The organism is Streptomyces sp. NPDC060031 (assembly GCF_042736805.1).
GTDB lineage: Bacteria > Actinomycetota > Actinomycetes > Streptomycetales > Streptomycetaceae > Streptomyces.
The window spans coordinates 1-53,086 of the sequence record NZ_JBHWVM010000051.1; the positions used below are offsets into that span (position 1 = coordinate 1).

47 protein-coding genes, 2 tRNA genes and 1 pseudogene are annotated in these 53,086 nt (G+C 71.8%); 9 read left to right on the forward strand and 41 right to left on the reverse strand.

The annotated features are described in order from the left end of the window. Nucleotides 1-179 precede the first annotated feature (179 nt). The 5 genes from ACFWB8_RS22245 to ACFWB8_RS22265 all read right to left on the reverse strand — a co-directional run bounded on the left by ACFWB8_RS22245 (nucleotide 180) and on the right by ACFWB8_RS22265 (nucleotide 4,752). Nucleotides 180-542 (reverse strand): MmcQ/YjbR family DNA-binding protein, encoded by a 363-nt coding sequence (locus ACFWB8_RS22245; RefSeq protein WP_385229660.1) that lies wholly within the window; start codon nucleotides 540-542, stop codon nucleotides 180-182. Continuing rightward, entirely contained in the window at nucleotides 539-1,843 is a 1,305-nt protein-coding gene (locus tag ACFWB8_RS22250; RefSeq protein ID WP_385229663.1) for a hemolysin family protein, read from the reverse strand. The genes ACFWB8_RS22245 and ACFWB8_RS22250 overlap by 4 nt, the downstream gene beginning before the upstream one ends. Then, nucleotides 1,840-2,337, reverse strand: a complete 498-nt coding sequence (gene ybeY / locus ACFWB8_RS22255; protein ID WP_385229666.1) for an rRNA maturation RNase YbeY — start codon at nucleotides 2,335-2,337, stop codon at nucleotides 1,840-1,842. Before ybeY ends, ACFWB8_RS22250 begins: the two co-directional genes overlap by 4 nt. A 13-nt stretch (nucleotides 2,338-2,350) precedes the next feature. Further along, entirely contained in the window at nucleotides 2,351-3,415 is a 1,065-nt protein-coding gene (locus ACFWB8_RS22260) for a PhoH family protein (RefSeq protein WP_385229669.1), read from the reverse strand. Nucleotides 3,416-3,555: 140 nt separating this feature from the next. After that, on the reverse strand, nucleotides 3,556-4,752 hold the full coding sequence (locus ACFWB8_RS22265; RefSeq protein WP_385229672.1) for a carbohydrate kinase family protein: 1,197 nt from the start codon (nucleotides 4,750-4,752) through the stop codon (nucleotides 3,556-3,558). A gap of 212 nt (nucleotides 4,753-4,964) precedes the next feature. On the opposite strand from ACFWB8_RS22265, the gene ACFWB8_RS22270 reads away from it, so the two are divergent. Continuing rightward, nucleotides 4,965-6,350, forward strand: coding sequence for an MFS transporter (locus ACFWB8_RS22270; RefSeq protein WP_385229675.1), 1,386 nt, complete (start codon nucleotides 4,965-4,967; stop codon nucleotides 6,348-6,350). Between the two features lie 71 nt (nucleotides 6,351-6,421). On the opposite strand, the gene ACFWB8_RS22275 is transcribed toward ACFWB8_RS22270, so the two are convergent. The 6 genes from ACFWB8_RS22275 to hrcA all read right to left on the reverse strand — a co-directional run bounded on the left by ACFWB8_RS22275 (nucleotide 6,422) and on the right by hrcA (nucleotide 12,010). Continuing rightward, nucleotides 6,422-7,327, reverse strand: coding sequence for a ribonuclease Z (locus tag ACFWB8_RS22275; protein WP_385229678.1), 906 nt, complete (start codon nucleotides 7,325-7,327; stop codon nucleotides 6,422-6,424). Nucleotides 7,328-7,330: 3 nt separating this feature from the next. Beyond that, complete coding sequence (locus ACFWB8_RS22280; protein ID WP_385229681.1) at nucleotides 7,331-7,690, reverse strand: histidine triad nucleotide-binding protein; 360 nt, start codon at nucleotides 7,688-7,690, stop codon at nucleotides 7,331-7,333. Nucleotides 7,691-7,837: 147 nt separating this feature from the next. Beyond that, a complete protein-coding gene (locus ACFWB8_RS22285) occupies nucleotides 7,838-8,581 on the reverse strand; it encodes a 16S rRNA (uracil(1498)-N(3))-methyltransferase (RefSeq protein WP_385229684.1) in 744 nt (247 codons plus the stop codon). Beyond that, a complete protein-coding gene (locus tag ACFWB8_RS22290) occupies nucleotides 8,578-9,669 on the reverse strand; it encodes a nitronate monooxygenase (RefSeq protein ID WP_385229688.1) in 1,092 nt (363 codons plus the stop codon). The genes ACFWB8_RS22285 and ACFWB8_RS22290 overlap by 4 nt, the downstream gene beginning before the upstream one ends. A gap of 178 nt (nucleotides 9,670-9,847) precedes the next feature. After that, nucleotides 9,848-10,993: a molecular chaperone DnaJ gene (dnaJ, locus tag ACFWB8_RS22295; RefSeq protein ID WP_385229691.1), complete on the reverse strand. Its 1,146-nt coding sequence runs from the start codon at nucleotides 10,991-10,993 to the stop codon at nucleotides 9,848-9,850. After that, nucleotides 10,994-12,010 carry a heat-inducible transcriptional repressor HrcA gene (hrcA, locus tag ACFWB8_RS22300; protein WP_385229694.1) on the reverse strand — a complete coding sequence of 339 codons (1,017 nt, stop codon included), beginning with the start codon at nucleotides 12,008-12,010 and terminating at the stop codon, nucleotides 10,994-10,996. It abuts the gene before it with no gap. Nucleotides 12,011-12,160: 150 nt separating this feature from the next. On the opposite strand from hrcA, the gene ACFWB8_RS22305 reads away from it, so the two are divergent. The 3 genes from ACFWB8_RS22305 (at nucleotide 12,161) to ACFWB8_RS22315 (ending at nucleotide 14,432) form a co-directional block, all read left to right on the forward strand. After that, complete coding sequence (locus ACFWB8_RS22305) at nucleotides 12,161-12,895, forward strand: MBL fold metallo-hydrolase (protein ID WP_385229697.1); 735 nt, start codon at nucleotides 12,161-12,163, stop codon at nucleotides 12,893-12,895. A 28-nt stretch (nucleotides 12,896-12,923) separates the two neighbouring features. Further along, the gene (locus ACFWB8_RS22310) at nucleotides 12,924-13,724 is read left to right on the forward strand and encodes a DUF3097 domain-containing protein (RefSeq protein ID WP_385229700.1); all 801 of its coding nucleotides are present in this window, start codon (nucleotides 12,924-12,926) and stop codon (nucleotides 13,722-13,724) included. Between the two features lie 90 nt (nucleotides 13,725-13,814). Further along, a complete protein-coding gene (locus ACFWB8_RS22315; protein ID WP_385229703.1) occupies nucleotides 13,815-14,432 on the forward strand; it encodes an ADP-ribosyltransferase in 618 nt (205 codons plus the stop codon). Nucleotides 14,433-14,459: 27 nt separating this feature from the next. On the opposite strand, the gene hemW is transcribed toward ACFWB8_RS22315, so the two are convergent. The 3 genes from hemW to lepA form a co-directional block, all read right to left on the reverse strand. Then, a complete protein-coding gene (gene hemW, locus ACFWB8_RS22320) occupies nucleotides 14,460-15,692 on the reverse strand; it encodes a radical SAM family heme chaperone HemW (RefSeq protein ID WP_385229706.1) in 1,233 nt (410 codons plus the stop codon). A 158-nt stretch (nucleotides 15,693-15,850) separates the two neighbouring features. Further along, on the reverse strand, nucleotides 15,851-17,737 hold the full coding sequence (locus tag ACFWB8_RS22325) for an AMP-dependent synthetase/ligase (protein WP_385229709.1): 1,887 nt from the start codon (nucleotides 17,735-17,737) through the stop codon (nucleotides 15,851-15,853). A 212-nt stretch (nucleotides 17,738-17,949) separates the two neighbouring features. Beyond that, the gene (lepA, locus tag ACFWB8_RS22330) at nucleotides 17,950-19,815 is read right to left on the reverse strand and encodes a translation elongation factor 4 (RefSeq protein ID WP_385229713.1); all 1,866 of its coding nucleotides are present in this window, start codon (nucleotides 19,813-19,815) and stop codon (nucleotides 17,950-17,952) included. Nucleotides 19,816-20,012: 197 nt separating this feature from the next. On the opposite strand from lepA, the gene rpsT reads away from it, so the two are divergent. Continuing rightward, nucleotides 20,013-20,279 (forward strand): 30S ribosomal protein S20, encoded by a 267-nt coding sequence (gene rpsT / locus ACFWB8_RS22335; RefSeq protein ID WP_385229716.1) that lies wholly within the window; start codon nucleotides 20,013-20,015, stop codon nucleotides 20,277-20,279. Nucleotides 20,280-20,562: 283 nt separating this feature from the next. Here rpsT and holA read toward each other — a convergent pair whose 3' ends face one another. Further along, nucleotides 20,563-21,555, reverse strand: coding sequence for a DNA polymerase III subunit delta (gene holA, locus ACFWB8_RS22340; protein WP_385229719.1), 993 nt, complete (start codon nucleotides 21,553-21,555; stop codon nucleotides 20,563-20,565). Nucleotides 21,556-21,613: 58 nt separating this feature from the next. Between holA and ACFWB8_RS22345 the strand changes: the two genes are divergently transcribed. Continuing rightward, entirely contained in the window at nucleotides 21,614-21,874 is a 261-nt protein-coding gene (locus ACFWB8_RS22345) for a hypothetical protein (protein WP_385229722.1), read from the forward strand. Between the two features lie 17 nt (nucleotides 21,875-21,891). Here the strand turns inward: ACFWB8_RS22345 and ACFWB8_RS22350 are convergent, their stop codons facing one another. The 14 genes and pseudogenes from ACFWB8_RS22350 to ACFWB8_RS22415 form a co-directional block, all read right to left on the reverse strand. Further along, nucleotides 21,892-22,773, reverse strand: a complete 882-nt coding sequence (locus ACFWB8_RS22350; RefSeq protein WP_385229725.1) for a YceI family protein — start codon at nucleotides 22,771-22,773, stop codon at nucleotides 21,892-21,894. 136 nt (nucleotides 22,774-22,909) lie between these two features. Next, a pseudogene (locus ACFWB8_RS22355) lies at nucleotides 22,910-25,132 on the reverse strand (ComEC/Rec2 family competence protein); the annotation flags it as partial. Nucleotides 25,133-25,281: 149 nt separating this feature from the next. Continuing rightward, nucleotides 25,282-26,259 (reverse strand): helix-hairpin-helix domain-containing protein, encoded by a 978-nt coding sequence (locus ACFWB8_RS22360; protein WP_385229728.1) that lies wholly within the window; start codon nucleotides 26,257-26,259, stop codon nucleotides 25,282-25,284. 126 nt (nucleotides 26,260-26,385) lie between these two features. Continuing rightward, nucleotides 26,386-27,231, reverse strand: a complete 846-nt coding sequence (locus tag ACFWB8_RS22365) for a DegV family protein (RefSeq protein ID WP_385229731.1) — start codon at nucleotides 27,229-27,231, stop codon at nucleotides 26,386-26,388. A gap of 59 nt (nucleotides 27,232-27,290) precedes the next feature. Beyond that, a complete protein-coding gene (locus tag ACFWB8_RS22370; RefSeq protein WP_385229735.1) occupies nucleotides 27,291-28,019 on the reverse strand; it encodes a hypothetical protein in 729 nt (242 codons plus the stop codon). Between the two features lie 123 nt (nucleotides 28,020-28,142). Next, nucleotides 28,143-31,013 (reverse strand): leucine--tRNA ligase, encoded by a 2,871-nt coding sequence (leuS, locus tag ACFWB8_RS22375; protein ID WP_385229738.1) that lies wholly within the window; start codon nucleotides 31,011-31,013, stop codon nucleotides 28,143-28,145. 287 nt (nucleotides 31,014-31,300) lie between these two features. Beyond that, a tRNA-Ala gene (locus ACFWB8_RS22380) sits at nucleotides 31,301-31,373 on the reverse strand. Nucleotides 31,374-31,518: 145 nt separating this feature from the next. Beyond that, nucleotides 31,519-31,752 carry a hypothetical protein gene (locus tag ACFWB8_RS22385; RefSeq protein ID WP_365920427.1) on the reverse strand — a complete coding sequence of 78 codons (234 nt, stop codon included), beginning with the start codon at nucleotides 31,750-31,752 and terminating at the stop codon, nucleotides 31,519-31,521. 135 nt (nucleotides 31,753-31,887) lie between these two features. Next, a tRNA-Ala gene (locus ACFWB8_RS22390) sits at nucleotides 31,888-31,960 on the reverse strand. Nucleotides 31,961-32,060: 100 nt separating this feature from the next. After that, a complete protein-coding gene (locus ACFWB8_RS22395) occupies nucleotides 32,061-32,717 on the reverse strand; it encodes a histidine phosphatase family protein (protein WP_385229788.1) in 657 nt (218 codons plus the stop codon). Continuing rightward, nucleotides 32,714-33,160, reverse strand: coding sequence for a ribosome silencing factor (gene rsfS / locus ACFWB8_RS22400; RefSeq protein WP_385229742.1), 447 nt, complete (start codon nucleotides 33,158-33,160; stop codon nucleotides 32,714-32,716). The genes ACFWB8_RS22395 and rsfS overlap by 4 nt, the downstream gene beginning before the upstream one ends. Before the next feature lie 120 nt (nucleotides 33,161-33,280). After that, nucleotides 33,281-34,996, reverse strand: a complete 1,716-nt coding sequence (locus tag ACFWB8_RS22405; protein WP_385229745.1) for an LCP family protein — start codon at nucleotides 34,994-34,996, stop codon at nucleotides 33,281-33,283. Between the two features lie 24 nt (nucleotides 34,997-35,020). Further along, nucleotides 35,021-35,638: a nicotinate-nucleotide adenylyltransferase gene (gene nadD / locus ACFWB8_RS22410; RefSeq protein ID WP_385229748.1), complete on the reverse strand. Its 618-nt coding sequence runs from the start codon at nucleotides 35,636-35,638 to the stop codon at nucleotides 35,021-35,023. A gap of 66 nt (nucleotides 35,639-35,704) precedes the next feature. After that, entirely contained in the window at nucleotides 35,705-35,872 is a 168-nt protein-coding gene (locus ACFWB8_RS22415) for a hypothetical protein (RefSeq protein ID WP_385229751.1), read from the reverse strand. 140 nt (nucleotides 35,873-36,012) lie between these two features. On the opposite strand from ACFWB8_RS22415, the gene ACFWB8_RS22420 reads away from it, so the two are divergent. Next, the gene (locus tag ACFWB8_RS22420; protein WP_385229754.1) at nucleotides 36,013-37,104 is read left to right on the forward strand and encodes a M48 family metallopeptidase; all 1,092 of its coding nucleotides are present in this window, start codon (nucleotides 36,013-36,015) and stop codon (nucleotides 37,102-37,104) included. Here ACFWB8_RS22420 and ACFWB8_RS22425 read toward each other — a convergent pair. The 7 genes from ACFWB8_RS22425 to ACFWB8_RS22455 form a co-directional block, all read right to left on the reverse strand. Continuing rightward, on the reverse strand, nucleotides 37,088-38,227 hold the full coding sequence (locus ACFWB8_RS22425; RefSeq protein WP_385229757.1) for a hypothetical protein: 1,140 nt from the start codon (nucleotides 38,225-38,227) through the stop codon (nucleotides 37,088-37,090). The two genes, ACFWB8_RS22420 and ACFWB8_RS22425, sit on opposite strands and share 17 nt — an antisense overlap. 71 nt (nucleotides 38,228-38,298) lie before the next feature. Next, nucleotides 38,299-38,847 carry a hypothetical protein gene (locus tag ACFWB8_RS22430; RefSeq protein ID WP_385229760.1) on the reverse strand — a complete coding sequence of 183 codons (549 nt, stop codon included), beginning with the start codon at nucleotides 38,845-38,847 and terminating at the stop codon, nucleotides 38,299-38,301. A 77-nt stretch (nucleotides 38,848-38,924) separates the two neighbouring features. Continuing rightward, on the reverse strand, nucleotides 38,925-40,208 hold the full coding sequence (locus ACFWB8_RS22435) for a glutamate-5-semialdehyde dehydrogenase (RefSeq protein ID WP_385229763.1): 1,284 nt from the start codon (nucleotides 40,206-40,208) through the stop codon (nucleotides 38,925-38,927). 66 nt (nucleotides 40,209-40,274) lie between these two features. Continuing rightward, nucleotides 40,275-40,664: a hypothetical protein gene (locus ACFWB8_RS22440; protein ID WP_385229791.1), complete on the reverse strand. Its 390-nt coding sequence runs from the start codon at nucleotides 40,662-40,664 to the stop codon at nucleotides 40,275-40,277. 96 nt (nucleotides 40,665-40,760) lie between these two features. After that, the gene (proB, locus tag ACFWB8_RS22445; protein ID WP_385229766.1) at nucleotides 40,761-41,888 is read right to left on the reverse strand and encodes a glutamate 5-kinase; all 1,128 of its coding nucleotides are present in this window, start codon (nucleotides 41,886-41,888) and stop codon (nucleotides 40,761-40,763) included. Between the two features lie 80 nt (nucleotides 41,889-41,968). Next, nucleotides 41,969-42,472 carry a GtrA family protein gene (locus ACFWB8_RS22450; RefSeq protein WP_385229769.1) on the reverse strand — a complete coding sequence of 168 codons (504 nt, stop codon included), beginning with the start codon at nucleotides 42,470-42,472 and terminating at the stop codon, nucleotides 41,969-41,971. Further along, the gene (locus ACFWB8_RS22455; RefSeq protein ID WP_385229772.1) at nucleotides 42,469-43,443 is read right to left on the reverse strand and encodes a glycosyltransferase family 2 protein; all 975 of its coding nucleotides are present in this window, start codon (nucleotides 43,441-43,443) and stop codon (nucleotides 42,469-42,471) included. Before ACFWB8_RS22455 ends, ACFWB8_RS22450 begins: the two co-directional genes overlap by 4 nt. Before the next feature lie 158 nt (nucleotides 43,444-43,601). Here ACFWB8_RS22455 and ACFWB8_RS22460 point away from each other — a divergent pair, with 158 nt between their 5' ends. Next, nucleotides 43,602-46,481, forward strand: a complete 2,880-nt coding sequence (locus ACFWB8_RS22460) for a CDP-glycerol glycerophosphotransferase family protein (protein WP_385229775.1) — start codon at nucleotides 43,602-43,604, stop codon at nucleotides 46,479-46,481. 20 nt (nucleotides 46,482-46,501) lie between these two features. Then, the gene (locus ACFWB8_RS22465) at nucleotides 46,502-47,671 is read left to right on the forward strand and encodes a glycosyltransferase (protein WP_385229794.1); all 1,170 of its coding nucleotides are present in this window, start codon (nucleotides 46,502-46,504) and stop codon (nucleotides 47,669-47,671) included. 85 nt (nucleotides 47,672-47,756) lie between these two features. On the opposite strand, the gene galE is transcribed toward ACFWB8_RS22465, so the two are convergent. The 5 genes from galE to rplU form a co-directional block, all read right to left on the reverse strand. After that, the gene (gene galE, locus ACFWB8_RS22470; RefSeq protein WP_385229778.1) at nucleotides 47,757-48,737 is read right to left on the reverse strand and encodes a UDP-glucose 4-epimerase GalE; all 981 of its coding nucleotides are present in this window, start codon (nucleotides 48,735-48,737) and stop codon (nucleotides 47,757-47,759) included. A 62-nt stretch (nucleotides 48,738-48,799) separates the two neighbouring features. Further along, on the reverse strand, nucleotides 48,800-50,422 hold the full coding sequence (locus ACFWB8_RS22475; RefSeq protein ID WP_385229781.1) for a glycosyltransferase family 2 protein: 1,623 nt from the start codon (nucleotides 50,420-50,422) through the stop codon (nucleotides 48,800-48,802). Nucleotides 50,423-50,549: 127 nt separating this feature from the next. Further along, on the reverse strand, nucleotides 50,550-51,995 hold the full coding sequence (gene obgE, locus ACFWB8_RS22480; RefSeq protein ID WP_385229784.1) for a GTPase ObgE: 1,446 nt from the start codon (nucleotides 51,993-51,995) through the stop codon (nucleotides 50,550-50,552). Between the two features lie 169 nt (nucleotides 51,996-52,164). Further along, on the reverse strand, nucleotides 52,165-52,419 hold the full coding sequence (gene rpmA / locus ACFWB8_RS22485) for a 50S ribosomal protein L27 (protein ID WP_030027134.1): 255 nt from the start codon (nucleotides 52,417-52,419) through the stop codon (nucleotides 52,165-52,167). Nucleotides 52,420-52,432: 13 nt separating this feature from the next. Next, nucleotides 52,433-52,753: a 50S ribosomal protein L21 gene (gene rplU, locus ACFWB8_RS22490; RefSeq protein ID WP_112446572.1), complete on the reverse strand. Its 321-nt coding sequence runs from the start codon at nucleotides 52,751-52,753 to the stop codon at nucleotides 52,433-52,435. Nucleotides 52,754-53,086: the final 333 nt, after the last annotated feature.

The following is a 53,086-nucleotide window of genomic DNA, read 5'->3' on the forward strand; positions in this document are numbered from 1 at the left end:
GGGCCTACAACGGCCCCGCCGACGCGCTCTCCCCTCCGTCCGCCGGTCCCCCTGGATCTTGGCGGTGCAATGCCCAACCTAAGTGCCGTCCAAGGCGAAACCGCCGGTCCGAAAGTCCTCGGGATCAGTGACCTTGGACCCGGGGAATCCCGCGCGGGGGCTTCATCCGAGGCCACGGCTCACGCGCGGTCCAGCCGCAGCCGCTGCGCCCGCGGCAGACCCGCGACCACCAGGTCGTACGAGTCCTCCACCAGCTCCCGCACCAGTGCGTCCGGCAGGGCTCCGGGGCCGCCGACCGTCACCGTGTTCCAGTGCCGCTTGTTCATGTGCCAGCCCGGCACGATCGCCTCGTGTTCCTGGCGCAGCCGAACCGCCTGCTCCGGATCGCACTTGAGGTTGGCCTTGAGCGGCTCCCCGTCCAGCGCCGACAGCGCGAACACCTTCCCCAGCACCTTGAACACCGAGATCTCGGGCGTGAAGGGGAACTCCTCCACCGCCGCGTTGAAGTCCAGGCAGAGCGCCCGGAGCCGTTCCGGGGTCACTCGTCCTCCTCGCCCTCGCCCGCAGCCGGGACCACCGGCTCGACGAGCACGGTCACGATCTTGTTCCGCCGTCCCGCCGGGGACTCGGCGGTCAGCCGCAGCGGACGCCCGTCCGGCAGCTCCACCACCGTCGAGGCGCCCGCGATCGGCACCCGGCCCAGTGCCTTCGCCAGCAGCCCGCCGACCGTCTCCACGTCCTCGTCGTCGAAGGCCTCGACCTTGAACAGCTCTCCGAGGTCGGTGATGTCCAGGCGCGCCGTGACCCGGTAGCGGTTCGCCCCGAGGTCCTCCACCGGCGGCAGCTCCCGGTCGTACTCGTCGGTGATCTCGCCGACGATCTCCTCCAGGATGTCCTCGATGGTGACGATGCCCGCGGTGCCGCCGTACTCGTCGATGACGACGGCCACGTGGTTGCGTACCGACTGCATCTCGCGCAGCAGGTCGCCCGCGTTCTTGGTGTCCGGAACGAAGACCGCCGGCCGCATGACCGTGGAGACCAGGTCGGACTCCGCCTCCCGGCTGATGTGGGTCTTGCGGACCAGGTCCTTCAGGTAGACGATCCCGACGATGTCGTCCTCGTTCTCCCCGGTCACCGGTATCCGCGAGAAGCCCGACCGCAGGGCGAGCGTGGTCGCCTGACGGACCGTCTTGTACCGCTCGATGCAGATCAGGTCCGTGCGCGGCACCATCACCTCGCGCACGAGGGTGTCGCCGAGTTCGAAGACCTGGTGCACCATCCGGCGCTCGTCGTCCTCGATCAGCGATTCCTTCTCCGCCAGGTCCACCATCGCGCGCAGCTCGGCCTCGGAGGCGAACGGCCCCTTGCGGAAGCCCTTGCCGGGCGTGAGCGCGTTGCCGATGAGGATCAGCAGCTGCGGGACGGGGCCCATGATCCGGTCCAGCGGTACGAGTACGTACGCGGCCGCCGTCGCGGTGTTGAGCGGGTGCTGGCGGCCGATCGTGCGCGGGGACACGCCTACGGCGACGAAGGAGACCAGCACCATCACGGCGATGGCCACGATCAGCGCGGTCCAGTTCTCGCCGAACTCGTCGAGGCAGACGTACGTGACGAGCACGCCCGCCGCCATCTCGCAGGTGACCCGGACCAGCAGCGCGACGTTGAGGTAGCGCGTCGGATCGCCGGCGACCTGGAGCAGCTTGGCACTGCCGCGCCGGCCGTCCCGTACGGCCTGCTCGGCGCGGAAGCTCGAAATGCGGGCGATCCCGGACTCGGCGCACGCCGCGAACCAGGCCACCACCACCAGCAGGACCGCGCCGGTGATCAGTTGGGGGGCGGTCACGAGACGGTCGGGGCGGGCGAGGCGCCGGTCATCCCCCGCTCACCGCGCCAGCCGTCGACGATGGCCGCCTGCAGGCCGAACATCTCGGCCTTCTCGTCCGGCTCCTCGTGGTCGTAGCCGAGCAGGTGCAGCACCCCGTGGACCGTCAGGAGCTGGAGCTCCTCGTCCATGGAGTGCTGCGTCGGGGCTTCTTCGCCCTGCTTCTTGGCCACTTCGGGGCAGAGCACGATGTCACCGAGGAGCCCCTGCGGGGGCTCCTCGTCGTCCTTCGCCGGCGGACGGAGCTCGTCCATCGGGAACGACATGACGTCGGTGGGTCCGGGCAGGTCCATCCACTGGATGTGGAGCTGCTCCATCGCCGCCTCGTCGACGACGATGACGGACAGCTCGGAGAGCGGGTGGATCCGCATTCGGGTGAGCGCGTAGCGGGCGATGTCGAGGATCGCCTGCTCGTCGACCTCGGTTCCGGACTCGTTGTTGACGTCGATCGACATGGTGCGCTGACTTCTACTTCCGCTGGTGGCCGTTCCGGGCCTGCCGGCTGTCCTGGCTGGACCGGTCGGCCTGGCTGTCGTCGTACTTCTCGTACGCATCGACGATACGGCCGACGAGCTTGTGCCGGACGACATCCTCGGACGTGAGCCGCGAGAAGTGGATGTCCGGAACGCCTTCGAGGATCTCCTGGACCTGACGCAGACCGCTCTTGGCGCCACCGGGCAGGTCGACCTGCGTGACGTCACCGGTGACCACGATCTTCGAGTCGAAGCCGAGCCGGGTCAGGAACATCTTCATCTGCTCGGCGGTCGTGTTCTGCGCCTCGTCGAGGACGACGAACGCCTCATTGAGGGTGCGGCCGCGCATGTAGGCCAGCGGGGCCACTTCGATCGTGCCCGCCGCCATGAGGCGCGGGATCGAGTCCGGGTCGATCATGTCGTGCAGTGCGTCGTAGAGCGGGCGCAGGTACGGGTCGATCTTGTCGAAGAGCGTGCCCGGCAGGAAGCCGAGCCGCTCGCCGGCCTCGACGGCGGGGCGGGTCAGGATGATCCGGCTGACCTGCTTGGACTGCAGGGCCTGGACCGCCTTGGCCATGGCGAGGTAGGTCTTGCCGGTACCTGCGGGGCCGATGCCGAAGACGATCGTGTTCTTGTCGATCGCGTCGACGTACCGCTTCTGGTTGAGGGTCTTGGGGCGGATGGTGCGCCCGCGGCTGGAGAGGATGTTCTGGGTGAGCACCTCGGCGGGCGTCTCGTCCGGGCCCTCGCCGTCGCGGCTCGACTTGAGCATGGCGATCGAGCGTTCCACTGCGTCCTCCGTCATCGGCTGCCCGGTGCGGAGCACCAGCATCATCTCGTCGAACAGGCGCTGGATCAGGGCGACTTCCGCCGCTCCGCCGATCGCGCTGACCTGATTGCCCCGAACATGGATGTCGGCCTTCGGGAAGGCCTTCTCGATCACGCGCAACAGGGCGTCGCCCGAGCCGAGGACCGTCACCATCGGATGCGTGGCCGGGACGGTGAAGTGGGCTCGCGCCTGCCCGGGCGCGGGGGTGTGGGCTGTCGGTGTCTGAGTCATGGGCCGGCACTGTGGCCTGCGCATACCTCCCGCTGAGGGGCCGCGCCGATCGACGACCTCCGGAACACCAAGCCTACGTCGCCGACGGGCCTTACCCGAGGGGTTTTCCCCCGCCCCGCCGGACAGCCCCGCGCCGGGCCCTACACCGGGCCCTGCACCGGGTGCCGGAAGCCGATCGTCGGGACCGCCCGGCGGCGCGCCGCCGGGGTGGCGCCCCGTGGGATCAGCTCGTCCAGGAAGGCGTAGCGGCCGCGCAGGGCCTCCGGGGCGGCCCGCCACCAGTGGGACACCTCCGGCCAGCCGGGGGCCGACAGGGAGCCGCCGAACTCCTGCACCGACAGGGCCGCGGTGAGACCCGCGAAGGCCAGCCGGTCCGCCAGCGGCCAGCCCGCCAGGGTGCCGGTCACGAAGCCCGCCACGTACACATCACCCGCGCCGGTCGGGTCCAGCGCGTCCACCGTGATCGCCGGGACCTCGGCCGTCTCCCCCGTGCGCCCGTCCACCGCGTACGAGCCCTCCGCGCCCATGGTCACCACCGCGATCGGCACCTTCTCGGCCAGCGCCCGGGCCGCGGCCCGCGGGCATTCGGTCCGCGTGTACCGCATCGCCTCCCCCGCGTTCGGCAGGAAGGCCTCGCAGTGCTCCAGATCGGCCAGCGCGCCCAGGTCCCAGCGCCCGCTCTCGTCCCACCCGACGTCCGCGAAGATCCGCGAGCCGCGCCGCGCGGCCTGCGCGACCCATTCCTCCCCGCCGCCGGGCCCCAGCGAGGCCACGGCGGCGCGGGCCGCCGGGGGGCACTGCGGGAGGGCACCCGCCGGGGGCGGTGCCTCGTGGCCGTGCGAGACCATCGTGCGCTCGCCCTCGTACGCCATGGAGACCGTGACCGGGCTGTGCCAGCCGGGGACGGTGCGCGACATCGAGAGGTCGATGCCCTCGCCCTGTTCGAGCGCGTCCCAGCAGTACTCGCCGTAGTGGTCGTCCCCGAAGGCGGCGGCCAGCGAGGTGCGCAGGCCGAGCCGGGCCAGGGCGGTGGCCATGTTGGCGACGCCGCCGGGGCTCGATCCCATGCCGCGCGCCCAGGACTCGGTTCCGCGCACCGGGGCCGAGTCGAGGCCCGTGAAGATGATGTCGAGGAAGACCGTGCCGGTCAGGAAGACGTCGCAGCCCGGTTCCTGGGGATCGCGCAGCGGACCGAGCGGGTCCACGGCCTCCCCGGCGGCCGCTGCCTCGACGGCGGTGGAGGGGCTGTTGCGGTCGTCCCGACTGGTCACGGTGTACTCCCCGTTTGGTGCGTGTGCGGATTGAAGTGGCGAAGGGTCGTTTCTGCAAGGGGACATGCGAAGAAGGGGTGGGGGGAAAGCTGGCAGCCATCCCCGCCTGAGCAAGGATCAAAACCCAGTGTGACGCAGATCACCATTGAAATGCCCTTCTCCGCAACTCCGGCCGCTTGATAGACAGGGGCCCCGCTCTCCCCGCGGCGCCCGTCGGGCGCCCCGGCACCACTTTGCGGACACGCCCTCGCACCACCCTCGCACCACCTGGAATCCCCGTGTCCAAGCACACCTCCGCGCAGCCCGCCGCCTGGCCCCTCGTCGCGCTCTTCACCGCCGGTTACGCCGCCCCGTACCTGCTCCCGACCGTCGTCGGCCGCCTGGACGCGCACCTCCCGCTGAGCCCCGCCCGGGCCGGGCTGATCGGCTCGGCCCTGCTGCTCGGCTCCGCCGCCGCCGGATTCGCCCTCGCCTCGCGGATCCCGCGCCTCGGGCCCCGCCGGGCGGCCCGGCTCGGGCTGCTGCTCGCCGTCGCGGGCTACGGGACCGCGGCCGCGACCACCGTGCTCCCGCTCGTCGTGGCGGGCGCGGTCGTCGGGGGTTTCGGCTCCGGCAGCGCCACCGCCGTGGCCGCGTCCGGGATCGCCGCGCAACGGGACCCGCACCGCGCCTCCGCGCTCGGCCTGCTCTCGGTGTCGGCCACCGCCGGGGCGCTGTACCTGACGCTGCCGCGGCTCGGCGGGGGCCACCGGCTGCCGTTCGCGGCCATCGCGCTGGTCGCCGCGCTGGTCTGGCCGGCGGCCGGGCGGCTCGGCGGAGCGACGGGCGGCGGAGCGCCGTACGGCGGGCCCGCCGTACGGGCCGGCGGGCGGCTGCCGCACCCGCGGGCCGGGGTGGTGATGGCCGGTGCGCTGATGCTGTGGTCGCTGGCCCAGAACGCGCTGTGGGGCGTCAGCGGGCGCATCGGCGCCGAGCAGGCGGGGCTGTCCGAGGTCACCCTGGGCATCGTCTTCGCGGCGGCGCTCGGCGCGGGCCTGCTCGGGGTCACCGCCGCGTCCGCGCTCGGCGCCAGGCTCGGCCGGGCCGTGCCCCTCGGGGCGGGCACGGCGCTCATCGCGGGCTGCGTGGTGCTGTCCTCGCACGCGCACGGCCTCGGAGGCTTCGCCACCGGGGAGATCCTGTGGAACGCGCTCTACCCCGTCGTCCTCTCGTACGCCATCGGCCTCGCGGCCGCGCTGGACGCGCGCGGGCGGTGGGCGGTGCTGGCCGGCTCCGCTTCCTCGCTCGGGGTGGCGTGCGGGCCCGTCACCGGGAGCCTGCTCGCGGAGGGTGCGGGCTTCCCCGGGATGGGGCTGGTGCTGGGCGGGCTGCTGCTGGCCGTGGCCGGGCCGATGGCCGCCGTCGCACTGCACGTCGGCGGGCGGCCGCTGGTGCCGGGCTCGGTACGGCGGCGCGGTGGCGCGGCGGCGGCCGTACTCGCCGCGGGCGCGGCGACGGTGCCCCGCGTGGGCTCCCCGGAACTGCGCATCGCGCACCTCCCGCTCCGCCCCCGCCCGCTGCGCGTCCTCCTCCTGTCCCCCGCCACCCGCCGCCGGACGTGCCCGGCGGATGATCCGGCCTCCCAAAAGGCAACGTCAGCCACATCCAGCCTCGCCGGCGACTGAGGCGCGGGGGGCGGGGGCGGGGGGGCTGACCTCCGGCAACGGCGCCGCAGACGCACGGGGCCGGGCAGACGTCAGGGGCGCTTCGGGAGCGGAACCCGGCTCAGGTCCGAGGCGATCGTCAGCTCACCCTCGAAGCCCGCCGCCCGCGCCTGCCGTTCGAACTCCGACGGGTCGGAGTACCGCTGCGAGAAGTGCGTCAGCACGAGGTGGCGGACTCCCCCGTCCCGTGCCACCCCCGCGGCCTGCCCCGCGGTGAGGTGCCCGTGATCGGTGGCCAGCTGGACATCCGCGTCCAGGAACGTCGACTCGATCACTAGCATGTCGCAGCCCTCCGCGAGCTCGTCCACGCCGTCACACAGCCGGGTGTCCATGACGAACGCGAACCGCTGCCCCGGCTTCGGCTCGCTGACCTCCTCCAGCGTGACCCCGTCCAGCCGCCCCTCGCGCTGGATCCGGCCCACGTCCGGCCCCTTGATCCCGTGCCGCGCGAGCAGCTGCGGCAGTATCCGGCGCCCGTCCGGCTCGGTGATCCGGTAGCCGAAGGACTCCACCGGGTGCGAGAGCCTGCGGGCCTCCAGGACGTACGAGTCCCCGCGCGCCAGCACCCCGCCCTCGGCCACCGGCGCCTCGGCCAGCTGCACGGTCTCGCGGTAAGCCGTCGCGTACCGCAGCCGGTCGAAGAACCGCTGCCCGGAGGCCGGATAGTGCGCGGTGACCGGGTGCGGGACCCGGTCGAGGTTGATGCGCTGGATCACCCCGGCCAGGCCGAGGCTGTGGTCACCGTGGAAGTGCGTGACGCAGATCCGGTTGATGTCGTGCGCGGCCACCCCGGCCCGGAGCATCTGGCGCTGGGTGCCCTCGCCCGGGTCGAAGAGGATGCCCTCGCCGTCCCAGCGCAGCAGGTAGCCGTTGTGGTTGCGCTGGCGGGTGGGCACCTGGCTGGCGGTGCCCAGCACCACGAACTCGCGTACGGACACGATCTATCCGGGGGGCCACTGGAGGCCGCGGCCCCCGAGGACGTGCGCGTGGGCGTGGAAGACGGTCTGGCCCGCGCCGGCGCCGGTGTTGAACACGATCCGGTAGCCGTGGTCGTCGACCTTCTCGTCCGCGGCGATCTGCCCGGCCTCGCGCAGCAGGTCGGCGGCGACGGCCGGTTCGGCGGCCGCGAGGGCGGCCGCGTCGGGGTAGTGCACCTTCGGGATCACGAGCACGTGGCTCGGCGCCTGCGGGTTGATGTCCCGGAAGGCGACGGTCGTCCCGGTCTCCCGGACCACGGTCGCCGGAACCTCCCCCGTGACGATCTTGCAGAACAGGCAGTCGGCCTGCGGTTCCCCGGCCATGGCTGAGCCTTCCGATGACGGTGACGGTGACATTGACATTGACATTGACGCCGGCGCCGGCGTTGGCGCCGGCGCTTGCGTTGATCAGCCCCGGCATCGTATCCGGCATCCCGCCGACACCGACGGCCCGTCAGGACCAGCGGCCCGTCAGGACCAGCGGCCCGTCCGCGCCAGCAGGACCGCCGCCGCCGCGGTGCCCGCCGTGGAGGTGCGCAGCACCGAGGGGCCCAGGCGGTACGGGTGGGCCCCGGCGGCCGCGAAGGCCGCGAGCTCGTCCGGGGAGACCCCGCCCTCCGGGCCCACCACCAGCACGATGGAGCCCGCGGCGGGCAGTTCCGCCGTGGCCAGGGCGCCCGAGGGCGCGTCCCGGTCCTCGTGGAGGACCACCGCCAGATCGGCCTCGGCGAGCAGCGCCGCCACCTGCTTCGTGGACAGTGCCTCCGCGACCTCCGGGAAGCGCACCCGGCGGGACTGCTTGCCCGCCTCCCGGGCCGTGGCCCGCCACTTGGCCAGGGACTTGGCGCCCCGGTCGCCGCGCCACTGGGTGATGCAGCGCGAGGCCTGCCAGGGGACGATCGCGTCCACCCCGGTCTCGGTCATGGTCTCGACCGCGACCTCGCCGCGGTCTCCCTTGGGCAGCGCCTGGACCACGGTGATCCGGACGGCCGGCTCCGCCTCCTCGAAGACCCCGGACACCGACACGACCAGCCGGTCCTTGCCCTCCGCCGCCTTCACCACGGCCTCGGCCCACCGGCCGCGGCCGTCCGCGAGGACCACCGCCTCGCCGGCGTTCAGCCGCTTCACGGACACCGCGTGCCGGCCCTCGGGACCGTCCAGGACGAACTCCGGTCCCGTGGGGACCTCTTCGACCACGAACACGGGGGCGGTCATGACGCACTCCTCATCTGTCTTGCCTTCAACGCGCTCTGGGCCTCGGCGACTTCCGCCGCCAGCACCTCCACCAGCTCCCCGGCGGGCAGGGCCCGCGCCAGCCGGTGCCCCTGGCCGGCCCACAGCGCCATGCCCTGCGGGTCCCCGGCCGCCGCGGCGGCCTTGCGCAGCGGCGAGGTCATGTGGTGGATCTGCGGGTACGCGGCCGGGGCGTACGGCCCGTGCTCGCGCATGAACCGGTTGACGAGCCCGCGGGCCGGCCGCCCGGAGAACGCCCGGGTCAGCTCGGTGCGCACGAACAGCGGGTCCGTCAGCGCCTTCTTGTGCTGCGGGTCCGCACCGGACTCCGGGCACGCCAGGAACGCGGTGCCGAGCTGCGCCGCCTCGGCGCCCGCCGCCAGCAGCGCGGCGATCTGCGAGCCGCGCATCAGGCCGCCCGCCGCGATGAGCGGGAGGGCCACGGCTTCCCGTACCTGGGCCACCAGCGCGAGCAGGCCCACGCTCGCCGTGCCGTCGGCCTGCGGGTCGTCGCGGAAGGTGCCCTGGTGGCCGCCCGCCTCCACGCCCTGGACGCAGAGCGCGTCGGCGCCGGCCGCCTGCGCGATGCGGGCCTCGTCGACCGACGTCACGGTGACGACCGTGTACGTACCGACCTTGCGCAGGCAGTCGAAGGCGACGGGCGGGGGGCAGCCGAAGGTGAAGGAGACCACCGGGACGGGGTCTTCGACGAGGATCGCGAGCTTGGCGTCGTAGCCGTCGTCGCAGGTGCCGAGGATCTCCTCCTCGGCGAGGGAGATCGAGTACCAGCTGGCCTCGCCGGCGAGCTGCCCGCGGTACGCCTCCACGGCGGCGGGGTCGACGTAACCGGTCTGCGGCATGAAGAGGTTCACGCCGAACGGGCGCCGGGTGAGCGCGCGCAGCTGTTTGATCTCCTGGTACATGCCGTCGGCGGTCTTGTACCCGCCGGCCAGGAAGCCCAGCCCACCCGCCTCGCACACGGCGGCGGCGAGCGGCGGGCAGGAGGCGCCGCCTGCCATGGGAGCCTGCACGATCGGGTACGGGGAGAGACCGTTCGGTGCGGAGGACATGGTCTGCATCGTGCCATGTCCCGCTCACGGGACCGAATCACGGCATTCGCCTGGCATAGTCCGCTTCCCTCCGGGCTTGAGGGAAGTACGGGGGAACGTGCGGGGGCGGCGCCGGGGAGGCACGGAGCCCGGTCCGGGGCATCCCCGGACCGGGCTCGCACGAAGTCCCGCAGGCCGGTCAGCGGCCGTTGAACGCGTCCTTCAGGCGGCTGAACAGCCCCTGCTGACCCGGCGCGAACTGGCCCATCGGCCGCTCCTCGCCGCGCAGCTTCGCGAGCTGGCGCAGCAGGTCCTCCTGCTGGGGGTCCAGCTTGCCCGGGGTGGTGACCTCGACGTGGACGATCAGGTCGCCCCGGCCGCCGCCGCGCAGGTGGGTGACGCCGCGCCCGTGCAGCGGGATCGCCTGCCCGGAGCCGGTGCCGGGCCGGATGTCGATCTCCTCCAGGCCGTCCAGCGTCTCCAGCGGGCACTTGGTGCCCAGCGCCGCCGCCGTCATCGGGATGGTGACGGTGCAGTGCAGGTCGTCCCCGCGCCGCTGGAAGGTCGGGTGCGGCAGCTCGTGGATCTCCACGTACAGGTCGCCGGCGGGGCCGCCGCCGGGGCCGACCTCGCCCTCGCCCGCGAGCTGGATCCGGGTGCCGTTCTCGACGCCGGCCGGGATCTTGACCGTCAGGCTGCGGCGGGAGCGGACCCTGCCGTCGCCCGCGCACTCGGGGCACGGGGTCGGGACCACGGTGCCGAAGCCCTGGCACTGGGGGCAGGGGCGCGAAGTCATGACCTGGCCCAGGAAGGACCGGGTGACCTGCGAGACCTCACCGCGGCCGCGGCACATGTCACACGTCTGCGCCGAGGTGCCGGGGGCGGCACCCTCGCCGGAGCAGGTGGTGCAGATGACGGCCGTGTCGACCTGGATGTCCTTGGTGGTGCCGAAGGCGGCCTCGTCCAGTTCCAGGTCGAGGCGGATCATGGCGTCCTGGCCCCGGCGGGTCCGCGAGCGCGGTCCGCGCTGCGAGGCCTGGCCGAAGAAGGCGTCCATGATGTCGGAGAAGTTGCCGAAGCCACCGGCTCCGAATCCGCCCGCGCCACCGCCGCCGCCGCCGCCCGAGGAGGACAGCGGGTCGCCGCCGAGGTCGAAGACCTGCTTCTTCTGCGGGTCCGAGAGCACCTCGTAGGCCGCGTTGATCTCCTTGAAGCGCTCCTGCGTCTTCGGATCCGGATTCACATCCGGGTGGAGTTCACGCGCGAGGCGCCGGAAGGCCTTCTTGATCTCGTCCTGCGATGCGTCGCGGCGCACGCCGAGTACGGCGTAGTAGTCCGTGGCCACTTACGACTCCGCCAGGATCTGTCCGACGTAACGTGCCACTGCGCGTACCGCTCCCATCGTTCCGGGGTAGTCCATGCGGGTCGGTCCGACCACGCCGAGTTTGGCGACTGCTTCGCCGCCCGAACCGTAGCCGACCGAGACGACCGACGTGGAGTTCAGTCCCTCATAGGCATTCTCATGCCCGATCCGTACGGCCATTCCCGACTCACTGGCCTCGCCCAGCAGCTTGAGGAGCACGACCTGCTCCTCCAGCGCTTCGAGCACCGGCCTGATCGTCAGGGGAAAATCGTGTCCGAAGCGGGTGAGATTGGCGGTGCCGCCGATCATCAGCCGCTCTTCGGCTTCCTCGACCAGGGTCTCGAGGAGGGTGGCCAGGACGGCCGTGACCGTAGCCCGGTCCTCCGCGTCGAAGGACTCCGGCAGGTCCTGCACGAGCGGCGGCACGTCCGTGAACCGGCGGCCGACGACCCGGCTGTTGAGCCGCGCCCGCAGATCGGCGAGCGAGTTCTCGCCGAAGGGGGTCTGGCAGTCGATCAGCCGCTGCTCGACCCGGCCGGTGTCCGTGATCAGCACGAGCATCAGGCGCGCGGGCGCGAGCGAGAGCAGTTCGACGTGCCGGACGGTGGAGCGGGTCAGGCTCGGGTACTGGACGACGGCGACCTGCCGGGTCAGCTGCGCGAGCAGCCGCACGGTGCGGCCGACCACGTCGTCGAGGTCGACGGCGCTGTCCAGGAAGTTCTGGATGGCCCGGCGCTCGGGCGACGACAGCGGCTTGACCCCCGCCAGCTTGTCGACGAAGAGCCGGTAGCCCTTGTCCGTCGGGATCCGGCCGGCGCTGGTGTGGGGCTGGGCGATGTAGCCCTCGTCCTCCAGCACGGCCATGTCGTTGCGCACGGTCGCGGGCGACACGCCGAGCCGGTGGCGCTCGGTGAGCGCTTTGGAGCCGACCGGCTCCTCCGTCCCGACGTAGTCCTGGACGATGGCGCGCAGCACTTCGAGTCTGCGTTCGCTGAGCATCGCGCACACCTCCAGCTCTGGTCCGTTGCCATGTTTGTTGGAACCCGGTCGTTGGCACTCTGTGCGTTCGAGTGCCAGAGATCCCCCGCTCAGTGTACGGCCGGGTAGTCAGGCCCTGGCAAGGGCGGCCCGTCACGGTAGCGTCGCGGCATGGACGTGCGTTGGGAAGAGGCGGGCTGGGAACGGCTGACCGGACGGGCCGGACGGCGGCGTCTTCCGGTGTGGGACTGCACGGTGGGGCTGGTGGTGGGGGACGAGTCGGTACTCCTGATCGACCCCGGATCGTCCGTACGGGAGGGCTCGCAGGTGCGGGCCGAGGCGGAGCGGCTGGCGGGCCGTCGCGTGACCCATATCGCATTTACGCACGGCCATTTCGACCACGTCCTCGGCGGGGCCGCCTTCGCGGGGGCCGAGGTCTACGGGGCGGTCGGCCTGGACTCCCTGCTGGAAGGCCGCGGCCGGGGCCGGGACGAGCTGCGGGCGGACGCGGTGCGGCACGGACTGGATCCGGCCGAGGCGGCCGAGGCCGCGGACCTGCTGGTGACGCCGAGGCACCTGGTGTCGGGCGAGTGGACGCTGGAGCTGGGCGGGGTGCAGGTGCTGCTGGCGAACGTGGGGCCCGGCCACACCCGGCACGATCTCGCGGCGTTCGTTCCGGGCTCGCGGGAGGTGGTGTTCTGCGGGGACCTGGTGGAGGAGTCGGGCGATCCGTCGGCGGGGCCGGACGCCGTGCCCCGGCAGTGGCCGGCGGCCCTGGACCGGCTGCTGTCGCTGGGCGGGGACGACGCACTGTACGTGCCGGGTCACGGAGCGGTGGTCCCCGCGGCTTTTGTCCGTGCGCAACGCAACACACTGGCAACGCGGTTCGGCGTGTCGGAGGCGTGAGGGCGGCGGCTCTCCTACCCTCGGCCGGATGCGCGAGTACTCCCCCGACCTGACCCCGCAGTGGAAGCGCCCGAAGGCCGTGCCCGAGGTGGCGGCCGAGCCCGACCTGGTGGTGGAAGTGGCCGGTACGGACTTCTGCGGCGCGGTGGTGGCGTGCGAGGCCGGCACGGTGACCCTGGAGGACCGTTACGGCAAGCGGCGGGTGTTCCCGCTGGAGCCGCGCGGCTTCCTGCTGGAGGGCGCGGTGGTGACGCTGACCCGCCCGCCGCGGGGCCCGGCCGCCGCTGCCCGTACGGCTTCGGGCTCGATCGCCGTGCCGGGCGCGCGGGCACGGGTGGCGCGGGCGGGCCGGATCTACGTGGAGGGCCGCCACGACGCCGAGCTGGTGGAGCGGGTCTGGGGCGACGACCTGCGGATCGAGGGCGTGGTGGTGGAGTACCTGGAGGGCATCGACGACCTCCCGGCCGTCGTGGCCGACTTCGCCCCGGCCGCGGACGCCCGGCTGGGCGTCCTGGTGGACCACCTGGTGCCGGGCTCGAAGGAGTCCCGCATCGCGGCGTCGGTGACCTCGCCGCACGTGCTGGTCGCGGGACACCCCTACGTGGACGTCTGGCAGGCGGTGAAGCCGTCCGCGCTGGGCATCGGGGCGTGGCCGGTCATCCCGCCCGGTCAGGACTGGAAGACGGGCATCTGCCGGGAGCTGGGCTGGCCGCCCAACACGGGCGCCGCCTGGCAGCACATCCTGTCGCGCGTGAGCTCGTACAAGGACCTCGAACCCACCCTGCTGGGCAGGGTGGAGGAACTGATCGACTTCGTGACGGCCCCCTGAGCCGGACGGGCGTCAAGCCGGCTCCCCCACACGCTCACCTTCGGGTGACAGTGCGTGTACGCCCGGCCGCGCACGGCAAGGGTGCTGATCATGATCACCTCTGCTCCGCGGCGGCGGCTCGTCGCCGTCGCCGCCCTCGCGGCCGCCCTCCTCCCGTCCGCCTCCGCCTACGCGGCCCCGCAGGCCGCCGCGCACGCCGCTCCGGCGAACTCGTGCCCGCGCGTGACCGACCACCTCTTCGCCGCCGCCGACCAGCGCGCCGACGTGGCCCGCATCACGCCCTCCCCGTCCTGGCGGATCAACTGCAAGCAGCTCTACCGCGCGGACAGCCGCCCGCCGGCGGTCGTCTTCGAGGAGGGTTTCCACCCCAAGGCGACGGTGGACGGGCAGTACGACGTCGAGCAGTACGTGCTGGTCAACCAGCCCTCGCCGTACGTGTCCACGACGTACGACCACGACCTGTACAAGACGTGGTGGAAGAGCGGCTGGAACTACTACATCGACGCGCCCGGCGGGGTGGACGTCAACCAGACCATCGGCGACACCCACAAGTGGGCCTCCCAGGTCGAGGTCGCCTTCCCCGGCGGCATCGAGCGCTCCTTCATCGTCGCGGTCTGCCCGGTCGACAAGACGACCAAGACCGAGATCATGAACGAGTGCCAGGACAACCCGAACTACCGGCCCTGGCGGGAGAACTACCCGGGCTGAGCCGTGGCTCCGCCGCGCGGTGGTCCGTCAGTCCACCAGGTCCCGGACCACCGCGTCGGCCAGCAGCCGCCCGCGCAGGGTCAGCACGGCGCGTCCCGCCTCGTACGGGCCCGCTTCCAGCAGGCCGTCCGCCAGGGCCCGGCGGGACGCCGCCAGGCCGGCCGGGGCCAGCAGGGGCAGCGGTACGCCGTCCACCAGCCGCAGCTCCAGCAGGATCCGCTCGACCCGCCGGTCCTCCTGCGAGAGCAGCTCGCGCCCCGCCCCGGGGGACCGGCCCTGCGCCAGCGCGGCCGCGTACGCGCCCGGGTGCTTCACGTTCCACCAGCGCACCCCGCCGACGTGCGAGTGCGCTCCCGGGCCCGCGCCCCACCAGTCCGCGCCCCGCCAGTACAGCTCGTTGTGCAGGCAGCGCCCGGCCTCGGTCGTGGCCCAGTTCGACACCTCGTACCAGTGGTAGCCCGCCTCGGCCATCACCGAGTCCGCGATCAGGTACCGGTCCGCGTGCACGTCGTCGTCCGTCATCGGGACCTCGCCCCGGCGGATCCGCCGCGCCAGCTGGGTGCCCTCCTCGACGATCAGGGCGTACGCGCTGATGTGGTCGGGACCCGCGCCCAGCGCGGCGGACAGCGTCTCGCGCCAGTCCTCGTCCGACTCCCCCGGCGTGCCGTAGATCAGGTCCAGGTTCACGTGGTCGAAGCCCGCCGCCCGGGCCTCGGCGACGCAGGCCTCGGGCCGGCCCGGGGTGTGCGTGCGGTCGAGCACCTTCAGGACGTGCTGCTTGGCGCTCTGCATGCCGAAGGAGATCCGGTTGAAGCCGCCGGCTCGCAGCTCGGCGAGGTACCGCGGGTCCACCGACTCAGGATTGGCCTCCGTGGTGACCTCGGCGCCCTCCGCCAGGCCGAACTCGTCCCGGATCGCCGCGAGCATGCGTACGAGGTCCGCGGCCGGCAGCAGCGTCGGCGTACCGCCGCCCACGAAGACCGTCTGCACGGCCCGCGGGTCGTCGCCGAGGACCTTGCGGGCCAGGCGGACCTCGTCGATCAGGGTGTCGGCGTAGTTCTCCCGCGAGGCGAGCACCCCGCCCGTCCCGCGCAGCTCGGTGGCCGTGTACGTGTTGAAGTCGCAGTACCCGCAGCGCGTGGCGCAGTACGGGACGTGCAGGTAGAAGCCGAGCGGCCGGTCCCCGGCCCCCGCCAGGGCATGCGACGGCAGCGAGCCGTCTTCGGGCATGGGTTCACCGTCGGGCAGTGCGGAAGGCATGCCCCCATCATCCCGCACCGGGCACGCGCCCCCCGCCCCCATGCTGCCTCGCCGGCGTTCGAGGCGCGGGGTCCGGGGCGGAGCCCCGGGAGCGCCCGCAGGGGCGGAGGGCCGCGGGGCGGTCCGCCGCCCCGCCCCGCACAGGCCCGCGGCAGGCGTCAGGCCTCCCGGGAGCCCTCGTACATCTCGTCGATCAGGTGCTTGAACTCACGCTCGACGACCGGCCTCTTCAGCTTGAGGCTCGGGGTGAGGTCCCCGTGCTCCACGTCCAGGTCGCGCGGCAGGATCCGGAACTTCTTGACCGTCTGCCAGCGCTGGAGGCCCTCGTTCAGGGTCTGCACGTACGTCTCGATGAGGCGGTTGGTCTCGGCCGCGGCCAGGACCTCCCCGTACGTCTTGCCCTCCAGGCCGTTCTCGGCGGCCCAGACCAGGATGGAGGGCTCGTCGAGCGCGATCAGGGCCGAGCAGAAGTTCCGGTCGGCGCCGTGGACGACGAGGCTCGACACGTACGGGCAGATCGCCTTGAACTGGCCCTCGATCTCCGCCGGGGCGACGTACTTGCCGCCCGAGGTCTTGATCAGGTCCTTCTTGCGGTCGGTGATGCGCAGGTAGCCGTCGGGCGACAGCTCGCCGATGTCACCGGTGTGCAGCCAGCCGTCGGACTCCAGGACCTCGGCGGTCTGCTCCGGCTTCCCGTGGTAGCCCTGCATGATGCCGGGGCCGCGCAGCAGGACCTCGCCGTCGTCGGCGATGCGGACCTCGGTGCCGGGGAGCGGCTTGCCGACGGTGCCGGTGCGGTAGGCCTCGCCGGGGTTGACGAAGGAGGCCGCGCTGGACTCCGTCAGGCCGTAGCCCTCCAGGATGTGGATGCCGGCTCCGGAGAAGAAGTAGCCGATCTCGGGCGCCAGGGCGGAGGCGCCGGAGACGGCGGCGCGCAGGCGGCCGCCGAAGGCCTCGCGGAGCTTGGAGTAGACCAGCGCGTCGGCGATCTTGTGCTTGGTGGCGAGACCGAAGGGGGCGGTCGCCTGGCCGGTGCGCCGGAAGTTGTCCTGCGTGACCTTGGCGTACTCGCGGGCGACGGCGACCGACCACTGGAAGATCTTGTACTTGGCTCCGCCGCCGGCCCGGGCCTTGGCCGCGACTCCGTTGTAGACCTTCTCGAAGATGCGCGGGACGGCCGCCATGTAGGTCGGCTGGACCACCGGCAGGTTCTCGATGATCTTGTCGATCCGGCCGTCGACGGCGGTGACGTGCCCGACCTCGATCTGTCCGGAGGTCAGGACCTTGCCGAAGACGTGCGCCAGCGGCAGCCACAGGTACTGGACGTCGTCCGAGTGGATCATGCCGGTGGCCACGGTGGCCTTGGCCATGTACGACCAGTTGTCGTGCGGCAGCCGGACGCCCTTGGGGCGGCCGGTGGTGCCGGAGGTGTAGATGAGGGTGGCGAGCTGGTCGGCGGTGATGGCCGCGATCCGCTCCTTGACCGCCTCGGGGTGCTTGGCGAGGTACTCCCTGCCGCGCGCCTCGAGGTCGGCGAGCGAGAGCACCCAGCCCTCCGGGTCGCCCTCGGCGGCGATCGCGTCGGCGGCCTCCACGACCACGACGTGGGCGAGGTGGGGCAGGTCGGCGCGGCGCTCGCGGGCCTTCGCCAGCTGGGCGGCGTCCTCGGCGATGAGCACCCGGCTCTCGGAGTCCGAGAGGATGAACGCCGACTCCTCCGCGTTGGTGCTCGGGTAGATGGTGGTGACCGCGCCGCCCGCGCACATCACGCCGAGGTCGACGAGGATCCACTCGACGCGGGTGCTGCAGGCGAGCGCGACGCGCTCCTCGGGGCGCAGCCCGAGCTCGATCAGCCCGGCGGCGGCGGCGAAGACCCGGTCGGCGGCCTGGCCCCAGCTGAGCGACTTCCAGTCGTCGGGGCCCTGGCCGGTCCCGGGCACGGGGTAGCGGTAGGCCTCGGCATCGGGCGTGGCGGCGACACGCTCCAGGAAGAGGGTCGCCACAGTGGGCGGGCGGTTTTCGATCAAGGTCTGTGTGTCGCTCACGGACGTCCTCCGGACCACGCGGCAGGGCCTGTCGATGCAGGGGGGCTGACTGGCTGGGGTGGCTGAGTCAGGGCTTGTAACTGGCGAGTAACCAACGATCAGTGATCAGACTAGGGGCCCTCCGCCTGGTGCGTAAGAGCCTCCGGGCGGCCGATTCATAACGAAACAAGCCCCCGCGCCGGAGCACGGGGGCTTGTTTCACATGCGGCGGCCTACTTCTTCTTGCCGCCGGATTCGTCGCTGGACAGGACGGCGATGAAGGCCTCCTGCGGGACCTCCACGGAGCCGACCATCTTCATCCGCTTCTTGCCTTCCTTCTGCTTCTCCAGCAGCTTCCGCTTACGGGAGATGTCACCGCCGTAGCACTTGGCGAGGACGTCCTTGCGGATCGCGCGGATGGTCTCGCGGGCGATGACGCGCGAGCCGATCGCGGCCTGGATCGGGATCTCGAAGGCCTGCCGCGGGATGAGCTCGCGCAGCTTGGCGACGAGGCGCACGCCGTAGGCGTAGGCGGCGTCCTTGTGCGTGACGGCGGAGAAGGCGTCGACCTTGTCGCCGTGCAGCAGGATGTCGACCTTGACCAGTCCGGAGGCCTGCTCGCCGGTGGGCTCGTAGTCGAGGGAGGCGTAACCGCGCGTCTTGGACTTCAGCTGGTCGAAGAAGTCGAAGACGATCTCCGCGAGCGGGAGCGTGTAGCGGATCTCGACCCGGTCCTCGGAGAGGTAGTCCATCCCGAGGAGGGTGCCGCGGCGCTGCTGGCAGAGCTCCATGATCGCGCCGATGAACTCGGAAGGCGCGAGCAGGGTGGCCCGGACGACCGGCTCGAACACGTCCGAGATCTTGCCCTCGGGGAACTCGCTCGGGTTGGTGACGGTGACTTCCTTGCCGTCCTCCAGGACGACGCGGTAGACCACGTTCGGCGCGGTGGCGATCAGGTCGAGGCCGAACTCGCGCTCCAGGCGCTCGCGGACCACGTCCAGGTGCAGCAGGCCGAGGAAGCCGACGCGGAAGCCGAAGCCGAGCGCCGCCGAGGTCTCCGGCTCGTAGACCAGCGCGGCGTCGTTGAGCTGCAGCTTGTCCAGGGCCTCGCGCAGGTCCGGGTAGTCCGAACCGTCGAGCGGGTAGAGGCCGGAGAAGACCATCGGCCGCGGGTCCTTGTAGCCGCCGAGGGCCTCGGTCGCGCCGTTGTGCAGGCTGGTGATGGTGTCACCGACCTTGGACTGACGGACGTCCTTCACGCCGGTGATGATGTAGCCCACCTCGCCGACGCCGATGCCGTCGGAAGGGGTCATCTCCGGGGAGGAGACGCCGATCTCCAGCAGCTCGTGGGTGGCGCCGGTGGACATCATCCGGATGCGCTCGCGCTTGTTGAGCTGGCCGTCCACGACACGGACGTAGGTGACGACACCGCGGTACGAGTCGTAGACCGAGTCGAAGATCATCGCCCGGGCCGGGGCGTCCTTGGGGCCGACCGGAGCCGGGACCGTGGCGACGATCTTGTCCAGCAGCGCGTCCACGCCGAGGCCGGTCTTCGCCGAGACGCGCAGGACGTCCTCGGGCTGGCAGCCGACCAGGTTCGCGAGCTCCTCGGCGAACTTCTCCGGCTGGGCGGCCGGCAGGTCGATCTTGTTCAGGACCGGGACGATCGCGAGGTCCTTCTCCATCGCCAGGTACAGGTTGGCGAGGGTCTGCGCCTCGATGCCCTGGGCGGCGTCCACCAGGAGGACCGTGCCCTCGCACGCGGCGAGGGAGCGGGAGACCTCGTAGGTGAAGTCGACGTGCCCGGGGGTGTCGATCATGTTGAGGATGTGGGTCTTGCCCTGACCTTCGCCCACGGTCGGCGACCACGGCAGTCGGACGGCCTGGGACTTGATCGTGATGCCGCGCTCACGCTCGATGTCCATGCGGTCGAGGTACTGGGCACGCATCTGCCGCTGGTCGACCACACCGGTGAGCTGAAGCATCCGGTCGGCAAGGGTCGACTTGCCGTGGTCGATGTGCGCGATGATGCAGAAGTTGCGGATCAGCGCCGGGTCGGTACGGCTCGGCTCGGGCACGTGGCTGGGGATCGCGGGCACGCAGTGTCCTGATTCTCGGTCGCAGTCGGAGCTCGGAACGGAGTCTGAGCACTCCCATCGTCCCATGGACGGGGCAGTGCGCTCGGTTTGGGCCGGTCGGAGCGCGCCTGGTAGCCTGGGCAGCTGTGTCTCGTATGCCCTCTAAGCTTCCGGGACGCAATCCGAAGATCAAACTCTGAACCTGCAAAGGCTCTTTCGTGGCGAACATCAAGTCCCAGATCAAGCGGAACAAGACGAACGAGAAGGCGCGCCTGCGCAACAAGGCCGTCAAGTCCTCGCTCAAGACCGCGATCCGCAAGGCCCGTGAGGCTGTCGTCGCCGGTGACGTCGAGAAGGCCACCGTGGCTTCTCGCGACGCCGCGCGTGCGCTCGACAAGGCTGTCTCGAAGGGTGTCATCCACAAGAACGCCGCCGCCAACAAGAAGTCGGCGCTGGCCTCCAAGGTTGCCACCCTCCAGGGCTGAGCTCTCGATGTGAATCGCCGGTAAGGACCCAGCGGGCCCTCTCTTCCGCTCCTGACCCGGCACACCGCGCCGCACGCGGCCTGCGTTCGCCACGCGGGTGCGGCGCACAAAAGCAGTAAGACGAAGGCCCCGGCCACCTCCCTTCCCCAGGGCGGCGACCGGGGCCTTCGTGCGCTTGCTGCTCGGCAGCCACCAGGGCCGGCCCCGCTCGGCGGGAAATCCAGCCCCGCCGGCGTTTACGGCGCGGGTCCGGGGCGGAGCCCCGGCAGCGGGGCCGCGCCGGCTACTGACGCTGGGGGCGGGCCGCGCGGGCCACCGCGACCACCGCCTTCTCGAGCGCGTACTCGGGGTCGTCACCGCCACCCTTGACACCCGCGTCGGCCGCGGCCACGGCCCGCAGCGCATCGGCGACCCCGTCCGCCGACCACCCCCGCATCTGCTGACGGACCCGGTCGATCTTCCACGGCGGCATGCCCAGATCCCGGGCCAGGTCACCGGGCCGGGCCCCGCGCGGCGCGGAGGCCAGCTTGCCGATCGCGCGCACCGCCTGGGCGAGGGCACTGGTGATCAGAACCGGCGCCACCCCCGTGGACAGGGACCAGCGCAGGGCCTCCAGGGCCTCCGCCGCGCGCCCCTCCACCGCCCGGTCGGCGACCGTGAAGCTGGAAGCCTCGGCCCGCCCGGTGTAGTAGCGGCCCACCACGGCCTCGTCGATCGTGCCCTCGACGTCCGCGCACAACTGCGCGGCAGCGCTCGCCAGCTCCCGCAGGTCACTGCCGATCGCGTCCACCAGCGTCTGACAGGCCTCCGGCGTCGCCGACCGGCCCAGCGTGCGGAACTCTCCCCGGACGAACGCCAGCCGGTCCGCCGGCTTCGTCATCTTCGGGCAGGCGATCTCCCGGGCGCCGGCCTTGCGCGCCGCGTCCAGCAGGCCCTTGCCCTTGACCCCGCCCGCGTGGAGGAGCACGAGGCTGATCTCCTCGAACGGAGCCGCGAGGTACGCCTTGACCTCTTTGACCGTGTCCGCGGACAGATCCTGCGCATTGCGCACGACCAGGACCTTCCGCTCGGAGAACAGCGAGGGGCTCGTCAGCTCGGCCAGCGTGCCGGGCTGGAGCTGCTCCGAGGCGAGGTCGCGCACGTCCGTGTCGGCATCGGCGGCTCGGGCAGCCGCCACCACCTCCCGAACGGCACGGTCGAGCAGCAGGTCCTCCTGCCCCACCGCGAGGGTGAGCGGGGCGAGGAGATCGTCGGTGGAATTCTTCCTGGTGGCCATCGGCTCCAGCATCCCACGCCGCAGTGACAGTCCCCCGCGCCCCGGCCCCCCTCACCCGATGCCTGAGAATGGCCGGGTGAACGTGCGACATGTACTCGTCCTGCCCGACCGCGACGCCGCCGAGGAGGTGGCGCGGGAGGCCGTCGACCGCTTCGGCCTCCCGGAGGAACCGCAGCTGCTGCGCGACGCCTTGGCCGGTGAGGACGACGCCGAGGACGCCCAGTGGCTCGTGGTCGTCGAGGACCCGCGGGAGCGGCTCGACACGGCCTCGCTGGACGACCTCGCCGCCGAGTACGAGGGCTGGCTCGAAGCCCCGTAAGGCCGGCCGGGCGTCCCTCAGGCCTTGTGAACGATCTGCACGTCCAGCGCCACTTCCACGCTCGAACCGATGGCCGCGACCCCGTGCGCCAGTATCGACTGCCAGTTCAGGGAGAAGTCCTCGCGGTGCAGTTCGGCGGTCGCCCGGCAGGCCGCCCGCGGCTCGCCCTCCAGGCCGGTGCCGAGGCCCAGGTACCGGGTGTCCAGGGTGACGGAGCGGCTGGCGCCGTGCAGCGTGAGGGCTCCCGCGACCGCCCAGCGGCTGCCGCTGCGGTGGATGAAGCGCTCGCTGTAGAACTCGATCGTGGGGTAGCGGGCCGCGTCCAGGAAGTCCCCGGAGCGCAGGTGGTCGTCCCGCATCCGCAGACCGGTGTCGATGCTCGCCGCATCGATGATCACGTGCATGGAGGAGTCCTCCATGCGCTCGGCTATCCGTACCGCGCCCGCGAAGGTGTTGAACCGGCCGTTGATCCGCGCGAAGCCGATGTGCCGGGCCGCGAACCCGATCGACGAATGCGTCGGGTCGAGCTCCCAGTGGCCGGGCGCGGGCAGCAGCGGCGGCTCCACCGCGTCGAGGATGATCTCCCCGGTGCCCGGCTGCGCCGGATCCCCGACGAGCGTCGCCCCGTGGAACGGCGCGTAGCCCTCGGCGGTGACGGTGAGCCGGTACTCCCCTTCCGGCATGGCTGCCGCGAAGCCGCCGTACGGGTCGGTCTCCCCGCTGACGATCCGTCGGCCGATCGGGTCGGTCACCTCGAACGCGGCCTGCCGGATCGGCTGGTGGACCGTGTCGAGAACCCGACAGCTGAGCAGGCGCGCCGTATGAGGAAGCGTCAGTGTCGCGGATGTCTGAGGACTGGGACTTCCCGCCGTATCCATCCCCCGTCGGCGACCGAACATGGTTGCTGCACCCCCGTGCTGTGTGGACTTGGACCGCTCTGGCGAAAACGCATTCGATCATGCTGTCGGGTTGTGGGCAAACAGAGCGGTCGAGCCCGGAATGCCCGCGTCGCGCCCGCCGCCGGATGGCCGGGAACGCCCGCATCCGCGAGCCGCTTCCCGTGACGGCGATGGATCCGTCGGCATCGGTGCGCAGCACGGTCGCCCCCAGGGCCCGCAGCCGTGCGAGCGTACCCGCTGCCGGGTGTCCGTAGCGGTTTCCGGATCCGACGGGGACGATCGCGAGGCGCGGCCTGATCCGCTCGAGCAGCCCCGGGTCCTGGTGCGCCGAGCCATGGTGGGCGACCTTCAGGACGTCCACGGGGCCCAGTTCCGGATGGTCCCTCAGCAGGGCCTGCTGGGCCGGTGGTTCGAGGTCGCCGAGCAGGAGCAGGCTCAGGCCGCCGCCGCGCACCAGCAGGGCCACGCTCGCGTTGTTGGCCCCCTCGGGCGGCGGACCCGACGGGGGCGGCCACAGCACCCGCCACTCCAGCGCTCCGGCCCGGCGCCGCTCCCCCGCCACGGCGGGTACGACGGCCACCCCGGCGACCGCGGCCGTCCGCCGGACGAACTCTGCCTGCCCCGGCGGCTCTTGCAGCCCGGTGGTCTGCATCACACCCACCTCCCGGCCCCGCAGCACTCCCGACAGGCCCCCCACGTGGTCGGCATGAAAATGTGTCAGCAATAACAGTGGGATACGGGTCACACCCAGGGTGCGCAGGCACGCGTCGACCGGTCCTGGCTCGGGCCCGGCGTCCACCACCACGGCCGTGCCCGGAGCCACGGCGAGTACGGCGGCGTCCCCCTGCCCGACCGCGCACTGCACGTAGCTCCAGTCGGGCGGCGGCCAGCCCCTGACGGTACGGGTGAGCAGGGGCGGCCTCAGTACCGCGAGGAGCAGCAGCACGGCGAGGCCGGAGCAGAACCACCGCTTGCGGCCGTACCGGAAGCCGAGGCCCACGGCGGCCAGGGTGGCGGCGGCCAGCAGCACCCCGCCGCCCACCCCGCCGGGCCAGGCCAGCTCGGCCCCCGGCAGCCGCGCCCCGGCCCGGGCCACGGCGGCGATCCATCCGGCGGGCACCCCGGCGCACCAGGCCAGCAGCTTCGCCGCCGGCAGCCATACCGGGGCCGCCGCCAGCGCGGCGAACCCGAGCACCGTCGCGGGCCCCGCCGCCAGCTCGGCCAGCAGGTTGCACGGCACCGCCACCAGGCTCACCCGGGCGGACAGCACCGCGACCACCGGCGCGCACACCGCCTGGGCGGCTGCGGCGGCCCCCAGCGCCTCGGCGAACCGGGGCCGCACCCCGCGCCGCCGCAGAGCCTCGCCCCAACCCGGGCCGAGCGTCAACAGGGCTCCGGTGGCCAGGACCGAGAGCAGGAAGCCGTGGCTGCGGGCAAGCCACGGGTCGTGCAGCACCAGTAGCAGCACGGCGGCGGCCAGCGCCGGGAGCAGGGACCTGCGCCGCCCGGTGGCGATCGCCAGCAGGGTGATCGCCCCGCAGGCCGCGGCCCTGAGCACGCTCGGCTCCGGCCGGCACACCACCACGAAGGCCAGCGTCAGGGCCGCCCCGCAGCAGGCCGTGGCCCGCAGCGAGAGCCCGAGGCGGGGTGCCAGCCCGCGCCGCTCGGCGAGCTGTGCGCGGGCCGGGGGCCCGATGAGCAGGAACAGCACCACGGTCAGGTTGGATCCGGAGACGGCCAGCAGGTGCAGCAGATCGGTGGCCCGGAACGCCTCGTGCAGATCTGCCTCCACCCGCGAGGTGTCCCCGACGACCAGCCCCGGCAGCAGGGCCCTGGCATCCGGCGCCAGCCCGTCGGTGGCTTCGCGCAGCCCTGCCCGCAGCCGGCCGGCCAGCCGCTGCGCGGTGTCCGGTCCGCCGGTCACCCGGGGCGGGGTGTCGCCGGCCGGGCGGAGCAGCGCCACGGCCCGCTCGCCGCCCCGCGCCGGAGCCAGCCGGGCGACCACCGCCACCCGGGTCGAGGGCAGCAGCCGGGCCCAGCCCGGGTGCCCGGCGAGCACCCGCACCGGGGTCTCGACCCGGGTCCGCTCACCGTCGGGACCGGTCACCCGGGTCACCACCGCGTCCAGCACCACGGCGGGCGGCCCGCTCCCGCCCGGGGTGGTCCGCGGATCGGAGCCGACGGTGAGCTCCGCCAGCACCCGGGCATGCCCCCGGGCCAGCTCCGCGACCGGCCCGGCCCGTGCCTCGGCCCGCTGGAGCCCCGCCACCCCGGCCCCGGCGGCCGCGCACAGCAGGGCGGCGGCCACGGCCGCCCCGACGCCGAGCAGCGGCTCCGGGCGCCGGCACCCGGCCAGCATCAGCAGCCCGGCGCAGACCACCCCCAGCCCCGCCCCGGCGGCGGTGAGCCCGGCGGGCGCCTCGAGGGCGAGTGCTGCCGCCGCCCAGGCGGCCAGGGCCGGCGCCACCAGCCGCAGATCCGCCGGGCGCGGCGCACCCTCGGCCCGGCTCACGGCCGCACCAGCTTGCGCAGGTCGGCGAACCGCCGCTCACCGATGCCGTTGACCTGCCGGAGCTCCTCCACCGAGCGGAACCCGCCGCGGGCGGTGCGGAAGTCCACGATGTGCTGCGCGAGCACCGGGCCGACCCCCGGCAGCCGGTCCAGTTGCTCGGCCGTGGCCGTGCCCAGGCTCAACGGCCCCGGACTCGGCCCGCCCACGCCACCCGCCCCACCGGCCGTCCCACCACCGGCCGCCCCACCACTCCCCGCCCCTCCCGCCGGCGGAGCCGGAGCGCCCACCAGCACCTGCTCTCCGTCCACCAGTACCCGGGCCAGATTGAGCCCGGTCGTGTCCGTGCCGGGCCGCACTCCCCCGGCGGCGCTCAGCGCGTCCTCCACCCGCGAACCGGCAGGCAGCCTGCGCACCCCCGGCTCCCGCACCTTCCCGCTGACGTCCACCACGACGGGGGCGCCGACGGCGGCCGGCGCGGATACCGCCACAGAATCCGGCCCCGGCGCCAGTGCCGTGGCCGCGACCGGCGCCGGGGCGACCACCTCGGGCGCGGTCACCGGCTGCGGACGGGCCGACCAGAACTGCTGCGCGGCGAAGCCCACCGCCACGACCAGCACCACGCAGACGGCGGCCACCGTGCGCGGCTCCACCCCGCACCGGACCTGCAACCACACCGGCAGCCGCTCCCGCACCGCGAGCCGCCGCGCGGCCCCGCCGGGCAAGGGACCCTCCGGCCCGGCCGCCTCCACATCCTGAGGAGGCGCGGGCGGCGCCCCCGGCGCTCCCGGCGGCGGCTCGCTGCCGCCGAGCAGCGCCTCCGCGCGACGGCGCACCACCGCGGGCTCGGCACCGTGTCGCCGACGCGCACGCTCGCCACGGCGGCGATGACGCAGTCGGCTGTCGGAGAGCGAGGAGCGCCCGGGGCCACTGGTGGCGCCGGCGAAGGGCTGTGACGTACGCGTTCGAAGAGTCATGCCACGACGGTAGGGCCGCGACCGGCTCCCCGTTCGGAGCCCTCAATTCCGGTGGACAACAGCCCCGTTGTGGATATCCCCGCCACCCGTTCCGGTGATCGCTGATCAGCGATCAGCGATCAGCGATCAGCGGGGTGAGACGACCGCCGCCAGCAGCCCCGGTCCGGTGTGCGCGCCGATCACCGCACCCACCTCGCTGACGTGCATCTCGACCAGTCCCGGGATCCGCTCGCGAAGCCGCTGCGCGAGCTTCTCGGCACGTTCCGGAGCCGCCAGGTGGTGCACGGCCACGTCCACGGCACCGGACCCGGCGCGCTCGACGGCCAGCTCCTCCAGGCGCGCGATGGCCTTCGAGGCCGTCCGCACCTTCTCCAGCATCTCGATCCGTCCGCCCTCCAGCGTCAGCAGCGGCTTGAACGCGAGCGCTGAACCGAGGAGGGCCTGCGCGGCCCCGATGCGGCCGCCGCGGCGGAGGTACTCGAGCGTATCGACGTAGAAATACGCGGACATGCCCGCCGCCCGCTTCTCGGCCGCGGCCACGGCCTCGTCCACGGAGCCGTCGGCCTCGGACACCTCGGCGGCGGCCAGGGCGCAGAAGCCGAGGGCCATCGCGACCATGCCGGTGTCGACGACGCGGACGGGGATCGAAGCGGTCTTCGCGGCGAGCACGGCGGCGTCGTACGTGCCCGAGAACTCGGCGGACAGGTGCAGGCTGACGATGCCGGTCGCGCCCGCGTCGGCGGCCGCCCGGTAGGCCCGCACGAACTCCTCGGGGCTGGGGCGCGACGTGGTGACCGAGCGGCGCTTCTGCAGGGCCAGGGCGAGGCTGCGGGCCGAGATCTCGGTGCCCTCTTCGAGGGCCTCGTCGCCGAGCACCACGGTCAGCGGAACGGAGGTGATTCCGTGCCGCGACATGGCCGGGTGGGGCAGGTAGGCCGTGGAATCGGTGACGATCGCGACATGGCGGGACATGAGCCGGAGGGTACCGCCAGTGGCGTTGGTCCGGCAGCTCGGGGCCCTCGGCGAGCCCTTCAGGTCGTGGTCTCCGGGCGGGCCGACTTCTGCCACGGGTACGGGGAGGCCGGGGGCGCCTGGTGCAACGCGGCCGGCTGCTGCTGCGGCGTCTGCGCCCCGCCGGCCACCCCGCCGGGCTCGGTCGCGCCCCAGCCACCGCCCGAGGCCGCAGCCGCGGCCGAGAGGTCGTCCACCGACGCGCGGGACCAGTCCCGCAGCGCGCCCGACTCGACCTCGATCTGCTCCGACAGCGCCGACAGATCGTCCTGCGCGAACCGCCGGGCCCGGTCGCGCGCGGCCCAGCGCAGCGAGTCCGCAGCCTGCGTGATCTTCGCGGTGCGCTCCCGCAGGTCAGGCAGGCTCTCGGCGGTCCGCTTGCGGTCCGGCTCCTGCTCCAGCCGCTTGAGCTCGTCGTCCAGCTCGTGCCCGTGCGCGCTCAGCCGCGCGAACAGGCCGATCGACTCCTTGAGCGAGGCGTCCGTCCGGACACCCTCCTCCAGCGCCTGCTGCGTGGCCCGCATCGACGTCCGCAGGTCCAGCCGCAGCTGCGCCAGCGCCGCCGTGACCCCGACCTGCCCGAAGCTCTTGGCCCTCAGCGTGGTGTCCTCCACGGTGCGGCGGGCCTGCGTGATCGTCCGGTCCACACCGCGCCTCGCCGCCCCCACCACCTTGGCGGTCACGTACACGCCCAGGCCCAGGAAGGCGAAAAACATCAGCATCACGAAGATGATCAGCGCGGCCTCCATGAGTGTTCCTTCCCCAGTCCCCAGCCAGCCTGTTTTTGCGTCCCCTCCACCGTAAACGCCACGGGCAGGCTGGGGGTTCCAAACGAACCCCCAACCTGCCCGTACGGGATAACCCCTACGACGTCAGACGACGATGTTCACCAGCTTCGGCGCGCGCACGATCACCTTGCGGATCTCCGCACCGCCCAGCGCCGCCACGACCGCCTCGTCGGCCAGCGCCAGCTGCTCCAGGTCCGCGTCGGAGATCGTCGGCGGCACCTCCAGGCGCGCCTTGACCTTGCCCTTGACCTGGACGACGCAGGTGACGCTCTCGTCCACGACGTACGCCGGGTCCGCGACCGGGAAGTCCTGGTGGACGACCGAGGCGGTGTGCCCCAGCCGGCTCCACAGTTCCTCCGCGATGTGCGGGGCCAGCGGGGCGACCAGCAGCACCAGCCGCTCCGCGACCGAGCGCTCCAGCGGTCGGCCCGCCTTCGTCAGGGCGTTGTTCAGCTCGGTGATCTTCGCGATGGCGGTGTTGAACCGCAGCCCCGCCATGTCGGCGCCGGCCCCGTCGATCGCCTTGTGCAGCGCGCGCAGGGTGTCCTCGCCCGGCTCGCCGTCCACGACGGTGACCGCGCCGGTCTCCTCGTCGACGATGTTGCGCCACAGCCGCTGCAGCAGCCGGTACTGGCCGACCACCGCACGGGTGTCCCACGGACGCGAGACGTCCAGCGGGCCCATGGCCATCTCGTACAGACGCAGGGTGTCCGCGCCGTACTCCTCGCAGATCTCGTCCGGCGTGACGGCGTTCTTCAGGGACTTGCCCATCTTGCCGTGCTCGCGCTTGACGGGCTCGCCCTGGTGGAAGTAGCCGCCGTCGCGCTCCTCGACCTCGGCCGCCGGGACGTACACACCGCGCGAGTCGGTGTAGGCGTACGCCTGGATCATGCCCTGGTTGAACAGCTTGTGGAACGGCTCGGCCGACGAGACGTGCCCCAGGTCGAACAGCACCTTCGACCAGAAGCGCGCGTACAGCAGGTGCAGCACCGCGTGCTCGGCGCCGCCCACGTACAGGTCGACACCGCCGTGCGGCGCGCCCTCGCGCGGACCCATCCAGTACTGCTCGATGGCCGGGTCCACCAGGGCCGAGGCGTTGTTCGGGTCCAGGTAGCGCAGCTCGTACCAGCAGGAACCGGCCCAGTTGGGCATGGTGTTGGTCTCGCGGCGGAAGGAGCGCACGCCGCGCCCGTCGCCCAGGTCCAGCTCGACGTTGACCCACGCCTCGTTGCGCGACAGCGGGGTCTCCGGCTTCGACTTCGCGTCGTCCGGCTCGAAGGTGCGCGGCGAGTAGTCCTCGACCTCCGGCAGCTCCAGCGGCAGCATCGACTCGGGCAGCGCGTGCGCGATGCCGTCCTCGTCGTAGACGATCGGGAAGGGCTCGCCCCAGTAGCGCTGCCGGCTGAACAGCCAGTCGCGCAGGCGGAAGTTGACCGTGCCCTCGCCGATGCCGCGCTCGGACAGCCAGTCGGTGATCGCGGCCTTCGCCTCGACGACGCCCATGCCGTCCAGCGAGATGCCCTCGTTCGAGGAGTTGACCAGCTCGGCGTCGTACGAGACGAAGGCGTCGTCCCAGGTCGACGGGTCGGTGCCGCGCTCGTCCGACGGCTGGACGACGCAGCGCATCGGCAGCTCGAAGGCCCGCGCGAACTCGAAGTCACGGCTGTCGTGCGCCGGGACCGCCATGATCGCGCCGGTGCCGTAGCCCATCAGCACGTAGTCGGCGATGAAGACCGGGACCTTCGCGCCGCTGACCGGGTTGACCGCGTACTCACCGGTGAAGACACCGGTCTTGTCCTTGGCCTCGGCCTGCCGCTCGACGTCCGACTTCGACGCGGCCTGCTTGCGGTACGCCGCGACGGCCTCGGCCGGGGTGGCGTGCCCGCCGGTCCACGCCTCGTGGGTGCCCTCGGGCCAGGCGGCCGGGATGAACTTCTCGACCAGCGGGTGCTCGGGCGCCAGGACCATGTAGGTCGCGCCGAACAGGGTGTCGGGGCGGGTGGTGAAGACGGTGATCGCCTCGTCGCCCAGCGCGAAGTCGACGCGCGCGCCCTCGCTGCGGCCGATCCAGTTCCGCTGCTGCAGCTTGATGGCCTCGGGCCAGTCCAGCGCGTCCAGGTCGTCCAGCAGGCGGTCCGCGTAGGCGGTGATCCGCATGTTCCACTGGCTCAGCCGCGACTTGTAGACCGGGAAGTTGCCGCGCTCGGAGCGGCCGTCGGCGGTGACCTCCTCGTTGGCCAGGACGGTGCCCAGCCCGGGGCACCAGTTCACCGGCGCGTCCGAGGCGTACGCCAGCCGGTACTCGTTCAGTACGTCGGCCCGCTCGCCCGCGGTCAGCCCCGCCCAGGAAGCGCCGCCGGGCACCTCACGGGAGCCGTCCTCGAAGGCGGCGACCAGCTCGGCGATCGGCCGGGCCTTCTGCGCGTCCGCGTCGTACCAGGAGTTGTAGATCTGCAGGAAGATCCACTGGGTCCACTTGTAGTAGTCCGGGTCGATCGTCGCGAACGACCGGCGCTTGTCGTGGCCCAGGCCCAGCCGGCGCAGCTGGACCTTCATGTTCTCGATGTTCGCCTCGGTCGACACGCGCGGGTGCGTGCCGGTCTGCACGGCGTACTGCTCGGCCGGCAGTCCGAAGGCGTCGAAGCCCAGGGTGTGCAGGACGTTGTGGCCGCTCATCCGCTGGTGGCGGGCGAAGACGTCGGTGGCGATGTACCCGAGCGGGTGGCCGACGTGCAGCCCCGCGCCGGACGGGTAGGGGAACATGTCCATGATGAACTTCTTGGGCCGCGCGACGACGGCCGGGTCACCGGCCAGGTCACCGGTCGGGTTCGGGGCCTCGTACGTGCCCTGCGCGTCCCATACGTCCTGCCAGCGTGCCTCGATGTCGGCGGCCATGGCAGCCGTGTAGCGGTGCGCCTCGGCCGCCTCGGGGGCCGGGGTGTTCGTCTCGCTCATGATTTCTGAAGCTCCATCGATCGTCTCTGCCGTCTCTGCCTGCCCAAACGAAAAAACCCCTCGCACAGGAGGGGACGCCGCGCCGATGCCGACCTCTCGTGGGGTCGGTACTGATCAGCGCGGCTCGGTAAGCAGAAGGCGTACGGCACGCATGGCGTCAGGGTACCGCAGCGGCCCCCACGGGCGCTCGGCCGTCCACACGGCGGGCACACCGAGAAGCGGCCACAACGAGAAGCGGCCACAACGAGAAGCGGGCTACCCGATCCGGGTGGCCCGCTTCTTCACTGTGGAGCTATGGAGAATTGAACTCCAGACCTCCTGCATGCCATGCAGGCGCTCTACCAACTGAGCTATAGCCCCTTGTCTTGCCCTGCCGCTGCGGCTCTCCGTTTCCGGTTCCCCTTGGCGACGTCCCAAACATTACACGGTCATGGCCCTGGTCCAAAAATCGGTTTCCGTCGACCTCGGGCCCTGTCCGATTCAGGATGGTTCGTCAGCTTGAGCGTCAGGCTCGCGCGAACTGGTAGAACCGCTTGAGCGTGCAGTGCTCGTCGAGGAGGCGCCCATAGATCGGCTCGCCCTCCAGCTCGCGGTACGTCTCGATCGGGTCGCCTTTTATGATCAGCGCCCGCGCGCATTCCTCGCACCAGTACTGGTAGTCGGAGTTGATCGGGTCCATGTCCCGCACGATCGGCGTGCCGTTGTTGCACCAGTCGCACCGCCGCCGGTGTGCACCCATCCGTCAGCGACTCCCTCCCGCGTCGGGCCGTCGTGTCCCCCTCCGGCCGTCCGATTCTGCCATGCCGGTGCGCGGCTGGTCAGCAAGGGACAAAAGCAAGGATCCCGCCCCCTGTTGGGGACGGGATCCTGATTGTGGAGCTATGGAGAATTGAACTCCAGACCTCCTGCATGCCATGCAGGCGCTCTACCAACTGAGCTATAGCCCCGCTCTCCGCCGCGCTCCCCCCGTTTCCGGTGTTCTGCGCTGCGAACAAGAAGAACTCTAGCCTGTGACCAGCCGGAAAGTGAAATCCGGGTGCGGAGCGCTCAGTCGTCGTCGCCGAGCACCGGTTCCGGCAGCGTGCCGGCGTTGTGCTCCATCAGCCGCCAGCCGCGCGCGCCCTCGCCGAGCACGGACCAGCAGCAGTTCGAGAGCCCGCCCAGGCTCTCCCAGTGGTGCGAGTCCAGGCCCAGCAGGCGGCCGATCGTCGTACGGATCGCGCCGCCGTGGCTCACCACCACGAGCGTGCCGCTCTCCGGCAGCCGGTCCGCGTGCGACAGCACCACCGGCGCCGCCCGGTCGGCGACCTCGGTCTCCAGCTCCCCGCCGCCTCGGCGCACCGGCTCGCCGCGCTTCCACGCCGCGTACTGCTCGCCGTACTTCTTGACGATCTCGTCGTGCGTGAGGCCCTGCCACTCGCCGGCGTACGTCTCGCGCAGCGCCGCGCTGTGCGTCACCGGCAGACCCGTGACGGCGGCCAGCTCGGCAGCCGTGGCGGAGGCCCGCCGCAGGTCGGAGGCGATGATCGTGTCGGGCTTCAGCGAGGCGAGCAGCCGGGCGGCGCGGCGCGCCTGCGCCACACCGGTCTGGGTCAGCTCGATGTCCGTAGAGCCCTGGAAGCGCCGCTCCAGGTTCCACGCGGTCTGGCCGTGCCGCCACAGGACGATCTTCCGGCCGGTCTTGCCCGAGGGGGTCGTGCTCAGAACAGATCACCGTCCAGTTCGTCGTCGCCCGCCGCCTCACGCAGCTTCGCGTGCTCCTCCGCCTTGCCCTTGGTGAGCTTGGCGTCCTCGGGCAGGTCGATCTCGGGGCAGTCCTTCCACAGGCGCTCCAGCGCGTAGAAGACCCGCTCCTCGCTGTGCTGCACGTGGACGACGATGTCGATGTAGTCGAGCAGGATCCAGCGCGCGTCGCGGTCGCCCTCGCGGCGTACCGGCTTGGCGCCGAGCTCCTTGAGCAGGCGCTCCTCGATCTCGTCGACGATCGACTTGACCTGGCGGTCGTTGGGCGCCGAGGCGAGCAGGAAGGCGTCGGTGATCGACAGCACGTCGCTGACGTCGTACGCGATGATGTCGTGCGCGAGCCGGTCGGCCGCGGCCTGGGCGGCGGCGGTGATGAGCTCGATGGAGCGGTCCGTGGCGGTCACTGGCCATGCTTTCGGGTTGGCGGGCAGATCCATACAAGGGTCTCATGTACCGCCGACACCGCCCGCGCGGAACGTCCCGCGCGGGCGGATCCCCACCTCGGAGCCCTGACCGGGCACGGCTCAGGACGTCTTGTAGTCCTTGCCCAGCGTCACCACGATGTCCGCGTTGACCGTGTTCTCGCCCTTCTTCACGACCGTCTCGGGCAGCCCCAGCGTCTTGGCGACCTCGATCGCCTTGTCCCGCTGCGCGTCGTCCTGGTACGTGATCTGCGACGCGGGAGCGGTCTTGTCCGCCTTGCCGCCGTCGACCAGGGTGTAGCCGCCGTTGAGCAGCGCCGCCCTACCCGCGTTCTGGGCCTTGTCGTCGCCGGTGGCGTCCTTGAAGCCGACCCGCGGGGCGGCGCCCGCCTGCGCCGCCGTGAAGGAGCCGCCGAGCACCTCCTTGACGACCTTCTTGTTGGCCTCGTCCGTCAGGCCGCCGTCGGGCTTCACCGTGAGGACGTCGGTGCGGTACGCGCCCACCTTGGCGTGCTCGCCGAGCCTGGCCAGCAGGGCGCCGAGGGTCTGCGCGTTCAGCGCCGGGTCCAGGATCTGGCCGATGCTCTCGACCGTCATCGTCGCGGACTTCGGGTCCCCGGGAACCTTGCGCAGGACGGCGTACAGCACCTTGCCCAGCCGCTCCAGCTGCTTGGCCTCCGGTTCGCCCTGGCCGCGGTACGTGGCGTAGGCGACCGCCATCGCGCCGCTGAGGCTCTGCTTCTGGCCCTGGGCCACGGCCGGGGCCTTGACCGCGTCGTCCGCGGGGACGGCGGCGTCGGTGTCGACCTCGATGCCGCCGACCAGCTCGACGAGGCTCTCCAGGAAGGGGGTGTCCAGGCGCCAGGTGCCGCCGATGTGCGTGCCGAGCACCGTGTCGAGGGATTCGCGCACGCCGAGGCCGCCCTCCTCGACCGTCTTGCCGAGGCCCGCGGCGCTGCCGTCGTCCTTGGGGACGTTCAGCGTGTTGGGCACCAGGACGGTGGCGCCCTGCTTGGTGGTGACGTTGTCGACGAGCAGCGCCGTGGAGGTGCCGCCCTTCTTGGTGTTGTGCACGTGCACGACGATCATGTCGCGCTTCTGCGGTCCGGTGGCGGCCGCGGTGTTCTGCGACTTTCCGGGTCCGTCCAGGAAGGGCAGCTTGCCGGCGTACCAGAGGTAGCCGAGGCCTGCGACGACGAAGACGGCGAGCGCGACGATCAGCGCGACCACGCGGTTGCGGCCGCGGCGGCGGGCCTCCTCGCGGCGCTCGGTCCGGCTCTCGGTGAAGGCGAGCCAGTCGATGACGTCCTCGGAGTCCTCGTCCGGCTGGTCGATGAAGGCGAACTGCTCCGTCTGGTACCCGTCGGGCTGCTGCCCGGAGGCGGCGCCGGGGCGGCGGGGCTCGGGGACCTGCGCCCCGGCCGGGCGGTACCCGGGCTCCGAATCCGGCTCCGGTTCGGCCGCGGGGGCCCGGGACGGGGCCTGCGCGTGGGCCTCCGGGGCGGCCTGCTGCGGGATCCACTGCTGCGCGGCCTGCGTGTCGTAGCCGTACGCGGGGGCCTGGGCGTAGTCCTGCTGCGGCTGCTGCGGGTAGTACTGCTGCTGCTGCGGCTGCTGTCCGTACGCCTGGTAGCCGTACCCGCCGTACGGCTGCTGCTGCTCGTAGCCCTGCTGCTCGTAACTCTGGGCAGGGGCGGGGGCCGGCTGCGCGGGCGCCTGGCTGTACACCGGCCGCCCGTACGCGTCGTAGCCGATGAGCTGCTGCTCCTGGGCTGCGTGCGGATCGTACGGGTCGTACGGCTCCTGTCGGTCGTTCACCGCGGGGCCCCTCTCTCCGGAAGCTCAGGCTCCCCGGTACAGCTCACGCTTGTCGATGTAGCGCACCACGCCGTCCGGAACCAAATACCAGACAGGATCCCCCTTGGCGACCCGAGCGCGGCAGTCCGTTGACGAGATCGCCAGCGCGGGCACCTCCACGAGGGAGACGCCGCCCTCGGGCAGGCCGTCGTCGGTCAGGACGTGGCCCGGCCGGGTGACGCCGATGAAATGGGCGAGGGCGAAGAGCTCCTCGGCGTTTCGCCAGGTCAGGATCTGTGCGAGGGCGTCGGCGCCGGTGATGAAGAACAGGTCGGCGTCGTCGTTGAGGGCGCTCAGGTCCCGCAGGGTGTCGATCGTGTACGTCGGCCCGCCGCGGTCGATGTCGATGCGGCTCACCGAGAACTGCGGGTTCGAGGCGGTCGCGATGACCGTCATCAGGTAGCGGTCCTCGGCGGGCGACACGGCCCGCTGCGACTTCTGCCACGGCTCGCCGGTCGGTACGAACACCACCTCGTCGAGGTGGAACAGCGCGGCCACTTCACTGGCGGCCACCAGGTGTCCGTGGTGGATCGGGTCGAATGTCCCGCCCATCACGCCGAGCCGGCGCTTGACCGGGCCGGTAGGCACTTCCTGCTCTCCCATGAGCGCAGAGCCTACTGGCCCGGTGGAGCGGTCCGGACCCGCATTCGAGCGCGTGCGCGAGGTGATCTAGCGGTCGCGGTTCAGGCGCGTGGTGACCCACAGCAGCAGGAGCAGGATGCCGAACGCAGCGCCACCGGTCAGGAAGGGGTTGAGGCTGTCGTGGTTGCCGCCGTGCTGCTCGGCCCCTTCCGAGGCGAGGACGACCAGGCTGTGGGCGGTGGTGGCGAGGCTCATCAGGCAGGTACCTATCGAGTCGGGGAGCGGGCGGAGATTTCGCTCACATCGTATGCGGGGGCCTGGGGCACGCTCACGTCGACTCAGGCGTTGGAGAGGATAGACGCACAGGCTGGAAGTCAGATCGAGGGGGAGGCGCTATGACGGACACGGGATTCGATAAGGCACCGGCGCGGGACCGCAGGAGGTTCCCCGGGATTTCCTCGCGGGCCTACGAACACCCGGCGGACCGCTCGGCGCTGGTGGCGCTGCGCAAGCTGACCGGGTTCGACACGGTCTTCAAGGCGCTGAGCGGGCTCCTGCCGGAGCGGAGCCTGCGGCTGCTGTTCCTGTCGGACTCCGTCCGGGTGGGCGAGACGCAGTTCCCGCACCTGTACGCGATGCTGCGCGACGCCTGTTACATCCTGGACCTGGAGAAGGTCCCGCAGATGTACGTGCAGCAGGACCCGAAGCCGAATGCGATGTGCATCGGGCTGGACGAGCCGATCATCGTGGTGACGACGGGCCTCGTCGAGCTGCTCGACGAGGAGGAGATGCGGGCGGTGGTGGGCCACGAGGTGGGCCACGCGCTGTCGGGGCACTCCGTGTACCGCACGATCCTGCTGTTCCTGACGAATCTCGCGCTGAAGGTGGCGTGGATCCCGCTGGGCACCATGGCGATTCATGCGATCGTGACCGGGCTGCGGGAGTGGTTCCGCAAGTCGGAGCTCTCGGCGGACCGGGCGGGGCTGCTGGTGGGGCAGGACGTCAATGCCTCGATGCGGGGGCTGATGAAGATGGCGGGCGGCAACCACCTCCACGAGATGAATGTGGACGCCTTCCTCGCCCAGGCCCAGGAGTACGAGGAGGGCGGTGACCTGCGCGACTCCGTGCTGAAGATCCTCAACATGCTGCCCCGTACGCACCCCTTCACGACGGTGCGGGCGGCCGAGCTGAAGAAGTGGTCGCAGAGCCGGGACCACCAGCGGATCATGGACGGCCACTACCCGCGGCGGGACGAGGACAAGGACACCTCGGTGACCGACTCCTTCCGTCAGTCGGCCGCGCACTACGCCGACTCGGTGCGCACCAGCAAGGATCCGCTGATGAAGCTGGTCGGCGACATCGCCGGCGGCGCGGGCGACCTGGGCGGCAAGCTCCGCGACAAGTTCACGGGGGCTGCCGGGACCGGCGGGGCCGCGGCGGACAAGGACCAGGGCACGGCCAGGGGCGGGTCTACGGAGCAGGGCTGAGGCTCTGCTCGGCGGCGGGCGTCGCCAGTACGCCGCACAGCCCGGCCGCCCGGCGGGGATGGCCGCTGTCGTACGGGTCGCTCGCGGCCGGGCCGACCGTGGTCGGCCCGGCGCCGGCCGTCAGCGGGCGGAAGCCCGCGGCGGGGTCGGCGGAGCAGTCCTGCGGGCCGGCCATCACGTAGGCCGAGGCGAGCTCCGCGCGCCGGGCCGTGAGGTCCTCGCGGTCGAAGCGCAGCCTCAGCTCGCGGCGGACGGTGAAGAGCGAGGCGCCGTCGGCCGCGGTCGGCGGACCGGCGGCCGGGCGCACCGCGTAGACGAAGGTGTGGTCGGTGGTTACCTCCAGCACCTCCGGGCTCACCTCCAGGGCGGCGAGGGTGCCGCTGACCCGGACCCGGGAGTCGGCCACGACGGCGGCGCCCGGGTCGAAGCGGACCAGCCAGCCGGTGGCGGCGTGCCGGCCGTCGCCGGAGGGCGAGAGCATGCTGCGGTCGAACTGCGCCAGCTGGTCGGGGTCGAGCAGGACCCGCACCGGCCGGGAGGCGCTGCCGGACAGGACGTCCGGGTCCAGGGAGGACTGCACCAGGTAGTCCTTGGCGACGGTCAGCGCGGCCAGGACCTGGCTCTCGGTGAAGTGCTGGGTGCGGCGCACGGCGGGCAGGCTGATCCCGGCCGCGCCGACGCGGTACTGCGCGGCCGGACTCTTCGCGTACAGGTCGACCGGGCGGCCGCCGGGGACGGCCTCGGTGGGCGCCAGCGGCACGACGGTGCTGCTGAGGGGCTCGGCGTGGCCGCCGACGGGTGGCACGTAGGGGTTGCGCAGGCCCATGTAGACGGCGGCGGCGAAGGCCGCGGCGATGAGCAGCACGAGCAGCATGCCCTGCCGGGCGCCGCGGCCGGGGCTGCCGGTGCGGGAGCCCGCGTACCCGCCGGCCCAGATGGAGCGGCTGCGTACGGCGCGGGAGTGCCCGCCCATGCGTTCCTGCGCGGAGAACTCCTGGATGCGGGCAGCCCGGACGAAGTCCTCGTCGAACACCACCGACCGGTACTCGTCCGCCCGGAACTCGTCGTCGCCCCCGCCGATGCCGTCGGGGGTGCCGTTGGGTGGATCTCCTGGCTTGGCCATCGCTTCTCCCCGCTGTCCCCGCTTCAGAGAAGCCCCCTGCTCCGGCGAAAAAAGGGAGTGGGGTCGTACCTTCAGGGTTGGCGGCCGACGGGATGCGTAAACGCGCCGACGTCGGCGACTTCGCCCATCGGGGTGCTGGCGGGTACGGGCGCCGGGTCGGCGTCGGCGGCCGCGCTGCGGTAGACGGCGCTGAAGGCGAGGGCCACCATGCCCAGGCCCATCACGAAGGCGAGCACCCAGGCCACCGGGCGCAGCCACGGGGAGCGGCCGCGGTAGGGGCGCAGGCTGCCGCCGTAGGCCCCGTACGGGCCTTCCGCATAGCCGGAGCCGTAGCCGTGCTCCCAGCCCGGTTCCTCGGAGCCGTAGCCGTCGGGGGGGCCGTAGCCGTAGTCCTCGTCGCCCTGCCAGCCCCCGGCGACGGCTGCGCGGGCGGCTTCGGCCTCCGCGCGCGCCCGGTCGGCGGCCCGCTGGCGCTCCAGGGCGCTCGGTTCATGGATCTCTGCGTTCCGGACGAAGTCCTCGTCGAACACCACGGAGGCGAAGTCCTTGTCCGCGCCTCCGCGGTCGTCGTCGGGCTCCCCGTCGTCCGGGAACGGCTTGCCCCCCACGTCGTCCGGCACAGGACCAGCGTAGACCTGGGGGGCGGGTTTGGGCAGGGCAGGTGCAGAAATCCGGCCACACGGTGTCCCGGGCCGGATTACCGAACGTGACCGTCGCCGGTGACGATGTACTTGGTCGAGGTGAGCTCCGGAAGGCCCATGGGGCCCCGGGCGTGCAGCTTCTGGGTGGAGATTCCGATCTCCGCGCCGAAGCCGAACTGGCCACCGTCCGTGAACCGGGTGGACGCATTCACGGCGACCGTGGTCGAGTCGACCAGCTGGGTGAAGCGGCGCGCGGCGGCCTGCGAGGTGGTCACGATCGCCTCGGTGTGGCCGGAGGTCCAGCGGCGGATGTGGGCGACGGCGTCGTCCAGGGACTCCACGACGGCGGCCGCGATGTCGTACGAGAGGTACTCGGCGGCCCAGTCCTCGTCGGTGGCGGGCAGGGCGGTGGCCTTGGTGCCCTCGGCGGCGGCGAGCACCCGGGCGTCGCCGTGGACGGTCACTCCGGCGTCGGCGAGCGCGTCGAGGGCGAGCGGCAGGAAGGCGTCGGCGATGTCGCGGTGGACGAGGAGCGTCTCGGCGGAGTTGCAGACGGAGGGCCGCTGGGCCTTGGAGTTGACGAGGATGTCCACGGCCATGGCCAGGTCGGCCTGGGCATCGACGTAGACGTGGCAGTTGCCGGTACCGGTCTCGATGACCGGGACGATGGACTCCTCGACCACGGTCTTGATGAGGGAGGCGCCGCCGCGCGGGATGAGCACGTCGACGAGGCCGCGGGCGCGCATCAGCTCGCGGACGGAGTCGCGGGACTCGCCGGGGACCAGCTGGATCGCGTCGGCGGGCAGCCCGGCGCTCTCGATGGCGTCGCGCAGGATGGCGACCAGCGCCGTGTTCGAGGCGTACGCGGAGGAGCTGCCGCGGAGCAGGACCGCATTGCCGGACTTCAGGCAGAGGGCGGCGGCGTCGACGGTGACGTTGGGGCGGGCTTCGTAGATGATGCCGACGACGCCGAGGGGGACACGGATCTGGCGGAGGTCGATCCCGTTGGGGAGGGTGGAGCCGCGGACGACCTCGCCGACGGGGTCGGGGAGGGCGGCGACGTCCCGTACGTCGGAGGCGATGGCCGCGACGCGCTCGGGGGTGAGGGTGAGTCGGTCGATGACGGTCTCGCTGGTGCCGGCCGCGCGGGCCTTGGCCGTGTCGGTGGCGTTGGCCTCGACGACCTCGGCCGTACGGGCCTCCAGCGCGTCCGCGATGGCCAGCAGGGCCGCGTCCTTGGCGGACCGCGGCAGGGGGGCGATGGCGGCGGCCGCCGTGCGGGCGGCTCGCGCCGTGGCGAGTACGGGTGAGGCGGCGGTGGCGTCGTCGGGCGAGGTCATGCCGCCAGGGTAATCCCCGTCCCGCCCCCGCCCGGCGGGGGTTCCACCTCCCGGGACGCCCCCGGCCTAGTACGGGTGGACGCCCACGGGGTGGGCCGGGGGCGGGCCGTAGCCCTCGGCCACGCGCTGGTGGTAGGTGGCGCGGTCGATGACCTCCAGGCCGACGATCTCCCAGGGCGGGAGCTGCGCCGAGGAGCGGTGTTCACCCCACAGCCGCAGGGCGACGGCGGCCGCGTCGTGGAGGTCCCGGGCCTCTTCCCAGTAGCGGATCTCCGCATGGTCGTCGGCATACCGGCTGGTCAGCAGGAAAGGGTGGTCGTGGGCCAGCTGCTCCAGCCCGCGCCGGACCTCGGACAGCGGAGCCGGCCTGCCGGAGACGCTCAGGGTCACGTGCCAGAGGCGGGAGGAGTCGTCCTGCCCGTCTCCGCCACCGCCCCCCGTACCGACGCTGGTCAGCGCTCGTCTCACCAGCCGCCTCCTGTCTGCACCACGCGTGTCCGCCCCTCACAGTTGACCAGTCCCCGGCGCACCGTGCGGCGGTTTTACGGAACCTCAGCCCTGCAGCAGGACCAGATCGTCACGGTGGACGACCTCCCGCTCGTACGCGGGTCCGAGTTCCCGCGCGAGCTCTCGGGTGGAGCGGCCGAGGAGCTGCGGGAGCTCCTTGGCGTCGAAGTTGACCAGGCCCCGGGCCACGGCCCGGCCGTCGGGGGCCCGCAGTTCCACGGGGTCCCCCGCGACGAAGTCGCCCTCGACGGCGGCGATGCCGGCCGGCAGCAGCGAGCTGCCGCGCTCGGTGACCGCGCGCACCGCCCCGTCGTCCAGTACGAGGTGCCCCTGCGGGGTCGAAGCGTGCTGGAGCCACAGCAGCCGGTCCGCGGAGCGGCGGCCCGTGGCGTGGAAGTGCGTACCGGTGCGGCGCCCGGCCAGTGCGTCGGCCGCCTGGCTGGCCGAGGTCAGGACGACCGGAATGCCGGCGGCCGCCGCGATGCGCGCCGCCTCGACCTTGGTGACCATGCCGCCGGTGCCGACGCCCGCCTTGCCGGCGCTGCCGATCGAGACGTGCGCGATGTCCTCGGGGCCGCGCACCTCGTCGATGCGGGTGGTGCCGGGCAGGGACGGGTCGCCGTCGTAGAGGCCGTCCACGTCGGACAGCAGGACGAGGAGGTCGGCCCGGACCAGGTGGGCCACCAGGGCCGCGAGCCGGTCGTTGTCGCCGAAGCGGATCTCGTCCGTGGCGACGGTGTCGTTCTCGTTGACCACGGGCAGCGCGCCCATGGCGAGGAGCTGGTCGAGCGTCCGGTAGGCGTTGCGGTAGTGGGCGCGCCGGCTGGTGTCGTCGGTGGTCAGCAGCACCTGCCCGACGCGGACTCCGTACCGGGCGAAGGAGGCGGTGTAACGGGCGACGAGCAGGCCTTGGCCGACGCTCGCGGCGGCCTGCTGCCGGGCCAGGTCCTTGGGGCGGCGGCGCAGTCCGAGCGGGGACAGTCCGGCGGCGATGGCGCCGCTGGAGACCAGGACGATCTCCTTCTCGCCGCCGCTGCGGGCCTTGGCCAGTACGTCGACCAGCGCGTCCACCCGGTCGGCGTCGAGCCCGCCGGCCGCCGTGGTCAGGGAGGAGGAGCCGACCTTGACCACGATCCTGCGGGCGTCCACGACACCCTGCCTAGCCGCTGACACGTCTTTCCCCTTGCCCCTTGCCGGATGCCCTGCCTGCCACCTCAATCTACGGGGTGGCAGGCGGGCACTGCTCAGGGGTTTCAGACCCTGGACGAGCCGCTCACCGGCTCCGTCCGCGGCTCCGCGCCCTGCGACGCACCGGCGCCGGGGATCAGGATCCTGCGCGACAGCAGGAAGGTGAACGGGATGGCGACGACGGCCGCGACCAGCGGCGCGATCCTGCTGTCCAGTCCGGCCCAGGCGACCAGGGCGTAGAGGCCGACCGACTGGATCACGTAGTTCGTGACGTTGGTCAGCGGGAAGAGGAGGAACTTCTTCCAGGTCGGCCGGGTGCGGTAGGTGAAATAGGTGTTCATGAAGAACGACCCGATCATCGACAGCACGAACGCCAGCGTGTAGGCCAGGAAGTACGGCATCCACGGGTGCAGGAGCAGGTAGATGCCGAAGAAGGTGCCGGTGTTCACGCCGCCGACCAGGGCGAACCGTATGACCTGGCCGAGCTTCTGCTTCCTGTCCTGCGCCTTCGCGTCCTGCGCCTTCGTGTCCTGCGCGTGCGTGTCCTGCGCCTTCCCGTCCTGTGTCATCGGCGGGTGTCTTCCGCGATCACCGCTCGGGACACGCCCGGCACGCGGTCCGCGCCGTGCGCTTCCTTCACGAGGAAGTGCGGGCGGCGCTTGGTTTCGTAATAGATGCGGCCGATGTACTCACCGATGAGGCCCAGCATGATCATCTGGACCCCGCCGAGGCCGGTGATGAGCGCGACGAGGGTGACGTAACCGGGCGACTCGACGCCGTTCGTGATCGCCATGACGGTGATCCACAGCGCGTACAGCCCCGTCAGGGCGACCAGCGACACGCCGAGCCAGATACCGATGCGCAGCGGCCGGTTGTTGAACGAGATCAGCCCGTCCATCCCGTAGTTCACCAGCGAGCCGAACTTCCACTTCGTCTCGCCGGCCTCGCGCTGCGCGTTGCGGTAGTCGAAGTGGACGGTGTCGAAGCCGATCCAGGAGAACAGGCCCTTGGAGAAGCGGTTGTACTCCGGCAGCGCGAGCAGCGCGTCCACGGCCGGGCGCGAGAGCAGGCGGAAGTCGCCGACGCCGTCGGCGAGCTCCACGTCGACCCACCGGTTGATGCCCCGGTAGTAGAGGCGGCTCAGCGCGGAGCGGAGTTTCTTGTCACCCTCGCGCGTGCGGCGGGCGATGATCTGGTCGTGCCCCTGCCGGTAGTAGTCGAGCATGGTGGCGATGAGCTCCGGCGGGTGCTGGAGGTCCGCGTCCATGATCACTACGGCGTCGCCGGTGGCCTCGCGGAGGCCCGCGAGCATGCCGGCCTCCTTGCCGAAGTTGCGGCTGAACGAGACGTACCGGGTCTGCTCGCCGTGCTGCGCGGCGATCTTGCGGAGTTTTTCGAGGGTGCCGTCGCGGCTGCCGTCGTCGACGTAACAGACCTCATAGTCGACGGGGAGGGCGTCCAGGACCCTGCGGATCTCGAGGTCGAAGCTGTCGACGACAGCTTCCTCGTTGTAGCAAGGGACTACTACGGACAGCTTCATGAACACTTCCTGCTGGGTCCGAACGGGTGATTGTCGGCGACCGGACCCGCCACTCACCTCTTCCTTAGAAGTATGCACGCCGGGCGTCGGCCTGCCTGAGTCGAGTGCGGCACACGGTAGCTTTGACGGGATAAGCGGAATGGAACGAAGGGATCGAGGTGCACGTGCCTGACGTCTCCGTGGTCGTCATCGTCTACAACGACGCAGAGCGTCTGCCGACAGCCGTCCAGTCGGTTTTGGACCAAACCCTGCACGGGGTCGAAGTCGTGATCGTCGACGACTGCAGCAAGGACCGGTCCTACGCGGTCGCCCGGGAACTGGAGGCGGCGCACCCGGGAAGAGTGCGCGCCTTCCAGCTACCGGAGAACAGCGGCGGCTGCGGCGCGCCGCGCAACCATGGCATCCGGCAGGCCACCGGCACGTACGTCATGTTCCTGGACAGCGACGACGTGCTGGAACGGAACGCCTGCCGGAACATGCTGGCCGCCGCCGAGCGGACCGGCTCCGACCTGGTCTCGGGCATGTGCGTACGCGTGCACCTCGACAACCGGTGGGGCAAGACCACCGAGTGGTACCCGTGGATCTACTCGCGCACCCGGACGCTGGAGTCGATCACCGAGTATCCGGACCTGCTGGTCTACGACACCCTCTCCACGAACAAGTGCTACCGGCGCGCGTTCCTGCTGGAGGAGGGCCTGGAGTTCCCGGTCGGGATCCACTACGAGGACCTGCTGTTCTCCGCGCAGGCCTACGTGGCCGCCCGCCGCATCACGCTGATCCCCAACCACGTCTACTTCTGGAACGTGGTCGAGAACTCGGCGGCGAAGTCGATCAGCAACCGGCGCCACGAGATCGCGAACTTCGTCCACCGGATGGAGATCCACCGGCGCGTGGACGAGCTGCTGGCCGCCAAGGGCCACGCGCAGATCAAGTCCGCCAAGGACGCCAAGTTCCTCAAGCACGACCTGGTGCTGCACCTGCGCGACCTGCCCCTGCTGGGCGACGCGTACCGGCAGGAGTTCGCCCGCCTCGCCAACGGTTACCTGGCCGGCATCGACCCGGCCGCGTACGACAACGTCAACCACCTCCAGGCCATCTGCGCCTACCTGCTGGGCAAGGAGGACTGGGACAACCTGCTCCCGGCCGCCGACGCCATGACCAACAAGGGCCGGCTCTCCTCCCCGCTCGCCGAGCGCGACGGCCGCGTCTACTGGTGCGCGCAGCACATCGACGACCCTGACGACACCGAGGGCCGCCGGATACTGGATGTCACCGACCAGGGCTTCCACACCACCCCGCTCGGCTCCCTCACCCTGGGCAACCGCCTCAGCTCCTACGAGGACGACGGGCGGGGCACGGTCACGCTCTCCGGCGCCGTCGTGAACCCGCTGGGGCGGATCAAGCCCGAAGCGGAACTCAAGGCCTCGCTCGAATTCCGGGCCCGCCGGCAGATCGGCGTGCGCTCGTTCAGCTTCCCGGCGTCAACCGTGCGCCACGCCGGTGACACGATCGAGTGGACCGCGACCGCCGACATCGGGAGCACGGTCCGCCCCCTCGGCATCATCGACGCCGTCTGGGACGTCCGCCTGAAGTTGACGGCCGGCGGGAACCGCGTCACCACCCGCGTCTCGGTCGGCGAGGTCGACCTGGAGAAGGCGGCGCGCCTGCGGGTCCGCCCGCGGCTGACCCGGCTGGTCTCGGACCGCTTCGAGCCGGAGATGACCAAGAAGGGCAACCTCTCCTACGTCCTGACCGCCGAGGGCGCCGCCGCCGTACGCACCCAGTCGCTGATCAACAACGCGATGCAGGGCAAGGCCGCCAACGTGGTCAAGCGCGGCCTGCGCCGGGCCCTGAAGGCCCGCCGCAACCTCGGCTCGGGCGAGCAGAAGGTCAAGCTCTACCACGAGGTCTTCTCGAAGCTGCCGGTCAAGAAGGGCACGGTCGTCTTCGAGAGCCACATGGGCAAGCAGTACAGCGACAGCCCCAAGGCGATCTACGAGGAGATGGTGCGCCAGGGCGCGCCCTTCGAGGCGATCTGGTCCTACGCGGGCGGCAAGCCCACCGGCTTCCCCAAGGAGGCCACCCTGGTCCGGCGCTGGAGCTGGCCCTACCTGCGGGCGCTGGCGCAGGCCGAGTACTGGGTCGACAACCAGGGTTTCCCGCTGGCACTGGCCAAGCGCCCGGGGACCACGTACATCCAGACCTGGCACGGCTCCGCGCTCAAGCGGATGGGCTTCCACGAGCCCCGCACCAAGGCGCAGGGCCGGGCCGGGCAGGCCAAGTTCCAGGCGGCCGTCGACCGCTTCGACCACTTCCTGATCCGATCCGAGCACGACACCCGCAGCCTCGCCAAGGGCTTCCGGCTGCGCGACGAGGTCCTGCTGCGCACCGGCTACCCGCGCAACGACGCGCTGGTCGAGGTGCAGCGCAGCGAGGCGGACAGCGGCGAGCGGGTGCGCGGTCCGCTGGCCGCGGACCTCGGCATCGACCCGGAGAAGAAGGTGCTGCTGTACGCGCCCACCTTCCGGGCGAGTGCGGACGGCACCGTCGAGGGCTTCGAATTCCCCTTCGACGTCGAGGAGTTCGCCGACCGGCTCGGCGACCGCTTCACGCTGCTGGTGCGCACCCACTACCTCAACAGCGTCTCGCTGCCGCCGTCGGTCGAGGGCCGGGTGATCGACGTGTCCAAGCACCACGACATCACCCCGCTGCTGGCCCTCGCGGACGGGCTGATCACCGACTACTCGTCCGTGATGTTCGACTACGCGGTCCTGGACCGGCCGATGGTGTTCTTCGCGTACGACTACGAGAAGTACGCGACCGACATCCGCGGCACGTACTTCGACCTGAAGGAGAAGGCCCCGGGCCCGGTCGTGGCCACGGCGGACGAGCTGTTGCAGGCCCTCGGCGCCTTCGAGGAGGCGGACGCGAAGTACGCCGAGGCGCGCCAGCGCTTCCTCACCGAATTCGGCGAGTACGACCGCGGGGACGCGGCCCGCCAGATCGTCGAGAAGTTCTTCACCAGGAGCGGCAAGTGAGCCAGCAGACCGCCGAGTCCGTGCCGGACACCGAACAGCCTGGCGGCCGTGACATCTTCCTCGTCTCCAACAGTGTGGACGAGCTCGGCGGTGTGACCACCTGGTCGCACCAGATGGCCCGGCTGTTCACCGACCGCGGCCACCGGGTGCACATCGTCGGCATCGCCCCGGTCGCCGAGGAGATCCGGCAGAAGCTGCCGCAGGACCTCCCGTACGAGATGACCACGCTGTACGACGCCCACCCGCCCAAGGCCCGCCGGCTGCGCGGGATCAAGGGTCGGCTGAACGCGCCCGAGCGGCGCCGCCAGGCGGCCCGCCGGGCGCGGATGCGGGCCAAGGCGCACACGCTGAGCGAGCTGTTCCGCGCGGCCCGGCCCGGCGGTGTCGTGATCGTCACCCAGGTCTGGGCGATGGAGTGGGTGGCCCTCGCCGACACCAAGGGGCTCAGCGTCATCGGCATGAGCCACGAGTCGTTCGAGGCCAGCCAGAAGTCCACGCGGGGCGATCGGGTACGCCGCTACTACCCGGAGGTCGACCGGATGCTGGTGCTGACCCCCGAGGACGCGGACCTGTGGATCCGGTCCGGCATGGAGAACGTGGGGAGCATGCCGAACCCGCTGCCCTTCATGCCGCAGGCGCCCGCCCCGCGGACCGGGAAGGTCGTCGCGAGCGTCGGCCGCCTCGCGTTCGAGAAGGGCATGGACCTGCTGCTCGACGCCTGGGCGGACGCCGCCCCGCGCCACCCCGACTGGGTCCTGCGGATCTACGGCGCGGGCGTGGAGGAGCCGACGCTGCGGGCCCACTGCACCTCGCTGGGTCTCGACGACTCCGTGGAGTGGATGGGCAGCACGGACGACGTGCTGGGGGCGCTGCGCGGCGCCTCGGTGTTCGCCCAGGCCTCCCGCGCCGAAGGGTTCCCGATCACCCTGCTGGAGGCGATGGCGGCGGGCGTGCCCGTGGCCGCCTTCGACTGCGCGCCGGGCGTGCGGGAGATCGTCGAGCACGGCGAGGACGGGCTGCTGGCCCGGCTGGGCAACACGATGGAGCTGGCCGGGCACCTGGACGCGCTGATGTCGGACCGGACGCTGCGCGACCGGCTCGGCGACGCCGCCTTCCACCACGTGCAGCGCTACTCCAGCGCCGAGATCACCGATCGGTGGGAGGAACTGTTCTCCTTCCTGGAACGCTGAGCCCCTCCCCCGCGCATGCGAAAGCCGCCCGCCCCGGTCACGACCGGGGCGGGCGGCTTCGTACGCGCTCGAAGGGGCCGGCAGGTCAGCCCTGGCGCTTGGCTTCCCAGCCCTTCCAGGCCGAGGTGATCATCTCGCGGACGTCGTGGCGCGCCTTCCAGCCGAGCTCGGCCGCGATCCGGTCGGCCGAGGCCACGACCTTCGCCGGGTCTCCCGGGCGGCGCGGGGTGACCACGGGCGGGCGGGTGTGCCCGGTGTGCTCGTTCAGCAGCTCGACCATCTCCCGTACGGAGACGCCCTCGCCGCGGCCGATGTTGACGGTGAGGTCCTGGTACTGACCCTGCGCGCCCCACTCGGCGAGCTTGCGCGCCGCCACCACGTGCGCGTCGGCGAGGTCCTCGACGTGGATGTAGTCGCGGATGCAGGTGCCGTCCGGGGTCGGGTAGTCATCGCCGAAGATCCGCGCGCCCTCGCCGGCGTCGTACCGCTCGAAGACCATCGGGACGAGGTTGAAGATGCCGGTGTCGGCGAGCTCGGGAGTCGCGGCGCCCGCCACGTTGAAGTAGCGCAGGCAGGCGGTGGAGATGCCGTGCGCCTTGCCCGCGTCGCGGACCAGCCACTCGCCGGTCAGCTTGGTCTCGCCGTACGGGCTCAGCGGCGCGCACGGGGTCTCCTCGGTGACCAGGTCCACGTCGGGCATCCCGTACACGGAGGCGGAGGAGGAGAAGAGGAAGTTGCGGATGCCCGCGGCGGCGACGGCCTGCAGCAGGACCGTGAGTCCGTGGACGTTCTCGTGGTAGTAGTACAGCGGCTTCTCGACGGATTCGCCGACCTGCTTCTTGCCCGCGAGGTGCACCACACCGGTGATCTTGTGCTCGGAGAGGGTCTTGTCCAGGACCAGCCGGTCCAGGACCGAGCCGATCACCAGCGGGACGCCCTCCGGGACGCGGTCCTCGTTGCCCGTGGAGAGGTCGTCCAGGACGACCACTTCCTCCCCCGCGAGGAGCATCGCGCGGACGACGTGCGCGCCGATGTAGCCGGCGCCACCGGTGATCAGAAAAGTCATGCCGTGTCTCCCGAGTGCTGTTCGGTGCCGTTCGGTGCCATGTGATGGTTTTTGGGCCCGCCTCAGCCCGCCGCGCGGCCGGCCATGGCCCGGTGGAGGCGGTTGCGTACGAAGCTCAGCGCGCCCTGCGCGCCGGGCGCGAGCCGCAGCGCCAGCGAGCCGCCGGCCGTGCGGAACGGCTGTGCCAGCAGAACACCATACCGGCTGCTGACCAGCGCCCGCCGGTGCAGCAGCCTGTCGAGCGGCCGCGGGGAGGTGACCAGCGAACTCCCGTCCGCGCACTCCACGGCCACCTGGACGTTCCACGCCTGCATGCCGCGCCGGCCCGTGCGGCGCCCGGCCGCGGCCACCGCCGTGAGCCGGAACGGCAGCTCCGCGCTCCAGCCGCCGGTCTCGTCGGGCAGCAGCGCCGCCGACGGGGTGGTCACGGGCTCCCCGCCCGCGCGGGGCACGAACCGCAGCTGCGCGGTGTGCGGCCCGGCCGCGGCCAGGCGCCCGTACAGGTCGTGGAGGTGGATCCGCAGCCCGCCGGCGCCGGAGGGCTCGGCGTCGATGGTGACGGGCAGCTCGGCGACGGGCAGTTCGGCCAGCCCGTCCAGCTCGACCGGCAGTTCCCCGCTCCACACCGGCAGCCCGTCGGCGTCGGTGGCGTACGGGGGCAGCAGGCGGGCCGGGTCGGCGGCGAAGTGCGTGAGCCGGACCAGCTCGGCGGGCGCGGGCGGGGTCGCGGTGGCGCGCAGCACCCGTACGATCCAGCGGGCGTGCGCCCCGGCGGCCTCAATGTCGGCCTCGGCGAAGGTCTCCACGTACTCGCGGGTCAGGGTCCACCAGGCGGCCTGGTACTCGGGGTCCTTGCCGAGCTCGCGCAGGTACATGCGCAGGTCGTACTCCAGGAACTTGGCCTGGCAGGCCCGGCCCAGTTCGGGCGAGGACTCGGTGATGATCCGGGAGGCCGTGCGGTGGGCCTCGATGCGCGAGCGCCAGTTGCCGACGTCCTTGCGGTCCAGGGAGATCGACACCTGGGCCGCGCTGCGGCGCACGTGCCACACGTAGACGAGGTCGCCGATCACCGCGATGCGCGGGGCGGCGGCCAGGACGCGGGCGGTGAAGACGAAGTCCTCGTAGATGAACCGGCCGTCGGGGAAGCGGATGGAGTGCTTGTCCAGGAAGGAGCGCTCGTACAGCTTGTTGACGCACAGGGTGTCGCGGACCAGCTCGGGCCGGTCGGCGGGCCGTTCGATGACGTCGCCCGCGGTGTACACGCCCTGCGCCCACGGCACGTCGCGGCCCTCGGGCAGCTCGCGCCTGACGCACGCGCCGACGGCGACCGGCGTGCGGTGCTCCTCGGCGGCGCGCACCAAGGCGTCGGCCGCCCCCGGGGGCAGGACGTCGTCGCTGTCCAGGAAGAGCACGTAGGGGGCGCTCGCGGCAGCGATCCCGTCGTTGCGCGGGGTGCCGCAGCCGCCGCTGTTCTGCGTGCGGTGCACGACCTTGAGGCGCGGGTGGCGGGCGGCCAGCTCGTCGAGCACCTGGGCGGTGCCGTCGGACGAGGCGTCGTTCACGGCGATGACCTCGGCGACCACCGGGCCCTGGGCGAGAGCCGAGGAAACGGCCTCGCCCACGAGCCCGGCGTCGTTGTACGCGATCACCACGACGGAAACGGTGGAGGGATTGGTGCTGGTCACCCGGTGGATCCTAGGCGACCCGGGTAAACACAACCTCAAGACCGCCCACCAGCCCAAAAATCGGCGCAGAACGGGTGGAAATAAGGCTGGACCCGGATGAACTCGGAAGGGCCGGAATTCGTCTAACTCAGAAGGGGCGGAATTCGTCGTACTCCTTCTGGGCGGAGTCCTCGCGCTTGGCTTCCTTCTCCTTACGGCGCGTGGTCGCCGGACGCGGCGCCTCCAGACGGTGGTCCTCACCGCGGCGGCCCAGCATCTCGGCGCCGGCCATCATGGTCGGCTCCCAGTCGAAGACGACCGCGTTCTCGTCGGAGCCGATGGCGACGCCGTCACCGGCGCGGGCGCCGGCCTTCCTGAGCGCGTCCTCGACGCCGAGGCGGTTGAGGCGGTCGGCGAGGTAGCCGACGGCCTCGTCGATGTTGAAGTCGGTCTGGCGGACCCAGCGTTCCGGCTTCTCGCCGCGCACCCGGTAGACGTCCTCGACCTCGTCGTAGGCGATGGTGAAGCCGCTGTCGTCCACGGCCTTCGGGCGGATGACGATACGGGTCGCCTCCTCCTTCGGCTTGCGGGCGCGGGCCTTCGCGATGACCTCGGCGAGGAAGAAGGACAGCTCCTTCAGACCCGTACGGGCGACTGCGGACACCTCGAAGACCTTGTAGCCGCGGGCCTCCAGATCGGGGCGGACCATGTCCGCGAGCTCCTGGCCGTCGGGGATGTCGACCTTGTTGAGGACGACGAGGCGCGGGCGCTTCTCCAGGCCGCCGCCGTAGAGCCTGAGCTCTTCCTCGATGACGTCGAGGTCGGCGATCGGGTCACGGTCGGACTCCAGCGTGGCGGTGTCCAGGACGTGCACCAGCACCGAGCAGCGCTCGACGTGGCGCAGGAACTCCAGGCCGAGGCCCCTGCCCTGGCTGGCGCCGGGGATCAGGCCCGGGACGTCGGCGATCGTGTAGACGGTCGAGCCGGCCGTGACGACGCCCAGGTTCGGGACGAGGGTGGTGAAGGGGTAGTCCGCGATCTTCGGCTTGGCGGAGGAGAGCACCGAGATCAGCGAGGACTTGCCGGCGCTCGGGAAGCCGACCAGCGCCACGTCGGCGACGGTCTTGAGCTCCAGGATGACGTCGCCGCCGGTGCCGGGGACGCCGAGGAGCGCGAAGCCGGGCGCCTTGCGGCGGGCGGAGGAGAGCGCGGCGTTGCCGAGGCCGCCGCGGCCGCCCTCGGCGGCCACGTAGGTGGTGCCCTGACCGACGAGGTCGGCGAGGACGTTGCCCTCCTTGTCGAGGACGACGGTGCCGTCCGGGACGGGCAAGATCAGGTCCGTGCCGTCCTTGCCGGAGCGGTTGTCGCCGGCGCCGGGCTTGCCGTTGGTGGCCTTGCGGTGGGGGCTGTGGTGGTAGTCGAGCAGGGTGGTGATCGCCTGCTCCACCACGAGGATGACGTCGCCGCCACGGCCGCCGTTACCGCCGTCGGGGCCGCCCAGCGGCTTGAACTTCTCCCGGTGAACGGAGGCGCAGCCGTGGCCCCCGTTACCCGCGGCGACGTGCAGCTCGACGCGGTCCACGAAGGTGGTCATGGGTGTTCCTCCAGATACATACGGGAATGTCCCGGGCAGGCCTTGCTGCCCATTAAACGTGTCTCTATGACAACGCGCCGAGGGCGGATCTCTCTTCCCGGCTTCCGCCGGGAAGAGCTGAGATCCGCCCTCGGGGTGTTACGAACGCTTCAGATCAGCAGGAGCTGGATCAGGCGGCCGGAACGATGTTGACGACCTTGCGGCCACGGTGCGTGCCGAACTGGACCGCACCGGCCTGCAGCGCGAACAGCGTGTCGTCGCCACCACGACCGACACCCGAGCCCGGGTGGAAGTGGGTGCCGCGCTGGCGGACGAGGATCTCACCAGCGGAAACGACCTGACCGCCGAAGCGCTTCACGCCGAGCCGCTGGGCATTGGAATCGCGCCCGTTCCGGGTGGACGATGCGCCCTTCTTGTGTGCCATGTCTCAGTCCCTCTTACTTCGCAGCCGCGGGGATACCGGTGACCTTGATCGCCGTGTACTGCTGGCGGTGACCCTGGCGACGGCGGTAGCCGGTCTTGTTCTTGTAACGCAGGATGTCGATCTTGACGCCCTTGTGGTGGTCCACGATCTCAGCCGTGACCTTGACGCCAGCCAGGACCCACGGGTCGCTGGTCACGGCTTCGCCGTCGACAACGAGCAGGGTCGAGAGCTCGACCGTGTCGCCAACCTTGGCGGTGGGAATCTTGTCAACCTCAACGATGTCGCCGACAGCAACCTTGTGCTGGCGACCACCGCTGCGCACGATGGCGTACACGCGGATCTCTCTCTCACTCGGGACGGATGCTCCTGAAGCCAGCCGCTCAGGCAGGCCTGAGGCCTGCACGGATCCGGATTGGACGAGCGGCCTCTCCGGGCAGGGCCCGGAGGAAGGTGCTCAGGAGCGCGGCGCGCACTGGACGGATTCGCCCAAACATGCCGACGGTCTAGGTTACGGGGCCGGTTCCAGGGGGTCAAACCGGGTCCCGCAGGGTCGGGGGGGGGGGGGCGCCGGGGGGGGGGCCCCCCCCCCCACCAAAGCCGCAAAAGAGGGCGGCGGGGCACACGCGGCCCGCGCCCCAGCAACCCCCCCCCCCGCCGACGAAAAACC

Bases quoted from the DNA above. Each gene is read 5' to 3' on its own strand.
- ACFWB8_RS22305 (WP_385229697.1), top strand. From the start codon at position 12,161: ATGGACGTGCGTTGGGAAGAGGCGGGCTGGGAACGGCTGACCGGACGG.
- ACFWB8_RS22285 (WP_385229684.1), bottom strand. From the start codon at position 8,581: ATGACCGCCCCCGTGTTCGTGGTCGAAGAGGTCCCCACGGGACCGGAG.
- ACFWB8_RS22265 (WP_385229672.1), bottom strand. From the start codon at position 4,752: ATGTCCCCTTGCAGAAACGACCCTTCGCCACTTCAATCCGCACACGCA.
- ACFWB8_RS22260 (WP_385229669.1), bottom strand. From the start codon at position 3,415: ATGACTCAGACACCGACAGCCCACACCCCCGCGCCCGGGCAGGCGCGA.
- ACFWB8_RS22315 (WP_385229703.1), top strand. From the start codon at position 13,815: ATGATCACCTCTGCTCCGCGGCGGCGGCTCGTCGCCGTCGCCGCCCTC.
- ACFWB8_RS22420 (WP_385229754.1), top strand. From the start codon at position 36,013: ATGACGGACACGGGATTCGATAAGGCACCGGCGCGGGACCGCAGGAGG.
- ACFWB8_RS22290 (WP_385229688.1), bottom strand. From the start codon at position 9,669: ATGTCCTCCGCACCGAACGGTCTCTCCCCGTACCCGATCGTGCAGGCT.
- ACFWB8_RS22415 (WP_385229751.1), bottom strand. From the start codon at position 35,872: ATGAGCCTCGCCACCACCGCCCACAGCCTGGTCGTCCTCGCCTCGGAA.
- ACFWB8_RS22310 (WP_385229700.1), top strand. From the start codon at position 12,924: ATGCGCGAGTACTCCCCCGACCTGACCCCGCAGTGGAAGCGCCCGAAG.
- obgE (WP_385229784.1), bottom strand. From the start codon at position 51,995: ATGACCACCTTCGTGGACCGCGTCGAGCTGCACGTCGCCGCGGGTAAC.
- galE (WP_385229778.1), bottom strand. From the start codon at position 48,737: ATGACTTTTCTGATCACCGGTGGCGCCGGCTACATCGGCGCGCACGTC.
- hemW (WP_385229706.1), bottom strand. From the start codon at position 15,692: ATGCCTTCCGCACTGCCCGACGGTGAACCCATGCCCGAAGACGGCTCG.
- ACFWB8_RS22365 (WP_385229731.1), bottom strand. From the start codon at position 27,231: ATGTCCCGCCATGTCGCGATCGTCACCGATTCCACGGCCTACCTGCCC.
- ACFWB8_RS22350 (WP_385229725.1), bottom strand. From the start codon at position 22,773: ATGTTCGGTCGCCGACGGGGGATGGATACGGCGGGAAGTCCCAGTCCT.
- ACFWB8_RS22455 (WP_385229772.1), bottom strand. From the start codon at position 43,443: ATGAAGCTGTCCGTAGTAGTCCCTTGCTACAACGAGGAAGCTGTCGTC.
- ACFWB8_RS22450 (WP_385229769.1), bottom strand. From the start codon at position 42,472: ATGACACAGGACGGGAAGGCGCAGGACACGCACGCGCAGGACACGAAG.
- hrcA (WP_385229694.1), bottom strand. From the start codon at position 12,010: ATGCTCAGCGAACGCAGACTCGAAGTGCTGCGCGCCATCGTCCAGGAC.
- ACFWB8_RS22360 (WP_385229728.1), bottom strand. From the start codon at position 26,259: ATGACTCTTCGAACGCGTACGTCACAGCCCTTCGCCGGCGCCACCAGT.
- leuS (WP_385229738.1), bottom strand. From the start codon at position 31,013: ATGAGCGAGACGAACACCCCGGCCCCCGAGGCGGCCGAGGCGCACCGC.
- ACFWB8_RS22425 (WP_385229757.1), bottom strand. From the start codon at position 38,227: ATGGCCAAGCCAGGAGATCCACCCAACGGCACCCCCGACGGCATCGGC.
- ACFWB8_RS22435 (WP_385229763.1), bottom strand. From the start codon at position 40,208: ATGACCTCGCCCGACGACGCCACCGCCGCCTCACCCGTACTCGCCACG.
- ACFWB8_RS22345 (WP_385229722.1), top strand. From the start codon at position 21,614: ATGCCTGAGAATGGCCGGGTGAACGTGCGACATGTACTCGTCCTGCCC.
- ACFWB8_RS22280 (WP_385229681.1), bottom strand. From the start codon at position 7,690: ATGGCCGGGGAACCGCAGGCCGACTGCCTGTTCTGCAAGATCGTCACG.
- ACFWB8_RS22385 (WP_365920427.1), bottom strand. From the start codon at position 31,752: ATGGGTGCACACCGGCGGCGGTGCGACTGGTGCAACAACGGCACGCCG.
- nadD (WP_385229748.1), bottom strand. From the start codon at position 35,638: ATGGGAGAGCAGGAAGTGCCTACCGGCCCGGTCAAGCGCCGGCTCGGC.
- holA (WP_385229719.1), bottom strand. From the start codon at position 21,555: ATGGCCACCAGGAAGAATTCCACCGACGATCTCCTCGCCCCGCTCACC.
- rpmA (WP_030027134.1), bottom strand. From the start codon at position 52,419: ATGGCACACAAGAAGGGCGCATCGTCCACCCGGAACGGGCGCGATTCC.
- ybeY (WP_385229666.1), bottom strand. From the start codon at position 2,337: ATGTCGATCGACGTCAACAACGAGTCCGGAACCGAGGTCGACGAGCAG.
- ACFWB8_RS22370 (WP_385229735.1), bottom strand. From the start codon at position 28,019: ATGGAGGCCGCGCTGATCATCTTCGTGATGCTGATGTTTTTCGCCTTC.